Below are 57,671 nucleotides of genomic sequence, written 5' to 3'. Positions count from 1 at the left end.
CGAGATCGCTACCTGGGCCGAGAACGTCTACGTCAAGATTCCGTGCGTGACTACCAAGGGCGAGTCCACCGCCGAGCTGGTCCGCAAGCTTTCGGCCGACGGCATCAAGGTCAACGTCACCACCATCTTTACGCCTGCGCAGGTCGACGAGATGGTCGAGGCCGTTGACGCCGAGACGCCGTCAATCATCTCGCTCTTTGCCGGCCGCATCGCCGACACCGGCGTCGACCCCATTCCGTTTATGACGGAGTCGGTCAAGAAGGCCGCCGCCAAGCCCAACTGCGAGGTCCTGTGGGCGTCCACGCGTGAGCTTATCAATATTTACCAGGCGGAAGGATGCGGTTGCCAGATCATCACGGTGCCCAACAGCATCCTGGCCAAGCGTAAGAACATCGGCCGTGACCCGTACGAGGTCTCGCTCGATACCGTGCGCGGTTTTGCCAAGGATATCGCCTCGCTCGGTTTCCATATCCTGCCGTAACGCGAACGCTGGCTACATCGCGGGTTGTTCGCCCCGGCCTTTCCTTTCCCTATCGCTCACGCGCTTCGCGAGGGTCGCGCTAGGCAAAGGAAAGGCCGGGGCTGCCGACACGAACTTGCCGGTAGGTTGGTGATAGGCTTCCATATCCTGCCGTGGACAAAGGTACCCCCGCCTGCGCCGTGCAAAATTGAGAGTATTCAGCAAGGTAAAGGCTTTTACCAGCTGGGTGAAGCATGGAACAGCCCCCGTTTTGGCTCTGATGACGCTAAAACGGGGGCTGTTTCTTGCTTTTTCGTCTCTGAGGGGCATCCGGAACGGTGGAATTTGCAGAATACTCGCGATTTTGCACGTCGCGAGAGGGGGGACCCTTGCTTGGCGGTTTACTTCCCCTGCACCATGGTGAGGGAGATCTTCTTGCGGTCGCGATCGACCTTCTCGACCCATACCTTGACCGTGTCACCGACGCGTACCACGTCGCTCGGGTGCTTGACAAAGCGGCTGGCCAGCTTGGAGATGTGTACGAGGCCGTCCTGGTGCACACCCACGTCGACGAAGGCGCCAAAGTCCACAACGTTGCGCACCGTGCCCTTGAGCTCCATGCCGGGCTCCAGGTCGTCGATGGAAAGCGCCGAGCGGCTAAAGACTACCTCGGGCGCGTCGTCGCGCGGGTCGCGACCGGGCTTCTTGAGCTCGTTGACGATGTCGATGAGCGTGAGGGTGCCGCAGTCCAGGTCGCTTGCCAGCGTCGAGATGCTGCCCAGGCGGCGCTCGATGTCGGGCACGCCGCCGCGGTTGAGCTCGCTGGCTTTAACGCCGGCGCGCTCCAGGACAGACGTGGCCACCTCATAGCTCTCGGGGTGGACGCTTGTCGCGTCGAGCGGGTTTTTGCCGCCGCTGATGCGCAAAAAGCCCGCGGCGTTGAGATACGCCTTGGGTCCCAGCTTGGGGACCTTCTTAAGCTGGCGGCGATCGGTAAAGGCGCCGTTTTCCTCGCGGTAGGCCACGATGTTTTTGGCCACGCTTGGCGTAATGCCCGACACGTAGCCCAGCAGGCTCGCGCTTGCGGTGTTTACATCGACGCCCACGCGGTTGACGACGTCCTCCACCACGTGGCCCAGGGTGCGCGAAAGCTCTGCCTGGTCAAGGTCATGCTGGTATTGGCCCACGCCGATGGACTGGGGCGGAATCTTGACGAGCTCTGCCAGCGGGTCCTGCAGGCGACGACCCAAGCTCATGGCGCCGCGCACGGTGACATCCAGATCGGGATACTCCTGGCTCGCGAGCTCGGAGGCGGAGTACACCGACGCGCCTGCCTCGTTGACGATGGTGTATCGTAGCCCAGGCGCCTGCTCGGCAATGAACTCCGAGACGACTTCCTCGGTCTCGCGGCTGGCGGTGCCGTTGCCGATGACGATGGTGTTGACGCCGTCCTTCTTGACGAGGCGAGCGAGCTCGCGCTTGGTGCCGGCGACGTCGTGGCGCGGCTTGGTGGGGTAGACCACGCTGTGGTCGAGCAGCTTGCCGGTCTCGTCCATGACGGCGACCTTGCAGCCGGTGCGGTAGCCCGGATCGAGCGCGAGCACGCGGGCGCCGCGCACGGGGCGTGCCGAGAGCAAGCCCTCGAGGTTCTTGGCAAAGACGTTGATAGCCTCGGTCTGCGCGCGGACGGTGAGCTTGGCGCGGGCCTCGCGCTCCAGCGAGGGGGCCATGAGGCGCTTGTAACCATCGGCGATGGCGGCATCGAAGATGGGAGCAAACACGCCCTGGCGTCGGGGCCAACGGCTGCCGAGGCGTGTCGTGGCGGCAGCGCCGTCGACGTTCACGCGTACGCGGAGCTTGCCCTCGCGCTCACCGCGGTCGATCGCCAGCACGCGGTGGTTGGGTATGCGGCGCAGCGGCTCATCATAGCTGTAGTACGGCTCGTAGGGAGTCTTCTCGGCGGGGTCGGTGGCCTCGACGACGATGTCGGCGGTGTTTTGCGTAAAGGCGCGCAGGTCGGCGACGTTCTCGGGGTCCTCGGCCACCGTCTCGGCCACGATGTCGGCGGCGCCGGCGAGCGCCTTTTCGGGCGTGTCGAAGCCGGCCTCCTCGTTGACGTATGCCGCGGCGGCGTCGAGCGCGCTGCCCTTGGCCGAGGCCTGCATGATGATCATGTTGGCGAGCGGCTCCAGGCCTGCCTCGCGGGCCTTCTGCGCACGGGTCATGCGCTTTTTGCGGTAGGGCTTATAGAGGTCCTCGACACGCTGGAGCTGCGTGGCCTCGTGAATCTGCTGCTCGAGCTCGGGCGTGAGTTTGCCCTGGGCGTCGATGAGCAGGATGACGTCCTCTTTACGCTGCTCAAGATTGCGCAGGTAGGACAGGCGCTCGTCGAGGGCGCGCAGGGCGACGTCATCCATGCCGCCCGTGGCCTCCTTGCGGTAGCGCGAGATAAAGGGGATGGTGTTGCCCTCGTCGATGAGCTTGACAGCCGCCTCGACGTTGGCGGCCTTAAGGTTGAGCTCGCGGGCGAGCTGGGCGATAAGATCCATGAAACTCCTTGCGTTTAAGGTGCGTTTGCAGCACGGAGCTACCAAGGATACCACCCGTCACATCGCCCAAAAAAGACTGTTTTGGCGCGGAACCACGAAAGCGGCCTATCTACTACGTTTGAACCGTGTGGGTCGACCATCCCCCGGTTTTCCGAAAATGCGCAACCCGTCTACCTGCGGTTTTTATTCCGCGAAATTTGGCATGGTTGAGGGCGATCGGTTAAACGTAGTAGATAGGCCCATTTCGTGGCGAACGAACCAAGCTGAGGCGCAAAATAGCCCCCTGCCCCAGAAAGATTGTCGGCAAGGTAGCAAAAATGCCCCGCGGGCAGGAGGCTGCTCGCGGGGCAAAGAAGAGGGGCTTATTTGTGGCGGACCGAGGGGCCCGGCATGGGGTTTCTGCCGCGGCCTGTCCTAAGGTGCTACAGCTCGACGAGCTGGCCGGTCTCGGCGGCCTCCTTGATGGCGTTGAGAAGCGTGAGCGTCTTGACGTTGTCGGCGGGGGTTACGACGGGCTCGACCTCGCGGCGGACGACCTTCACAAAGTGCTTGAGCTGCATCTTGTGGGGAAGCGCCGGGTCGACGGCCGGGATCTCCATCTGCAGCGGCTTGTGCCAGTTGGAGGCGCCGTCGTAGGAGAACTGGTGCAGGCGGGGCAGCGACAGGGCGCCCTTGGTACCGCCAATAAAGTAGGCATCGGCGTCGAAGGGGCGGTACTGCGGGTCCTCGCGAGCGGTGGCTTCCCAGTTCCAGGGGCTGGCGGTGGCGTCGGAGATGGTCATGCTCGCAAGCGCGCCATCGGCAAAACGGACGTTGACCACGGCGGAGTCCTCGGTCTCAAAACCGCGCGCGGCGCTGGACTGCATGCCCTGGACGGCAACGGGCTCGCCCAGCAGGTAGCGGAGCAGGTCGACGTCGTGCACCAGGTTGACCAGGATCGGGCCGGCACCCTTCTTGCGGCGCCACTCGACGTCAAAGTACTCGTCGTTCTTATAGATCATGTAGTGGAAGCTCGACACGGTGAGCTTGCCCAGCTCGCCGGACTCGATGATCTCTTTGGCTTTGTTGACGAAGGGGTTGTGACGACGGTGCTGGCCCACGAGCACGGGCACGCCGGCGGTCTCGGCCTCGGCGGCAAAGGCCTGGGCATCCTCGAGGTCATTGGAGATCGGCTTTTCGACCAGCGGCACGATGTTGCGCTTCACGGCCTCGCGGGCAACGCCCAGATGCAGGTCGTTGGGGGTGGCGATGATGACGGCCTCGGGCTTGACCTCGTCCATCATCTGGGCGGGATCGGTGTAAAACGGCACGCTGGCGGCCTCGGCCGTGGCGCGGGCGCCCTCAAAGGCGTCGGCGATGGCGACGAGCTCGGCTTCGGGCTCCTCGGTGACAAAGCGGATGTGGTTGCGGCCCATGGCACCGGCGCCGATAACGGCAATGCGGACGGGGTTGAGCTCAGACATTTCGACTCCTTAATACTGGTGACCGGTGGAATGCGGCAAGAGGACGGCCCTTGCCGCGTCAAGCAAAACTAAGCGGACTTCTTCTTGCTGTCGGAGACCATCATGTAGACGGTGAGTACGACGGCGATGGCGGCAATCACGATGGCGCCGTAGAAGGACTGCTGGTAGGCGGCGCTGCCGGCCTCGGCGTGATACAGCACGGCGGTGATGGGCTGGCTGATCCAGGTAGAAGCGGCGTAGCCCAAAAACATGATGCCGTAGTTGACGCCGATGTTGCTGGTGCCAAAGGCGCCACCGGTGAGCGGCGGGTAGATGACGAGCAGGGCGCCAAAGCTAAAGCCGAGCAGAGCGAGCGCCACAAAGAACATGCTCTGCGTAAAGCTCATCGACATGATGACGAGCGCGACGATGGTGACGACAAGGCTGATGAGCAGCGACTTGTAGGCGCCGAGCTTGTCGATGATCTGGCCAAAGGACAGACGGCCGACCAGGTTGGCGCAGGTGTTGACGGAGACGACCACGCCGCCGAGGGCGACGGCCGCGGCGCTCGTGGGGTCGGCGAAGAGCTGGACAGCGGCGATGGAGGCAACCTTGCCCACGAGCAGGGTGCCCGCGGTGGCGGCGAAGGCGAAGGTGGCGATGAGGACCCAGAAGCGCGGGGTTTTGACCATCTCGCCCGGGGTGAGGTCGCCGAAAGTGCCGGCGTGCGCGCCGCCCTTGGGGACCTCGAAGCCCTCGGGCAGCCAACCGGCCTCGGGGGCCTTCAGGAACAGGGCGGAGGCGGCGATCGTCACAAAGAAGATGACGCCGAGTGCCTTAAGGGCGCCAAAGATGCCAAGGCTCGGGATGAGCAGCGAGGCGAGCACCGGGGACAGCACGGCGGGGCCGGCGGTCGAAGCGGCCAGGGTGATGCCGGAGGCGAGGCCCTTTTTGTCGATGAACCACTTTTGGCCGGTGGTGAGCGCGGGGTTGTAGCCCAGGCCGTTGCCGATGGCGGCGACGAGCGAGAACCACAGGTAGAACTGCCACGGCTCGGTGACGGTGCCGGACATGAACCAGCCCACGCCGTAGCACACGGCGGCAGCGATCACGACGTTGCGCGGGCCGATCTTATCGGAGATGCGGCCGGCGAAGATGCCCGTCACGGCCATGATGGTCTGGAAGACCGGGAAAGCCCAGGTAAGAGCGCTGGACCACTCGGGATAGACGGCGAGCAGGTTCTTGCTCACAACGGAATACAGCGCGATGGAGCTGATGAAGAACATGGTGACGCACGCGGCGGAAAGCACGACGGCGCGACCCTTGTTGGAGTTGGTGGAAGCCATTGGACTCTTTCTAATCGATACGGGGGAGGGGAGGGGCAAACGCCGCTGAGGTGCTTGCCCCGCGCCCCTTTCTACCGGGCTGGTTTACTGGTCAGTCGGCTTTGCGACGCCGGACTCATCGGACCAGAGCTCGACGCCCTTGTTCTTGAGGTAGTTGTCGGCAAAGGCGCGGCGGCCGCCGGGCTTGGCGGTGAGGTCGCCCATCATGTTGGAGAAGCCGCCGTCGACCTTGATGGCGTCGCCGGTGGTAAAGTCTGAGCGCGTGGACGCCAGGAACATGACGGCGTTGGCGATATCGCTGACCTCGCCGATGCGACGCGTGGCGATGAGGCGGCTGCGGCTCTTCTCGACCTCGGGATCGGCGTAAAAGCTTGCCGACATGGGGGTCTTGACGAAGCAGGGCTCGACGCAGTTGGAGCGCACGCCGTAGGGACCCCACTCGGCAGCCAGCATCTTGGACATCATGTTGACGCCCGCCTTGGTGGAGCTGTACACGCCCGAGAACGTTTCGGGGGAGTGACTGGCGACGGTGGAGATGTGAACCAGGCGGCCCTGGCCGGCCTTGATCATCTCGCGACCAAAGCGCTGCGAGGTGATGAAGTAGCCGGTGAGGTTGACGTTGATGACCTCGTTCCAGTCGGAGAGCGGCAGGTCCTCCATGGCTGCGAAGCGCAGAATGCCGGCGGTGTTGACGAGAACGTCGACGCGGCCGAAGTTGGCGATGGTGGCGTCGACGGCGGCCTGAACCTCGGCCTCGTCGGTGGCGTTCATCTTGTAGCCCTCGGCGTGGATGCCAAACTCGGCAGCGAGGTCGGCGGCAGCGGCCTTGACCTTCTCCTCGTCCAGGTCGAGCAGGACGACGTTAGCGCCATTGCGGGCGAACTCGCGGCAAATCTCGACGCCCATGCCGCCGAGCGCTCCAGTCACAGCGCAGACATCGCCCTCGAGCTTAAGCCAATTGCTCATAGGAACTTCCCTTCTTGTGCCTCCCGGTGGGTCGCTCCCATTAATCGACCCACGTGGTTTTCGCTGGTTATCGTATGCTTTGCATTTGCGCAGGTGAATTGCATATTTGTTAGAAGGGCGTTAACCATAGGTTTATACTATGCATTGAGGTTTGTTCTCAATTGAGCGCGTGACCTGCGAAAACGACCCCCTGCGGTGCTGTGCGCCCGCGCGTGCGAAAACGGGAGATTGACGTGTACGATCGACGACTTGACGCTATTTCGGCCGCCGCGGAGCTGGGAAGTTTCTCGCGCGCGGCGGCAAAGCTGCGCGTGTCGACGCCGGCACTCGTCAAGCAGGTTTCGGGCTTCGAGGCCGAGTTCGGCATCACGCTGTTCGAGCGGTCGCACTCGGGCGTCAAGGTGACGCCGGCGGGCGCGCTGTTGGTGGACGACGCGCGCTCGATCATGCGCCAATCCGAGGATGCGTTGCGCCGCGCCCGGCGAGCGGCGGGCGATGGCGGTGCGGTGCGCCTGGGCGTATCGATGATGTGCCCGGGGCGCCACACGCTCGCGCTGTGGCCGCAGGTGCACGACATGGAGCCGCGCTTGCGTTTTGAGATTGTGCCGGTGGGGGACCTTTACGATGAGCGCGAGACCGTCATGCGCAGTCTGGGGCGCGAGGTGGATGTGGTGCAGTCGAGTTTTTCGACCCCGCGCTGGGGCGACGCCTGCCAAAAGCTCCGCATCGTTACCGTGCCGTTTTATATCGACGTGCCGCGCACGAGCCCGCTTGCGCGCAAGACGCGCATCACAGTTGCCGACCTGGAGGGCATGCGCCTGCGCGTGCTCCGTCACGGCAACGACGCCATGGACAGCCTGCGCATCGACCTTTTGGCCGACGGCGGCGTGGACGTGATCGACGTGGATAGCTTTGACTTTGCGCTTTTTAACGAGGCGGAGGAAAAGGGCGACGCGGTGCTCACCTGCGGAGCTTGGTCAGGCGTACACCCGGCCTTTGTAGGCGTGCCGTTCCTGTGCGGCCGCGAGGTGCCAGTCTATTTGCACTACCCGCTCGAGCCTACCCTCCAAGTCAAAAAATTCGTCAACGCCATGGCCCAACTCCTCAAGTAGCTTACACAAAACGAGGCCCTGGCCAAACGGCCAGGGCCTCACTAACTTTTATTCCGTTTTAAATGACGGGCTAATCGCGTACAGGAGGGTGCCCCGGGGACGGGCGGGGTATTTCCTCCGCGCGCAGTTTCGCAGCGCAGCGAGAATGTTTGAGCACGGAGGAAATACCCCGCCCGTCCCCGGGGCACCCTCCGTCAGTAATCGGTCCTACTCCAGCTCAAACGCTCCGGTGTAGAGCTGGTAGTAATACCCGCGCTTGGCGATCAGTTCGTCGTGGTTGCCGCGCTCGATGATGCGGCCGTGGTCCAGACAGATGATCGCGTCAGAGTTGCGCACGGTGGACAGGCGGTGTGCGATGACAAACGTCGTGCGGCCCTCCATGAGCTTGTCCATGCCCGCCTGTACGATGGCCTCGGTGCGGGTGTCGATGGAGCTCGTGGCCTCGTCCAGAATCATTGCCGGCGGATCGGCGACGGCGGCGCGTGCGATCGAAATCAGCTGGCGCTGGCCCTGCGACAGCTGGGCGCCGTTGCCGGTGAGCATCGTGTCGTAGCCGTCAGGCAGGCGGGTGATAAAGTCGTCTGCTCCGGCGAGCTTTGCCGCTGCGATGCACTCCTCGTCGGTGGCATCCAGGTTGCCGTAGCGGATGTTATCCATCACGCTGCCGGTGAACAGGTTCACGTCCTGCAGCACCACGCCCAGCGAGCGGCGCAGATCGGCCTTGCGGATCTTGTTGACGTTGATGCCGTCGTAGCGGATCTTGCCGTCGGCGATGTCATAGAAACGGTTGATGAGGTTGGTGATGGTCGTCTTACCGGCACCGGTGGCGCCGACAAACGCGACTTTCTGGCCCGGCTTGGCAAACACGGACACGCCGTGCAGTACCTCGTGGTCGGGCGTGTAGCCAAAGTCGACGTTGTCCATGACCAGGTCGCCGCGCAGCGGTACGTACTCGATCTCGCCGGTTGCGCGGTGCGGGTGTTTCCATGCCCACATGCCGGTGTGGTGGTCGGCCTCCTCGAACTCCCAAGTCTCGGGGTTCACCTGCGCGTTGACGAGCGTCACGTAGCCTTCGTCGGCCTCGGGCTTCTCGTCGATGAGCTCAAAGATGCGGTCGGCGCCGGCGAGGCCCATGACCACGGCGTTGATCTGCTGCGAGATCTGGCCGATCTGTCCGCAGAACTGCTTGGTCATGTTGAGGAACGGCACCACGACGGCGATGGACAGCGCCATGCCCGAGATGCTCAGGTTGGGCACGCCCAGCGCCAGGAAAATGCCGCCGGCAAGGGCCACCAGCACGTAGAGCAGGTTGCCCAGGTTCATAAGGATGGGCATGAGGATGTTGGCGTACATGTTGGCCTTCTGGGAGACCTCGAAGAGCTTTTCGTTGCGCTCGTCAAAATCGGCCTCGGCGGCAGACTCGTGGCAGAACGCCTTGACGACCTTCTGACCGTTCATGACTTCCTCGATATGGCCCTCGACCACGCCGAGCTCGGTCTGCTGCGCAATGAAGAAGCGCGCGGAGTTGGAGCCGAGCAGCTTGGTCATAAAGGTCATAAAGGCGACGCCGGCGATGATGACCAGGCACATCCACACGCTGTAGTACAGCATGATAAAGAACACCGTGACGATGATGATGATCGTCATGAGCAGGTTGGGCAGCGACTGGCTGATCATCTGACGCAGCGTGTCGATGTCGTTGGTGTAGTGGCTCATGATATCGCCGCGCTGGTGCGTGTCGAAGTAGCGGATCGGCAGGTCCTGCATGCGGTTGAACATCATCTCGCGCAGCTTCTCGAGCGAGCCCTGCGTGACGATAGCCATGGCGCGGTTCCAGAAGAGCGAGGACAGGACGCCGACGCCGTAGATGCAGGCGAGGGTGGTCACGAGCTGCAGAATCTTGGGCTGCGCGGCTTCCCAATCGCCCGACTGCCACGATTCGCTAATAATTTGCAGGGCGCTCTGCAGGAAGGTCGCGCCGATGGAGTTGATGATGGCGCAGAGCACCACGCCGGCGACGACAAGGGGCAAAAGCACGGGATAGAAGCCAAAGAGCGTCTTGATGAGGCGCGACATGGTGCCGCCCTTGCGGTTGAGCGCGCGCTCGGCGGTCGTTGCCTTACTCATGTGCCTCGCCTCCTTCCTGGGTCTGAGCTTGCGTTGCGGATGCCTCGGTGTCGGCCTCGACGGCCCCTTCGCCCTCGGCAGACATCTTGTTTTGCGAGGTAAAGGTCTCGCGGTAGATCTCGCTCGTCTTGAGTAGCTCGTCATGGTTGCCGATCTGCGCGATACGGCCGCCCTCCATGACGATGATGCGGTCTGCGTCCTGCACGGAGCTGATGCGCTGGGCGATGATGAGCTTGGTCGTGTTGGGCAGATAGCTTGCCAGCCCTGCGCGGATCTTGGCGTCGGTCTTGGTGTCGACGGCGCTGGTGGAGTCGTCCAGGATCAAGATCTTGGGGCGACGCAGCAGGGCGCGTGCAATGCACAGGCGCTGCTTCTGACCGCCCGAAACATTAGAGCCGCCCTGTTCGATCCAGGTGTCGTAGCCCTTGGGGAAACCGTCGACAAACTCGTCGGCGCAGGCCAGATGCGCTGCCTCGCGGACTTCCTCGTCGGTGGCGTTCGGGTCGCCCCAACGCAGGTTCTCGGCGATGGTGCCGCTAAACAGCACGTTTTTCTGCAGCACCATGGCGACCTGGTGACGCAGCGCGTCCAGGTCGTAGTCGCGCACGTCCACGCCGCCCACGCGCACAGCGCCTTCGGTGGTGTCGTACAGGCGGGCAATGAGGTTGACGAGCGTGGACTTGGCAGAACCCGTGCCGCCGATGATGCCGATGGTCTCGCCGCTCGTAATGTGCAGGTCGATATCGTCGAGCGCCTGGCGTTTCGCATGCGCGGAATACTTAAAGCTGACGTGGTCAAAGTCGATGGAACCGTCGGCAACCTCGAGCACGGGCTCGGCGGGATTGGCGATCGTGGGCTCGGCGGCCAGCACCTCGGCAATGCGGTGTGCCGATTCGTCGGCCATGGTCACCATGACAAAGATCATCGACAGCTGCATCAGGCTCATGAGAATCTGGAAACCATAGGTAAAGGTCGAGGAGAGCTGGCCCACGTCGAACAGCGTACCCTGGCTCGTGATGATGAGCTTGGAGCCCAGGTAGATGATGACGACAAACGCGCCGTTGACGCAGATGTTCATCATGGGGTTGTTAAAGGCGAGCAGCTTCTCGGCGCGGGTGAAGTCCATCTGGACGTCGCGCGCGGCGGTCGCGAACTTCTCCTTCTCAAAGTCTTCGCGTACGTAGCTCTTAACCACGCGCATGCCGGTGACGTTTTCCTCAACGGACTCGTTAAGGGCATCGTACTTGTGGAACACGCGCGAGAAGATGGGGCGCACCTTAAAGATGATAAAGAACAGCCCAAAGCCCAGCAGCGGGATGATGACCAGGTAGACCATGGCAACGCTGCCGCCCATGATAAATGCCATGGTAAAGGCGAAGATCAATACCAGCGGCGCGCGCACGGCGATACGGATGATCATCATAAAGGCCTGCTGCACGTTGTTGATGTCGGTGGTCAGGCGCGTGACGAGCGAGGAGCTCGAGAACTCATCGATGTTGGCAAAGCTGAACGTCTGGATTTTGTAGAACAGGTCGTGACGCAGGTTCTTGGCGAAGCCGCAACTCGCATGGCTGCAGGTGACGCCTGCCGCGGCGCCAAAAGCAAGCGATGTCAGCGCGATGAGCACCAAAAGGCCCGCGGTGGGAAGCATCTCGGCTACGGTGGCGCCGTCTTTGATGGCGTCGATCAGGTTGGCGGTGATAAATGGAATCAGCATCTCGCAGAGCACCTCGCCAAGCACGAGCAACGGCGTGGCAACGGTGACTTTCATATAGTCGCGGATGCTGCCCATGAGGGTTTTAATCATCCAGTTCCTCCCAGGTTACACGGATTTTCTCGAGCATTTCGGCGAGCTGCTCGCGCTCGTCGTGGGTGAGGGCACTAAAGGCTTGCTCTCTAAAGCGAATGCGGGCCGCCTGGTCGATGCGGGCGTTTTCCCGGCCGGTTTCGGTCAGGCGAATGGTGAGCTGCCGTCGATCCTTGGGGTTACGGCTGCGCTCGATGAGGCCGTTGAGCTCGAGCTTGGACAGGATCTCGGAAAGCGATCCCGGCTTGAGGTCGAAGTGCATGCCGAGCTCCTGCTGCGACATCTCGCCGCCGGGTTGCTTGGCCAGCAGGCAGATGATGGGCGCCTTGCCGGACACGCCTCCGCCATGAAAATGCATGTAATGGCCGCAAAAGCCCAGGCCGCTCAGGATGCGCTTGGCGAGTTTGTCTTCGGCGCTGACCGCTTCGGGTATGTCTACCGGTTGCGACGGGTCACCGCCGGGCTCATGCGGAAGGACGAGTGGTTCAACACACATATCTAAGCTTCGCTCCTTTCTTTAGTTAGGTAGTTGAATTGTTTTGTGCCTAACCAATTTAGGAGCACGGTAAATAAATGTCAAGGTACCAAACTTATTATGTTCGAGCGGCACTTAGGGACGTTCCTTATGTGCCGGCATTTGGGGACACTCCTTGTGTCGACTAGTCATTTAAGAACGTCCCCAACGACTAACTTTCTCCTTCCCGTAACCTTTCCGCAACAATTCGTCCTCTGCGGTGCCAGCGCCCGTTCACAACGTCCCCTGCGCTACACTTAGTCGCACTGTGGCGCTGCCGCGCCGCACCCGAAACAAGGGAGACCCTCATGAAGAATACTCAGCTGCTGCTGGTTAACGATATGTGCGGTTACGGCAAGGTCGCGCTTTCCGCCATGCTGCCGGTGCTGTCGCACATGGGCTACCGTATCCATAACCTGCCGACAGCGCTCGTTTCTGACACGCTCAACTACCCCAAGTTCTACATCCACGACACCACCGAGTACGTGCGTCAAAGCCTCGCTATCTGGGAGGAGCTCGGCTTTGAGTTCGACGCCATCTCGACCGGCTTTATCGTGACCGAGGAAGAGACGCGCATCATCTCGGACTTTTGCCACCGCCGTGCGCAAAAGGGCACCAAGGTGTTCGTCGATCCCATCATGGGTGACAACGGCAAGCTCTATGCCGGCGTGCCCGAGTCCACGATTGGCCTCATGCGGCACCTGCTGGAGTGCGCAGACTACGCGGTGCCCAACTACACCGAGGCCTGTCTGCTCGCCGATACGCCTATTGCAGAGCAGATCACGCCCGATGAGGCCCGCGCCCTTGTGGACGCCGTGCGCGAGTTGGGTGCCAAGTCGGTGGTCATTACGAGCGCCGTGGTCAATGGCACGAACGCGGTTATCGGTTACGACCATGTAGCGGGGGAGTACTTCACGATTCCCTTTGAGCTCATTCCGGTCTATTTCCCGGGCACGGGCGACACGTTCTCGGCGGTGCTCGTCGGCCGCGTTATGGCAGGTTGGAGTCTGCAGCGCGCGACGTCCGATGCCATGCGTGTGGTGGCTGAGCTTATCGAGCGCAATGCCGACCAAGAGGACAAGTCGGCCGGCCTGCCCATCGAGGCCTGCCTGGACGTGATCGACCATGAGTAACGCTGGCGAGGGCGGCGTCAAGCCTGCGGGCGAGAACAAGCCGCTCGGCGCGCCGCGTGGCAAGCGTCCGCGTATCCGCGTGAGCTGCGTGGACCAGCTGGGTGCGTGCCGCTGCCACCATGGTCACAAGCCAGGCGACGTCTTTGACTTCGACCGAGACCGCGGCAAGATGTGCGCCATGGCCTGCCATGTGGGCTTTCCCTATATCGATATCCTGCGCTATGGCGGAACCGTGCCCGGCAACGAGCCTGGTACGGCAAAGTTCTGCTGTCCCGAGGTCGATACGTTGAACGTCTGGCTCGCCGAGATCGTCGACGAGTAACCGAGCGAGGATTTTCTCCCGTCGAAATATCGAGCGTGGATTATCTCCCGTTTTGGGCGCAATTTCGCACTCAAAGTGGGAGATAGTCCTCGCTCGATTTGTATGCGAGAATCCCGACCTCACTTATGCCCATGCTTAGGCGCACGCGTCGTTGTTCTGTGCGCGAGTAAGCTCAAATTTCTGCATTTCATCCGATTTCGATACTAAAAATCTCTGCATTTCATCGATAATAGTCGATATAAATATCTGCATTTCATTTATCGAGGCGATGGGAGAGCTTATGTTGCGCAGGAAAATCGCTGATGAGCTTGATTGTTGGCAGAGATCCATTGAACGAAAGGCGTTGTTCGTCACGGGTTCTCGCCAAATCGGTAAGAGCTACTCGATTCGCGAGTTCGGTAAGTCAAACTACGCAACCTATATCGAGCTCAATCTCGCGGAAAACCGCCAGGCAAAAGACGCCCTTCTCGGGGCGAGGGATGCTGATGACTTCATCAGCAGGGTGACGCTTCTCACGGGCAAGTCGATAGCGCCGGGCAAAACTCTTGTATTTATCGATGAGGTGCAGGAGGCGCCGGACATCATGACGATGGCCAAGTTCCTTGTCGAGGACGGCCGTTGTCGCTGGGCATTCTCGGGGTCCATGCTTGGGACCCAATTCAAGGGCGTCAGGTCTTATCCCGTGGGGTACGTCCATGAGCTCAGGATGTTCCCGCTGGATTTTGAGGAGTTCAGCTGGGCGATTGGGGTGAGCGAAGAGGCGCGAAGCTCGATTCGCAATGCGTGCCGCAACGAGACGCCGGTTCCTGGTTATATTCACGAAGCGATGATGGCGAACTTCAGGACCTATATCGTTGTCGGCGGTATGCCGGAAGTCGTGCAGCGATTCCTCGACACGCAGGGTGATTTGGCGTCCGTCCGCCAGCTCCAGTCTGAGTTGAACGGGCAATACCGTCGGGATATCTCAAAATACGCGAACGGACGCGCGCTCCAGGTGCAGAGCATTTTCGACCAACTGCCCGTCATGCTGGAGGGCGAGAACAAGCGTTTCGTGCTCAACTCCATAGATCCCAAGGCTCATTACGAGAAATACCAGCGAGATTTTGTCTGGCTTGTCGATGCCGGCGTCGCTCTCAAGACCGACATCGTGACCGAGCCCAAGTCCCCGCTGCTTAAGACGGCGCGGCCGTCGCAGTTCAAGCTGTATCAGTCCGATACCGGGATGCTGATGGCCCGTTATCCCATCGGGGTCGCCCAGGCGGCGTACCTCGACAGCAAGGAGCCCAACCTCGGCGGCGTGTACGAAAACGTGGTGGCTCAGCAGCTGGCTGCCCAAAATCGCCAGCTTTACTACTATCAGACAAAAAAGCGCGGTGAAGTGGACTTTGTGGTTGACGGACCGGATGGAACAGCTGTTCCGATCGAGGTTAAATCGGGCTCCTATTACCATGCGCACGCCGCACTCGGCCATGTGCTTGATACGGCCGAATATGGTGTAAGGCTCGGGATTGTTTTCTCGAGAGGCAACGTTGAACGCAGCGGAGCTGTTCTTTATTTGCCGCTATATGCGACCTGGGCCCTTTCGGATGTTTTGGGTGACTCCTGTGCCGAGGGGATAAAGCTGGAGGTCAAGCCGGTCTAGGGACAGTCCCCGACGCGACAAAGGGATAGTGCCTTTGTCGCATCCGCTATCCGAGATAATGAGCGTGGATTTTCTCCCGTCTAGAGCGCACTTGAATGCTCAAAGTGGGAGAAAATCCACGCTCGATCTGTATGCCGATGACGCGGCTCGCGAGGTTCGTGCCTCCGCGAACCTACAGCTGCTCGAGCATAGCGGCGCAACCGGCGAGCACGTCGCGGTAGGTGGCATCGAAATTGCCGGTATACCAGGGATCGGCCACGTCGCCGGGGCGATCGGTCCAGTCGAGCAAGCGCGTAATCCTGCCGTCGGGGTCGTCGCCAAAGATGCGACGCAGGCCGCGCGCGTTCTCAGCATCCATATAGACAATGCGATCCCAGTCGCCATACTCCGCGCGACGCACCTGGCGCGCGCGGTGGGCGACGACGGGGATTCCGACCTCGCGTAGCTTGGCAACGGTACCGTGGTGCGGCGGGTTGCCGATCTCCTCGGTCGAGGTCGCTGCAGAATCGATGACAAACTCGCCCGCGCGCCCAGCGCGGCGCACCAGCTCGGTAAACACGGACTCAGCCATCGTCGAGCGGCAGATGTTCCCATGACAGATAAACAGTACGCGTTGCATAGGACGATACCTTTCATATAGAAGGCTGCTAAAGGGTCGAAGCCGGACGCATGCCAAGTTTTATTTCTTGGCCAGTTTGAAGTAACGCTCAAATATCAATTCGAAAACGTAATAGAACATCAATCGACTGTCGAGGTCCATGCTGCCCAAGCGGATTTCTTTTTGCACGGTGTAGATGGGGTAGTCGGCTAGTTTCGAGAGAGAATTTCGAGAAAAGCCGGTGAGCGTGACGACCTTGCATCCGCGCGTTTTGGCTATCGATGTGGCGTCAATAGACACCTGCGTCTCACCGCTGACTGAAACGCTGAAGACCAGGTCGTTTTTGCCAAGCAGTTCTGCGTAATGCCTCATGACGTGGCGTTCACTGAGCGTGTCGGTATTCTTGCCCATTATTTTGAGCTTTTCAGCCATTTCGAGGCACGGGTACTTCGAAAAACCCGAGCAGAAGAACACGATATGCGAGGCGTCCTGGATAAGACTCACAACCGAATCGATGACCCGGTCGTTAAGCAGATCTTTGGTCTGTACGAGCTGGGTATCAAGAGGAAGTGCCTCGATAGTGAATCGATTGCGGTCGAGCGAGGCGGAATACGATTGTTTGAGCTCCGTAAACCCCGAGAAGTCAAGCTTATGGGCAAGCCTGACGATTGTATTGGGAGCGACGAAGAACCGTTCAGCAACGCTCTTAAGCGTGACATCGTCAATATCATCACGCAGCTCGATGATGTAGCGCATGATCTCGCTTTCGAGATCGTTGAGCTTGCTCTCGCCAGCTCGCACATGATCATAAAAAGATTCTTGATCTTTCATAAGATGTTTCAGCCCCTCGCACCTCGCCGTATATATGGTACCGCTTTGTGTAGCCAGGTGAGAAATCGGTAATCGGTCAAGATTGCCTATTGCCCATGAACTGGGCAAACGCGCGTGTTTGCCTACACATATCTGTGTCGTGAGCGAAATCATGTGTCCCCGTTTCGCATTGGCCCACACGGGGACTCGCAAATGACCTTATGTCGCAAAATATCAATCGAAACGAAGCAAGCCGAGGACAACCGCGGAGCCCAAGGTCTTCGAGAACACCGATCAGCCAACCCTGGAGGGACGGAACATGAAGGATAAGCTCAATATTGTGATCGTTGGCGGCGGCTCCACGTGGTGCCCTGGCATTCTTAAAGCCCTGACCAAGCACATGGACATTCTGCCGCTGAACCGCGTGATGCTCTATGACATCGATGCCGAGCGTCAGCGTCCGATCGGCGAGTTTGGCAAGATCCTCTTTGCCGAGGAGGAGCCCGGTGTGGAGTTTGGTTACACCACCGATAAGGACGAGGCATACACCGACGTTGACTTTGTGCTCTGCCAGATTCGTACCGGCGGCTACGAGATGCGCAGCAAGGACGAGAAGATTCCGCTGCATATGGGAATCATCGGCCAGGAAACGGTGGGCCCTGGCGGCATGGCTTACGGTATGCGCTCCATGCATGACATGGTTGAGATCGTCAACGACGTTCGCGCTCATAGCCCGGAGGCGTGGATTATCAACTACACCAACCCGGCTGCTATTGTGGCATATGGTCTCGAGCGCGTCCTGCCCGATGAGCATCGCGTCCTCAACATCTGCGACCAGCCTGTCAACCTCATGCGCTCTTACGGTCGCCTGCTCGGTCGCGATATGAGCAAGACGGAGCCCGTGTACTTCGGCCTCAATCACTTCGGTTGGTTCAAGCACATCTACGATGAAGAGGGCCATGACCTCGTCCCGCAGATTAAGGAGTACACGGAGAAGAACGGCTTCCTTCCTGCCGATGCCGAGCAGCGTGACCAGTCCTGGCTTGATACCTACGCCATGGTCAAGGACATGCTCGAGGACTTCCCCGACTATCTGCCCAACACTTATCTGCAGTACTATCTGTATCCCGAGTACAAGGTCGCTCACCTCGACCCCGACTACACTCGCTCCGACGAGGTTATCAACGGTCGTGAAAAGCGCGTGTTCGCCGAGTGCGAGCGTGTTGCCAAAGTCGGCACCGCAAAGAACTCCTCGGTTGTGCAAAACGACGCTCATGGCGATATGATCGTGGAAATCACCTCGGCCATTTATCGCAACACCAACAAGACCTTCATTGTCATCGTGCCCAACAACGGCATTATCGAGGGCATGCCCGATGACGCCATGGTCGAGGTCGCGGCAAGCGTGGGCGCCAATGGCCCGCAGCCCTATGCTGTTGGCAAGATCGGTACCTTCTATCGCGGCCTTATGGAGAACCAGTACGCCTATGAGCGCCTGACTGTTGAGGCTTGGATGGAGGGTTCCTACGAGAAGGCTCTGCAGGCACTCACGCTTAATCGTCTGGTCGGTGACGCAAAGAAGGCTCGCAAAGTGCTCGACAAGCTCATCGAGGCCAATAAGGATTACTGGCCGGAGCTTAAGTAGCTAGTTCCATAGCGCTTGATAACTGTTATGGGGCGTGTGGGTTGTAGAACTGCACGCCCCGTTTCTTTAAGAGGGGTATCCCATGAACAAAGATGAGCTGCTGGCAAAGTTCCAGCGTCTGGGCAAAGTCCTCATGACGCCTGTCCTGATCCTGCCAATCGCCGGCATCCTTCAGGGCTTTGGCAATGCCTTTACCAGCCCCACCCTTACGGCAGCTGTTCCCTGGCTTGCTGCTCCGGGCTTTGCGATCTTCTTTTCGATTCTCAAGGCCGCTGCCAGCATCGTTATGAACAACATCCCGGTTATCTTCTCGATTTGTCTCGCCTATGGCTTCGCCAAGTCCGAGAAGGCTACCGCGGCGCTTTGTGGCTTTTTGGGCTACATGTGCATGAACTCCGTGATGGGCACGTTCCTTACGGCGACTGGTGTCATCGATCCCGCGAATCTTACGACGGGCCAGAGCACGATCCTCGGCATCACCACGCTCGACACCGGCGTTATCGGCGGTCTTCTGGTAGGCGCAATCGTCGCATGGTTGCATAACCGTTACTACAAGATTGAGCTGCCTGCCGTGTTCTCCATCTTCAACGGCACGCGCTTTATCCCGGCGGTGACGCTGCTCTCATGCAGCATCCTCGCATTGGTCATGTCCTTTGTTTTCCCGTTTATTCAGAACGCTCTCGGTGCGCTGTCCGAGTTCATCAAGACTACGGGTGCCTTTGGTGCATTTGTCTACGGCGCCGGCGAGCGCATGCTCCTGCCTTTTGGTCTGCACCACTTTGTCTATTTGCCGTTCTTCTTCACGTCGCTCGGTGGCGTCGAGACCATCGACGGCCAGACTGTTCAGGGCGCTATCAATATCTACAATGCGATCCTGGGCTCTCCCAGCACGCCGTTTAACATCGAGGTCAGCCGTTTTGTCATGAACGGCAAGGTTATCTTCGCCATGTTCGGCCTGCCCGGCGCTGCACTCGCCTTCTACAAGACGGCGCTTCCCAAGAACAAGAAGAAGACCGCAGCACTCATGATCGCCATCGTGGTGCCTTGCATCCTCTCCGGCATTACCGAGCCGCTCGAGTACTCCTTCCTGTTTATCGCGCCCATCCTCTACGTGTTCCACGCTCTTATGGCTGGTCTTGCTTATGCGCTGACCTATATCCTGCAGTTCAACGTGGCTGGCTCCGCGTCCTTCGGCGGCCCGCTCTTGTCGTTGATCTTTAACGGCATTATGGGTGCAGCCAAGGGCTCCAACTGGCAGGTTATCCTGTTCCTCGGCCCCATCTACTTCGTGGTGTACTACTTCGTCTTCAAGTTCATCATTCTTAAGAAGGACCTTAAGACCCCCGGCCGCGAGGAAGAGTCCGACGATGAGGCCGCAAAGGCTCCCAAGACTGTGATCAGCGACCTCATTCCCGCCATCGTTGAGGCAGTGGGCGGCGACAACAATATTAAGTCTGTCGAGGCCTGCTTCACCCGTCTGCGCATCCAGCTCAATGACTGTGACAAGGTGGTTGATGACGCCGAGTTTACCGAAAAGCTCGAAGCGCGTGGCATCGTGCATGTCAACGGCGGCGTGCAGATTGTCTACGGCAACATGGCATCTAACTACGCAACTCAGATGCGCGAGCTGCTGGGCATGGAGTAAACGACTCGCATATCTATAAAATCCAGTATAAAAGGCGGCGGCAGACAATGCGTCTGCCGCCGCCTTTGAGGTGCCCCGCGCACATTTCGTGTACTTCGGATACACGAAAACTGGAAAATCGTGCATTCGAAGTACATGCGATCGAACCACAGCTAAAGGAGCTGGCTTAGTCTGTCGTCAGGTAAGCGTCGCGACTGGAACGATAGACGTTTTAGAGGGAACCTCGCTCTACGTCCTTGCCCGCCTGCGCTCCCAGCGAGCCAACTTAATCGTCACCAGCGTAAGCGCCCAGGCCACAAGCGAGAACGCGGCGCCCACTGCGCCTACGTATGCAATGCCAACGCTGCTTACCACGGCGCCGCCCACTGCAGTGCCAAACGAGATACCGACGTTAAACGCCATGGGCTCAACCGAACTTGCGAGTACCATCGACTTGGGATGGCGGCTGCGAGCCACGTCCATAAAGTGCGTGATGCACGAGACCGAGAACAGGTACATGAGCATTGCCAGACTAAAGACAAAGACAAGTGCGAGCGGCATGGCAGCGCCCACGGCAAACAGCCCAAACAATGCCGCCGCCTGCAGCGCGAACGTAACCAGCAGTGCCTTCATGCCAAAACGCGCGTCGATCCATCCGCCCAAGATGTTCGAGATTAGGCAGAACACGCCGTAGGCCATAAGCGTGGTGCTCGCCTGAACAGTGCCCATGCCCAGCACCTGCTCAAGATAAGGCGTCACGTAGCCGTAGAACACATAGACCGATCCCACGCCAAACAAAAAGATGAGCATGCCGGTGATGATGCTCGGTTCGCGTAGAAGCCCCGCCTGCTCGCGAAAGGTGGCAGGCTCGTCGGTTTGCCCAGCGCGCGGCATAAACGCCACGAGCGCTCCGCAGATCAAAACGGCAAAGGTCAGCGTGCCGTACATGGCCACGTGCCAATCGAGCGTGTCGGCCACGAACTTGCCGATCGAAGTGACAAAGACCATTGCCACGGAAAACGCACCATATACCACCGAGATGGCAAGCGAAGTTTGCTGCGGGGACAGCAGCTCGGGGATGTACGTCACGCCCACGGCGAGCAGTGCGCCCGAGACGGATCCCAGGACAATGCGCGAGATAAACAGTACCTGGAAGTTGGGCGCCAACGCCATGACCAGATTGCCGAGCACAAAGATAATGCTGTAGCACACGAGCAGCTGGTAACGACGGAAGCGCCCCGTGCTGAGCGCAAGCACCGGCGTCGCGATGGCGTAGACCAGTGCAAAAACGCTGATGAGCTGGCCCGCAGTGGCAAGCGAGATGCCGAGTTCCGTCGCCAAGTCACTTTCGATGCCGATGACCACGAACTCGGAGCAGCCGAGCGAGAATCCCAACAGCACGAGCAGCGCCAGGCAGAGCCTGGTGCGCGCGGGGGAGAGCGCGGCGGCGGTTGATTTACTTTTAGACGTGGTTGCGGCGGTCAAGGTTGTCACTCCAATGTCGCATGAATAAGCGGGATTCAATCCCTGCAACTCTAACAGAATGTGTCAGGTGCCTGCCTCCTTTGTCGCAGGCTGCGCTTGCCTGTATAGTCGCAATACAGGCGAAGATGGTCTCAGGTACATTGCGGGCGACAGGAGATCCCATGGGTATGCACACGACAAAGGTTGCAGTGGGCGAGGGCAAGTTTGTGCTCGAGGCCCAGTTGACGGTGACGCCGCGAGGCATGGCGGTGTACGCCTGCTCGCCTGAGTTCGCGCACCTGGGCGCCACGGCGCAGGCCATTCCGCGCCTCGAGCCCGGCCGTACGGCGACGGTGAGCATCCTGGCCGTTCCGTGTCATCGAGACGAGATCCCGGCGCACGATATCGCGGCGGCGCTGGCCACGCGCTTTGGCGTGCCGGTAGTCGTAAGCACGGGTTTTCATGTGGAGAACGCGACCGCGGACGACTTGCGGCGCATGCTCGATACCACCAAGGAACTCATTGCCGCGCTCGAGGAGGCCGCAGCCCGCATTCTGCGCGCCGGCTGGGATGAGGGCGGCGCAGGCGCCGAGGTCGTGGCGGTCGATGCCGCGACCGGCGAGGCGCTCGGCCCCGTCGATCGCATCGAGGCCCATACCGGCGAGGGCATTCTGCATCAGGCATTTCTGACGCTTCTGGTCGAGGGCCAGGGCGAAGACGCGCGCCTGCTGCTCTGTCGCCGCAGTCCGCTCAAACGACTGTGGGGCGGGGTGCTGGCCGATAGCTGTGCCGGCCATCCGCTCCCCGGGGAAGACGTCGCGGCCGCCACGGCACGTCGCATCAACGAAGAGCTTGGCATCACGCGCGAGCCCGATCAGCTCAAGCACCTCGGACACGTGGTGTACCGCGAGGACCACGGCGACGGCCGCTGCGAGTGCGAATGGTGCGAGGTGTTCGTAGCCCATGTTGAGCCGGGCGAGCTGCATATCAACCAAGAGGAGATCTCGGAAGTGCGCCGCGTGGCGCCCTCCGAGCTCAAAGGCTATCTGCAGGGTCACCCCGAGCAGCTGGCCCCCTGGCTCCGCGAGGCCCTCAGCGACCCATCCATCCGTACGGCTCTCGCTATGTGAAACAAAAGACAGTCCCTTTGGCACATCCAAACCGTCACAACATTCGATGAAAATCTCGAAAACGAGGAAAAGCGTCGAATGTTGTGACGGTTTTTGTCTAGGGGATCGCTTCTCATCCAAAAATCCCGCTTGACTGTATTGCCGCAACACAGCGCAACGTAAGGGGTGTCCGATAACGGGCGCCCCTTTTTAAGTGGCAACGTGGCTGCGAATCCGGAGCGCCCCCAACAAGAAAGGTGGGGAGATGGAAGCGGAAAAGAAGGCGTTTAAGATCACCAAGCGCGAAATTGGCTTTGTGCTGGGTATCGTTGTCTTTTTGCTGGTGAAGTTTCTTCCTTTGGCGGAGCTGAGCTCGACGGTCGAGCTTACGGTCGGCGCTCAGACCTGTCTAGCACTGACGCTCGCCACGGTGGTGTTCTGGGCATGTGGCGTGGCACAGCCGGGCTTTGTGGGCCTGCTCTACTGCGCGCTGCTCGTTCTGTTCAAGGTGTGCGTGGACGACACGGGCGCCGCGAGCATCTCGGCGACGGTCGCCTCCACGTTTAGCTCGTGGACCAAAGCTACCATGTGGCTCGTCATCGGCGCCTACCTCATCGCCAGCGCGGTCAAGGAGTCGGGCCTGGGCGAGCGCATCGCCTATGCGTTTATGCTCAAGTTCGTGCGCGATGCCAAGTCGCTCATCATCTCAATCTTCGCGCTCACCTTTGTGCTGTCGCTGCTGATCCCGCACCCGTTCCCCCGCGCCTTCCTCATCCTCGCCGTCGTCTCGGTCATCGCCGAGTCCGCCGGCTACGGTGACGATGACCGCGGCAAGCTCGGATTCCTCGTGTTTGCCGCTGCCGCCCCGGGCTCCATGTTCTTCCTGACGGGCGACTCCACACTCAACCCGCTCGTCGCGCAGTACAGCGCCGAGGCCGGCGGCATGAGCCCGTCCTTCGTCGACTGGTTCCTGTACATGAGCGTGCCTATGCTGGTCGCGCTGCTGTGCACCCTGTTCCTGGGCCTCTTCCTCTTTAAGCCCAGCAAGGAGCTCGTTTACGATCGCGAGCAGATCGTGGCCAAGCAGGCCGCGCTCGGCAAGCTCTCCGTCAAGGAGATCCGCACCATCGTGTGGCTTGTCATCGCCATCGCGCTGTGGCTTACCGTCTCGGGCGATTACATCGGCTGGGTGACACTTGCCATCGGTGTCGCGCTCGCCATGCCCATCATCGGCGAGGTTCTCACTCCTGCCAGCTGGAACGCTGTCGACATCAAGTCCCTCATGTTCCTGACGGCCGCCATGGCCGTGGGTTCCGTGGGCGGCGCCACCGGCATGAACGCCTGGATCGCCGACGTCGTGCTTCCCAGCTCCGTGCCCGAGAACATCTTCCTGTTCGCCCTGCTCGTCGCCGCGCTCTCCATGATCATCCACATGTTCATGGGCTCGGTCATGGCCGTGCTCGGTGTGTGCGTGCCGGCGTTCATCAGCTTCGCGGCCGGCTCCAGCGTAAGCCCGCTTGCCGTGGCGCTCATCGTCTTCACGTCCATCAACATCCACTACATCCTGCCGTTCCACAACCTGCCGATCCTTATCGGCGAGGGCAAGGACGCCGGCGGCTACACCTCCAAAGAGGCCATGCGCATGGGTATTCCCCTCACCGCGGTCGTCTTTATCGTCGTGCTGGTCGAGGCCGCCTGGTTCCACCTCTTTGGCCTGATGTAAGCAGTCGAGTGCTTGGCTGTAATTAGCCGAGTGCTTGAACTGCGAGTGCCCGAGCGCCCCATCTATGAGCGCTGCGGCCCCATTACGTTACCAAGCCCGGCGGCATCCTCGCCGCCGGGCACTCTCCCGAAAGGAGCATGCTATGTCCACTACCGATGCTTCCCAGATCCACGACCTGCGCTCCGCGCTCGACTTTTTGCGCGAGATGCCGGGCCAGCTGCTCGAGACCGACACTCAGGTCGATCCCGATGCCGAGGTCTCGGGCGTCTACCGTCACGTCGGCGCCGGCGGTACCGTTATGCGCCCGACCAAAGAGGGTCCGGCGATGGTCTTCAACAACGTCAAGGGCTTTGACGATGCCAAGGTCTGCATCGGCATGCTTGCCAGCCGCAAGCGCGTTGCCGCCCTGCTCGACCTGGACGAGGAGCACCTGGGCCTCGAGATCGGCAAGCGCTTCGAGAACCTGATCGCGCCCGAGCAGATCGCCGAGGGTGTGCACGTCGACTGTCAGGAGGTCGTGTACAAGGCGACCGACGAGGGCTTTGACCTGCGCAAGATCGTTCCCGCTCCTACCAACACGCCCGTCGACGGCGGCCCCTACATCACCATGGGCCTCGCCTACGGCACGAGCCCCGACGGCTCCCAGTCCGACGTGACCATCCACCGCTTCTCCTGCGTCGACAAGGATAAGCTTGCCATGTGGATTACCCCCGGCAGCCGTCACCTGGGCGCGTTCTTTGACGAGTACTGCCAGCGCGGCGAAGACATGCCCATCTCCATCTCCATCGGTTTGGACCCCGCCGTGTACATGTGCTGCGGTTTTGAGGCTCCCACCACACCGCTCGGCTTCAACGAGCTGCAGATCGCCGGCGCCCTGCGCGGCCACGCCGTCGAGCTTGCCGACTGCGTCACCGTTCCGCAGAAGTGCATCGCCAATGCCGAGTATGTGCTCGAGGGCTACCTCATGCACGACGAGACCATCAACGAGGACGTCAACGGCCACGGCTACGCCATGCCCGAGTTCCCCGGCTACACCGGTGGCGCCAAGGTCTGCCCGGTGATCAAGATCACCGCCGTCACCACGCGCGTCAATCCCATCATGGAGAGCTGCATCGGTCCCTCGCACGAGCACGTGTCCATGGCCGGCATCCCCACCGAGGCATCCATCTACAAGATGGTCGAGACCGCCATCCCGGGCCGCCTGCTCAACGTCCACGCTGCCCCCTGCGGCGGCGGCAAGTTCGTTGCCATCATGCAGTTCAAGAAGTCGAGCAAAAATGACGAGGGCCGTCAGCGCAACGCCGCCATGCTCGCCTTCTCGGCATTCTCCGAGCTCAAGCACGTCATCCTTGTTGACGAGGATGTCGATATCTTCGATATGAGCGACGTGATGTGGGCCATGACCACGCGCTTCCAGGCCGACGTGGACCTCATCACCATCCCCGGTTGCCACTGCCACGTGCTCGATCCGTCCAACGACCCCGCGTTCGACCCCACGATCCGCGAGCACGGCATCGCCTGCAAGGCCATCTTCGACTGCACGGTCCCGTTCGACCTCAAGAAGAACTTCATTCGCTCGCAGTTCATGGAGATCGACACAGACAAGTGGGCCAAGGAGATTGCTTTCTAGTAAGTAGCCCTACCAAGTAGTTAAGGAGCCGTCATGCCTGAGTCTTCTGTCCGTCCCCGTCGCATTGTCGTTGGCGTGTCTGGCGCCAGCGGTGCCGCGCTGGGTCTTGAGTGCCTCAAATGCCTGCGCCAGGCAGGTGCCGAGTCGGCGCTTGTCGTCACGCGCGGGGGAGAGATCACCATCGAGCAGGAGCTCGGCATGACGCTCGACGAGTTTGCCACGCATGCCGATGTGGTCTACGACAACAAGAACATCGGCGCCGCCATCGCAAGCGGCACCTATCCGGTCGACGGCATGATCGTGGCCCCGTGCTCCATGAAGACGCTCGCCGGCATCGCGAGCGGCTACAGCGACAATCTGTTGCTGCGTGCGGCCGACGTGCAGATGAAAGAGCAGCGCCGCCTGGTGCTCATGGTGCGCGAGACGCCCTTCAGCGCCATTCATGTCGACAACATGGCGCGCCTTGCGCGCGTACCGGGCGTCATGCTCATGCCGCCCATGCTCACGTTTTACAACGGCCCCGCCACGCTCGATGACGCGGTGCACCACATCGCCGCCAAGGCGCTCGAGGCCGTCGGCGTGTCATGCGCAAACTATAAGCGCTGGTCATAGGCGTCTTTAGGGTAGGATACGAGTAGTGTTTGAGCCCGCTGCCCCTGTGGGCGGCGGGCTTTGTGCGCAAAAAGGATGTGTCGGGAGGACCTATGCAGACGGGCATGTATGCGATTAGCGAGATGGCGAGTTTGTTTAACGTTTCGCGCCAAACGCTCATCTACTACGACAAGATCGGCCTGTTTAAGCCCGCCGTGGTTAACGAAAAAGGCTACCGTTTCTATTCGCCCACGCAGATCCCGCTCATGCGTCTGATCTGCATGCTGCGCGACCTAGGGCTCGAACTCGATGAGATCGACCGCCTAGCCTCGACGTTCGACATTAGCGAGATGACCGATCACCTGCGCTCGCGGGTGCAGGCGCTCGACGAGCAGATTGCCGGGCTCAAAGCCGAGCGTGCGAGCGTGCAGGAGCGTCTGAGCTTTTACGACGAGGCAGTTTACTGGCGCGAGCGCGAGGGCAAGCCGGAGCTCAAGCAGTTCGAGCGCCGCTTCGTGGTCTTTGAGGAGTTTCCAGGCGATATCGAGCGCGGCCGCTCGATGCTTCACCCCACGCTCATGCGGGCCATCCTGCGCATGCGTGCGTTGACGGGCACGCGCCCTATGCGCGGCTGGGGTGCCATGCTGCGTCGTGAGGCGCTGCATTCCGACGACCCTATCGCCGGCGCGGGCTCCTTTGCCGTGCTGCCGCGCGGTGTCGAGGAACTGCTGCCGAGCGATCCCGCCGAGCTGGCAGAGATCGGCATCGAAGTGCTGCCCGAGGGCACATACCTGTGCATGAGCCGCTGGGGTATGCCGTACGAGCCCGAGGGCATCCGCGCCATCGTTGCCTGCATGGACGAGCACGCGCTCCAGCCCGTTGGCAACGCTTTCGACTTTTGCTACCTCGATACCACGAGCTACGACGAGTCACACCAAGAGGACTTTTGCTGCATCCAAATCCCCGTTACCCTCCAGATGTGACAAAGGGACAGTCCCTTTGTCACATTCGCGGCATGGCTGCCGCCCAAACCATCACAACATTCGATGAAAATCTCGAAAACGAGGAAAAGCGTCGAATGTTGTGACGCTTTTCCTGTCTGTGCCGGCGAGCTCCCGTGTCATCTGGGGGTATAAGGCTAGCAAGTGTTTATTTGCGAGGCCAAGGGGGCGCCCCGTATGGATATCGATAACTTTGAATGGTGGTATAGCGAGGGCGAGGCTCCGGACGAAGAGTGGGACGAGCCCGCGCCGTGTGACGTGTCGAGCGACGAGGACGAGACCGGCAACGATGCCGGTGTCGAGCCTGAAGCCGCCTCCGATGCCGCCGAACCCCTAACCTTTGAACAGGCTTGGGCCCAGGCCGAGGCCGACGAGGCGAAGGCCGATGCCACGGCCACGCTCGGCGAGCCGGCGGACATGTCCATCTCGCCGGCCAAGATCCCGCAGCCGCGCCATAACATCGACCCCGGCAGTACGGCATCCTTCAGCATTCTCGACGTGCCCTCGCAGGGTGCCCAGGCGCCCGCGCCCACGCATCGCCCCAATCTGTCTCGCGAGGAAGATGCAGGACGTCGTTCTCCGCTTGGCCCCATCCTTATCGCCTTCATGGCCGGCGTTATCGCCTGCTCAGCAATTGGAAACGTCTGGAGCCATGTCGAGCAACAGCGAAAAGACGCCGCCAAGGTCGAGATGTCCGTCGAGCAATCGCTCGGTCGTACGCGCTCGGTACATGTGTCGGTCGAGGTCAAGGACGGCGCGACGTGGGACACCGCGCGCGGCGACAGCCAAATGCTCATCCACATCGTGGGGCGCACGCTCAAAGGGCAGACGATTGACGAGTATCAATATGTCAACTCCGCTGGTGACGGCATCGAGCTCAAGCCTGGCGACTACGAGCTCACGGTCGATGAACCGCCCGTCGCCACCGATGGCACGCGCTTCCGCGCCTCAAAGCGTATGGTCCCCGCGAGCTTTAACTCACAGGCGCCCGACACGGTCGACACCACACCGCAGGGCGGGTTTGACCTTTACGTGGATACCCAGTAGGCGCTCGCCGCTCATTCCGCTATGGCTACTCAATAATCGCCTGCCGTCCCGTCCCGCCGCCAAGAGTGGGACAATAGCCCTCGACACTGTTGTTTACTTTTGGAGGAAGTAGCATGTCCACCGTCACCACCATCAAGCGCGGCGGCCTCACCGCGGCCATCGATTCCATGGGTGCCCAGCTCACGAGCCTTGCCCTCAACGGCAACGAGTATCTGTGGCAGGGCGACCCGGCCTTTTGGGGCAAGCACGCGCCCATTCTGTTCCCCATCGTGGGATCGCTGCGCAACAACATGGCGACATCTGCGGCCGGCACCTGCGAGATGCCGCGCCACGGACTCGCTCGTATCGTCGAGCACAAGTTGGTCGAGGTTTCGGAGGACGGCTCCTCGGTAACGTACGAGATCACTGACACGCCCGAGTCGCTCAAGGCGTTCCCGTTCCACTTTAAGCTCAACATGACCTATGCCCTGACTGGTGACGCCACCCTCACGCAGACCTTCGCCGTCACCAACACCGGCGACGTGGACCTGCCGTTCTCGGTGGGCGGCCACCCCGCATTTAACGTGCCCGTCCCCGGTGCTGAGGACGAGGCATTCGAGGATTACGAGCTGGCGTTTACCGAGGCTTGGACTAACGAGGCCCCCATCATCACGCCCGACGGTCTTATGACGTTCGAGGGTAGCTACAAGGCTCCCGATAACTCGGACGTGCTGCCCATCACGCACCGCAGCTTCGATAACGACGCTATCATGTTCACCGATGCTCCGGGCTCCACGCTCACGCTGCGCGGTCGCAAGTCGGGCCACGGCGTCAAGATCGACTTTGAGGGCTTTAAGTACATCGGCGTGTGGTCTGCCGCCAACGACGCCCCGTTTGTGGCACTCGAGCCCTGGACTGGTCACACCACCATGGACACCGAGGACGACGTCTTTGAGCACAAGGTCAACACCATTACGCTGGCGCCGGGCGCTACCGACACCCGTTCCTTTAGCGTCACCCTGTTCTAGATGTGACAGCTAGCCTCCCCGCCATCCCCAGCAGGGAGGCTTTTTGGTAGGTAGTCGTTGGGGACGTTCGTTAAACTTTTGCGTACGCCCCATCGGTTCCGCCGCTGCGCTATCCTGTTCTGTTGTCAGCAAAGCAAAACAGGAAGGCATCAGATGCAACCTCGACTACAGCGCGACGCGCATCCACAGCCGGTATGCAGCCGTCGCATCTTTTTGGGTAGTGCTCTCGCTGCGAGCGCTTCTGTCGTCGCCGGCGCACTTGCCGGTTGCCAGCGCCCCTCCACGCTGGAAGTAGTTCAGCCCACGACGGGCGGCGGTCGCGACGACCTGTCCGATTCCGTTATCGGCAAGGACAAGATCCGCATCGGCATGGAGGCGGCCTACGCCCCGTACAACTGGCAGGTTTCCGAGGCCAGCGAGTTCACGATCCCCATCGACAACGTGCAGGGCGCCTATGCCGATGGCTACGACGTGCAGATCGCCAAGATCGTCTGCAAGGCCCTCGGCGGCGAGCCCGTCGCCGTCAAGCAGAGCTTCTCGGGCCTTATCGACTCGCTCAACAACGGCCAGATCGACCTCATCATCGCCGGCATGAGCGCCACGCCCGAGCGCGAGGAGTCCGTTGGCTTTTCCGATCCGTACTTTATCGGCTACTTTGGCCTATTCGTAAAAGAGGGCTCGCCCTACCAAAACGCGACCAAGCTCAGCGACTTTAGCGGCGCCACGGTGCTCGGCCAAAAGGACACGATGCTCGACACCGTCATTGACGAGATCCCGGGCGTCGTCCACAAAAATCCGGTCGATTCGGTACCCACGGTGTTCTCGAACCTGCTGCAGGGCACTTGTGACGCTGTGACCTACAACACCGAGAACGAGAAGGGCTATATGGCCCAAAACCCGGGCATCGTGCCCATTCGCTTTGCGGAGGGCGAGGGCTTTAAGCAGGAGGTTACGGCAAACGTCGGCTGCCGCAAGGGCTCGGACAAGCTGCTCAAACTTATCGATAAGACGCTCAAGGGCATCAGCCAGGAGGAGCGCGACCAGATGTGGGACGCGTGCCTCGACCGTCAGCCGGCATAGGGAGGCAGCATGAAAACAGTCAATCGTCTGGCCTCCTTTATCAAGGCCGACCATCGTTATGTGTACCTGGGCACGAGCGTCATCGCGGCGCTCGGCCTGGCGTTTAGCCAGCGCAACCCCACACCGCTGAGCTTTTTGGCCCCCACGGGCGTGTTCCAAGATTGCCTTTGGGCGATCCTGTGGGCGTGGCTCGTCGTGTCGGCGGCGGCGCTTGTCACCAAGCTCATGCATTGGGGCGACTATCGCGAAACGTCGCCGTTCGCATCCGAGCGTTTCCGTCGCGGCGCACGCTTGGGCAGCTATGTCGTGGTCGCCATCGCGGCAGTTTTCTTTATCGACCGCTGCGTCATGTCATTTATCGACCTGGTGCAGGTGAGCATTGTCTCGGACTCCAACCCCAGCGACTTCTTGTCGAGCCTGGTCTACATGACCTACAAGAGTGGTGACTTCTTCATCCGCGGTATCGAGATCACCATTGCGCTCGCGACCTTCGGCACCGTCATCGCATTCTTCCTGGCGCTGCTCTTTGTGTTCCTGCGTATTCAGACGTTCGACCGCGTGGATAACGACCTGGTGCGCTTCTTTAAGAGTATCGGCCGCGGCTTTGCGACCGTCTACTCCACCATCGTGCGCGGTACGCCCATGATGGTCCAGGGCCTGCTCATCTATTACGCGGGCTTCACCGTTTTGCGCGGCATGGGCTTCGAGACTGCCCAGGCCAACCAGATTTGGAGCACCTTCACCGCCGGCCTTGTCACCATCTCGCTCAACTCTACCGCCTACATGATGGAGGTCCTGCGCGGCGGCATCGAGTCGATCGACCCCGGCCAGGCCGAGGCGGCGCGCTCGCTGGGCTTGTCGCAGTGGCAGGCCATGCGCAAGGTCGTGTTCCCCCAGGGCATTAAAAACGCGATCCCGGCGCTCACCAACGAGCTCATCATCAACATCAAGGATTCGTCGGTGCTCTCGGTCATCGGCGTGTTCGACCTCATGTATGCCACCACCACCGTCGCCGGCGTGTACTACCGCCAGATGGAGGTCTACTGCGTGGCGCTCGTGGTCTATCTGATCCTGACGCTCGTGGCGAGCCGCCTGCTCGAGGCCTTTGGCAAAAAGCTCGGCGCCGAGGCTCCTGCCACGCTGCCCAGCTCTAACTAGGCTTAAGACGAGGAGAATCATCATGGCAGATACCGCCATTACCGGCGTTGCGGCCGCCGCACAGACCAATGAGCCGCTCATCCGCGTCGAGGGCCTGCGCAAGAGCTTCGGCTCACTCGAGGTGCTTAAGGGCATCGACCTGTCCGTCAATCCCGGTGAGGTTGTCACCATCATCGGCGCCTCGGGCTCGGGCAAATCGACCTTCCTGCGCTGCCTCAACCTGCTCGAGACCCCGGACGCGGGCCACATCTGGTTCCACGGCCAGGACCTCACGGCCGAGCGCTGCAACATCAACAAGCTGCGCGAGGACATCGGCATGGTGTTCCAGGGCTTTAACCTGTTCAACAACATGGATGTGCTCGACAACTGCACGCTCGCGCCCGTCACGCTCAAAAAGATGAGCAAGGCCGAGGCTGAAAAAATTGCGATGGAGCATCTGACGAGCGTGGGACTCGAAAAGTTCGCGCACGCCGCCGTGGGTCGTCTGTCCGGTGGTCAAAAACAGCGCGTGGCCATCGCTCGTGCCTTATGCATGAATCCGCAGATTATGCTGTTCGACGAGCCGACCTCTGCGCTCGACCCCGAGATCGTGGGCGAGGTGCTCGAGGTCATGCGCAAGCTCGCCGCCGACGGCATGACCATGGTCGTCGTCACGCACGAGATGGCCTTTGCCCGCACGGTGTCCGACCGCGTGGTCTTTATGGACAAGGGCGTGGTGCTCGAGGATGCCGCGCCGGCCGAGCTCTTCGGCAACCCCAAGCACCAGCGCACCCGCGAGTTCCTCTCTCGCTATCTCGAGGACAAATAACCGACCGCAAACGCTTACGTTGCAGGGCCGCTCCGGTGGGGCGGCCCTCGTCATCACAATCGAAAGGATGTCATGGCCGAGGTTTGGCGCTTCTTTGCGCATGAGGACGATTTTGCCGATATAGACGAGGCCGGCGCGTGCGAGCGCTTGGGCCGCGTGCTGTCGTTTCCGACCATTTCGAGCATGGATGCCGAGGCGGTGGATTGGCAGCCGTTTGACGACCTGCGCGCGTATATGCAGCAGGCCTGGCCGCACGTATTTGCGGCGGGCGAGGTCGAGCTTGTCGGACATTCACTGTTGGTGACGCTTGGCGGTTCCGACTCCGCCCTTAAACCCGTCATGCTCATGGGCCACATGGACGTGGTCCCCGTGGTGCCCGGCACCGAGGCTGACTGGACGCATGCCCCCTTTAGCGGCCACGTGGACGACACCTACATTTGGGGTCGCGGCGCGATCGACATGAAAGACCAGGTCGCAGGCATTCTCGAGGCTGTCGAGTATGCGCTGGCGCACGGTTGGCAGCACGAGCGCACGCTGCTCCTGGCCTTTGGCCAGGACGAGGAGACTACGCAGTGCGGCGCAGGCGCCATCGGCCGCGCGCTCGAGGAGCGCGGCATTGAGCTTGAGTACCTGATCGACGAGGGTGACTACCGTATCGTTTCGGCTGCCGAGTACGGCGCGGGCGAGGGTTGGCTTATGCATGCCGATCTCGCGGAGAAGGGCTACGCCGATATCGTGTTGAGGACGCGTAGCGAGGGCGGGCATTCGTCCAACCCCTACGGTGGCACGTCGCTCGAGGTGCTCAGCCGTGCCATCGCCGTAATCTGCGATATCGAGTGGCCGACGCGCGTCACGGACCTGCTTGCCGCGCAGCTTGTCGAGCTGGGGCTCTACACGGCGGATGAGATTGCCGCCAACGGGGGCGCCATTGTCCGCGATTGCCTCGCCAGCAAGAAGCTCTATCCGCTCGTGACCACCACCTGTGCACCGACCCAAATCGAGGGCGGTAGCACCGGTGCTAACGTGATGCCGCAGGATATGTGGGCCAACATTAACTTCCGCATGCTCGAGGGCACGAGCGTGGCCGATGTCGTTGCCCGCTGCCGTGAGGCGGTTGCCGGGGCGGACCTTGCCGGTCGTGCCGAAGTGGAGCTGGGCCCCGGCAGCTCCGAACCCTCGCCGTCCCCGTGCATCGGTGGTCCCGGCCTCGAGGCCGTTCGCGCCATTGCCGCCCGCTACTTCCGCGATCCAAAGGGGACGGAGGAAAACGGATCATCCGAGCCGTTGGCGATTGTCCCCTCGACCGTGATCGGCGCGACCGACGCTGCCAACTACCAGAGCATTTGCTCTGAATGCATTCGTTTTTCGGCGTTTGTGGTCGACGATGACGAGTGCGACCGCGGCGTCCACGGCACCAACGAGCGCATCACCCGCCGCGCCTACCTCCAGGGTGTTCGCTTCCTCATCGCCCTGCTTCAAACGCTCTAGAATGTGACAAAGCGACAGCCCCTTTGTTAGCCGTTGGGGGCGTTCTTAAACGACTAGTCGTTAATGAACGCCCCCAACGGCTACGTCCACTCATTCCGTGCGGGTTATATGCAGGTTTGCCTGCGCACGCTATCATGTATGGGTTAGACCGCAACTATGTACCCCATACGCGAAGGGATGCGCATGTATCTGAAGATCGACATGTTCTAGCCGGGCTTACCCCCGCAGCGGCGCCCCGCGCCCCATCAACTCTGCCGATTTTCACCTTCACGCATATAAAGGAGTTCCGCCATGCGCGACAAGCTCGAAAAGATCATCAAGGCCTACGAGGAGCTCGAGAAGAAGCTTTCCGACCCGGCCGTCGCCTCCGATATCAAGGAGTTCACGCGTCTCAACAAGGAGTACGCGCACCAGTCCGACCTCATCGCCGCCTCGCGTGAGTACATCGGCGCGCTCGATGACATCGAGGCTGCCAAGGAAATGCTCCACGATACCACCGATGCCGACGAGAAGGAGATGCTCCAGATGGACATCTCCGAAAACGAGGCCAAGCTTCCCCAGCTCGAGGAAGACATCAAGTACATGCTCATTCCGAGCGACCCCAACGACGACAAGAACACCATCGTCGAGATCCGCTCCGCCGCCGGCGGTGACGAGGCGGCCATCTTTGCCGGCGATCTGTACAAGATGTATCAGCGCTTCTGCGAGTCGCGCGGCTGGAAGACCACCGTGCTCGATTCCAGCCCCAGCGAGGCCGGCGGCTTTAAGTCCATTGAGTTCAAGGTCGAGGGCGACCGCGTCTACTCCGTCATGAAGTTCGAGTCCGGCGTGCACCGTGTCCAGCGCGTTCCCAAGACCGAATCCCAGGGTCGCATCCAGACCTCCACGGCAACCGTAGCCGTACTTCCCGAGGCCGAGGAGATCGACGTCCAGATTAACCAGTCCGACCTGCGCATCGACACCTACTGCGCCTCCGGCCCTGGCGGTCAGTGCGTTAACACCACTTATTCCGCCGTGCGCATCACCCACCTGCCCACCAACACCGTGGTGCAGTCGCAGGAGCAGCGCTCCCAGATTCAGAACCGCGAGGTCTGCATGCAGATGCTGCGCGCCCGTCTGTACGAGATGGAGCTCGAGAAGCAGCAGGCCGAACTCGGCGCCGAGCGCCAGAGCCAGATCGGCCACGGCAACCGTTCTGAGAAGATCCGTACCTACAACCAGCCCCAGGACCGCGTGACCGACCATCGTATCGGTTTCAACTCCACCTACAACGGCGTCCTTCTGGGCGATCAGCTCGGCACCGTCATCGAGGCACTTGCCGCCGCCGAGCGTGCCGAGAAGCTGGCACAGGCTGTTTAGTAGGTTACGCGGTTTTACCAAACCGCGTAACGACTCGACGCTGCAAACGCCCCTAAGCGGCAATCTGACGTTCAATCGTCGGTCGCGTACCGAAGTACGCTTCCCTCCTCTTTCACGTCACCTTGCTCGCTTAGGGGCGTTTTCGCTGACTTATGCTCAACCTGCGGCGCCTTAGAGGTGGTCATTGGGGACGTACTTAAATGACTAGTCAACTTGTTCGCCCTGGACGTCGCTCGCTGTCCGTCCTCTACCTGCGGCGTTGCCTTGCTCCGGATGCGGTATGCTCAACCTGCGACGCTTCCGTGGCCCTAAGTAGTCATTGGGGACGTTCTTAAATGACTAGGTTGGGCACATTGCTTTGAGGTGTTATTCGATTGGTTTTTATGGCTATTAAGCCATCTACCTGCTCAAAGCAATTATCGGCAGTCATTGTATACCGAAAATAATGCTCGAAAAATCGTCCAAGAAGTCGCGGGGCCCTTTTTGGTGCGTCGCGCGTCAAGTGGTTTGGCAAGTTCTTGGTTAGATATTGGTCAGTTTTGGGCAACCTTGCCAAAAGCTTGACGAATGCAGATTTAGACGTCGACATATGAACACATTGGACGGGGACAAACAAAAATTCTGGGCTGATTCTCGATAATTGCTTCCAATCGCCCCTTGCCGCGTGCCACCCTCGCGTACAATCTGCTCCGACATTCGCGCGCCGCCCGGCGCTTAAGAGGGGAGGGCCCCATGGCAAACGAGATCTGGACCATCAAGCGTTGTCTCGAGTGGACCAAGGAGTACCTGGCCGAGCGCGGCGAGGAGCATCCCCGTCTTTCTGCCGAGTGGCTGCTCTGCGCTGCCACGGGTTTGGCGCGCATTGACCTATATATGCGCATGGACGAGGCGCTTAACGCGGCCCAGCTCGAGACCATGCACGCGGCCGTCGTTCGTCGCGCCAAAGGCGAGCCGCTGCAGTACATCACCGGTAGCACGCAGTTTCGCATGATCGACGTCGCGTGTGCCCCCGGCGTGCTCATCCCGCGCCCCGAGACCGAGATGCTCGTCGAAGAAGTCCTGAACTACCTGGATGCCGAGGTGCTGAGCCCCGAGGCCGCCGCCCGCCAGTGCGTGGAGCTGCCTTGGAACGATGAGGTCGAGCAGGCTCGCAAAGCCGAGGCAGCATTGGCCGACGAACGCGCGACCGCCGAGCGCCGTGCCGCCAACCTGACGGCCGCCGATGAGGCTGCGCTGGGTAGCGACGTGCTCGGTAGCCGCGCCTATGCCGAGGAGCTTGCCGATCGCGAGGCCGAGCGAGCCGCTTCGCAGGCGGCAGAAGCAGAGGCCATGGAAACCCCCGAGCCCGAGCTCGACGAATACGGCATCGCCATCGACGGTGCCGACCAGGAGACGGCTTCAGCTCAGGATGCCGCTGCGCCTGCCCCAGCCGAGCCCCGCACTGCCCGCGTTCTCGAGGTCGGCTGCGGCACGGGCTGTATCTCGCTCTCCCTTGCCTGGGAGCGCCGCGGCCACGTTGCCTGCACCGCCACCGATATCGAGCCGCGCGCCATCGACCTTGCTACCAAAAACCGCGATGCGCTTGGCCTCACGTCCGGCGAGGTCGCCTTTAGCCTCACCAACCTGGTGAGCTCCATTCCCCACGACGAGTGGGGCACCTTTGACGTACTCGTCTCCAACCCGCCCTACATCCCCACCGATGTCATGCGCTCGCTGCCGCACGAGGTCAAGGACTTTGAGCCCGATCTGGCGCTCGAGGGCGGTGCCGACGGCCTCGATATCTTCCGCCGCCTGCTCAACGCGGCGCCCTACATGTTGCGCGCCGGCGGCCTCTTTGCCTGCGAGCTCTACGAGGGCGCGCTCGACGCTGCGGCCGAGCTCTGTCGTCAAGCGGGTCTGTCGGACGTGCGCATCGTCCGCGACCTCACCGATCGCCCCCGTATCGTCCGAGCCATCGTCACCGAGCCCAAACAGCGCCAGTAATATTTATTAACTGGTTAGCAAAAATTATAAATTAGTTTATAATTAGGACGGCTGAAAGAGGTCGGCCCATGCAACCTCCTACCTTTCGGGAAATCATTGTCCTACTCAAGCACGATGGATTCGTGAAGGTCGCGCAAGTCGGTAGTCATGCTAAGTATGTTTCTGGTGACCGTGTTGTCACCGTGAACGGCTCTGGTGGTGATCGACCAAAGAAGGGCACGTGGGCAAGTATTCGTCGCCAAGCTGGATGGTAGTTGGAGGCAAAATGAGGCAGCGATTTACCTATGACTGCGTTCTCATAAAAGAAGACGACGGTTACTGCGCCAGCTTCCCGCAGATTCCCGGCGCCTTTGCCGATGGCGATACGCGCGAAGAAGCGATTGCCCATGCCACCGAGGCACTGATGGCGTTTTTGGCCGACGACCTCAACAACGGTTTGACTCCAGCAGGGTACGAACGATCGGCCGAGGTCGTGGCCCTTTCAGTCGAAATCGACCACGAGGACGCTCGGGAAGCGGCGTGCCGAACATTTAAAGACGCAGCGCTGGACCTCAAAGTCTCTGCTCCGCGGATTACCGCGCTGGTCAAAGCCGGAAAGCTCGATGTTGAACTCGTCGACGGCCGTCGGATGATAACGATAGAAAGCATCGAGCGTTACGCCGCTCAAGAACGTCACGCCGGAAGACCAAAGAAGTTCGTAGCCGTCCAATAACCCCCTCACTTTCACCGACTACTAGAGCCGCTCACCAAACCAACATGCGCTCTGGGCAAATAGGTTGAACGTTTCGTGCGAGAATGCCCCACAGTAAACAAACTTGCACCAGAGCGTAAGGGGCTGGCATACACATGCAGACGGTCTATCGGGTATACGAGGGAGCGCGCGAGCCGCATCGGCTTGCAGTCGAGCGCACGGCCGAGCTACTCGGTCGCGGCGGCCTGGCGCTTATTCCAACCGAGACGGTCTACGGTGTCGCCGTGGCGGTCAACGCCTTCTCGGATGCCGTTCCACAAGATACAAGTGAACCTCTGCCGTGGCCGCGCGATCCGCAGGCCACCGTCAACGGCGCCGCGGTCCCCGCACTCGGTACCGGCTATCGTCGTATCTTTACCCTCAAGCAGCGCGAGCTCACCCAAACGGTTGCCTGGCTGGTCGATGATGCCGAGGCACTCGACCGCTATGGCGTGGATATCCCTAACGAGGCCCGCGTGCTCGCCCGACGATGCTGGCCGGGCGCCCTGACTATCGTGGTCAAGGCGGCCCCCTGCGTGCCGACCTTTATGCGCGCCGCCGACGACACGGTGGCACTTCGCGCTTCGGCCTCGCCCGTGGTGCAGGCGCTCATCCGCGTCTGCGGCAGCCCCCTTGCCTGCACCAGCGCCAACACGCATGGCGCGCCCGCGCCGGCAAGCTTTATCACGGTGGAGGAGCGCATCCTGGAGGGGGTCGATGTGGCCGTCGATGCCGGTGAGACCCCGTGTCGCGACGCTTCGACTATCGTGTCGTTCCAGCACGGCGAACTCCAGATCCTGCGCCAAGGCGCACTTCCCGCATCAGAGATCGAGCGGGTCCTGTCCGACCCGATGTAATGGAAAGGTGTAAGCGATGTCGTTGAATCTGGGCAGCCTTGGCATGGAAGATGCCTCGTTTAACTTTGGCGGTTCCTACATCATGGCGCTCGACTGCGGCACCACCTCGGTACTTGCGACCATCGTCGACGAGTACGGATGCATCGTCGCGCAGGCGCGTCGCAGCGTCAAAACCAGCTTCCCGCGCCCCGGCTGGGTGGAGCAGGATCCCACGGAGGTGCTTGCCAGCCAGATCGGCGTGATGATGGAGGTCCAGTTTAAGAGCGGCATCCATTCTGACCGCATTGCCGCCATCGGTATCTCCAACCAGCGCGAGACCACGGTGGTGTGGGACCGCATAAGCGGCCAACCCATCTATAACGCCATCGTGTGGCAATGCCGTCGCACCGCACCTCTGATTGACGAGCTGGTCGAGCAGGGCGCAGAAGAGCTGGTGCGCTCCCGCACGGGGCTTACGCTCGACCCGTATTTCTCGGCCTCCAAGGTGCAGTGGATTCTCGATAACGTCGACGGCGCGCGCGAGAGCGCCGCGGCGGGCGACCTTATGTTTGGCACCATCGACACGTGGCTCATCTACAACCTCACCGGCGGTCAGGTCTTTGCCACCGACTACACCAATGCCAGCCGCACCGCGCTCTTTAATATCCATGCGCTCGATTGGGACGACGATCTGTTGGCGCTTTTCGACGTCCCGCGTTCCATGATGCCCGAGGTTCGTTGGAGCTCGGGCGATTACGGCCGCGTCGCGAGCGACATCATGACCAACATGCCACCCATCATGGGCGTGGCGGGCGACCAGCAGGCGTCGCTGTTCGGCCACTGCTGCTTCCATCCCGGCCAGACCAAAAACACCTATGGCACGGGTTGCTTTATGCTCATGAACACCGGCGACGAGATCGTCGAATCCAAGAACGGTCTGGTCTCCACGATCGGTATCGCCGCGGACGGCAAGATCAGCTATGCGCTCGAGGGTTCTATCTTTGCCGCCGGCTCCACCATGAACTGGCTGCGCAACAACATGGGCATCATCTCGAGCGTGAGCGAGTCCGCGCAACTCGCCGCTTCGATCAACGACAACGAGGGCTGCTACTTCGTCCCCGCCTTTGCGGGCTTGGGCGCTCCCTGGTGGGACCCGCATGCTCGCGGTATCGTGTGCGGCCTGACCGGTGCCTCGAGTCGTGCGACCATTGTGCGTGCGGCTTGCGAGTCCATGGCCTACCAGAGTTATGACGTGCTGCGCGCCATGGAGCAGGACGTGGGACTTTCGATTGAGCGCCTGTCCGTCGATGGCGGTGCCTCGCGCAACGAGTTCATCATGCAATTCCAGGCCGATCTGCTGGATATCCCCGTGCTGCAGTGTGAGACGGTGGAGACCACGGCGATCGGCGCCGCGTACTTGGCGGGCCTTGCCGTCGGCTATTGGGAGGATTTGGAGGAGCTGGAGCAAAACGCTCAGATCGTCAAAATCTTCCATCCTCACATGTCTGCTGAGCGCCGTGAGAGCAACCTCGCTGGTTGGCGTGATGCCGTCAAGCGTTCGCTCAACACCGCTCAGTAGGGTTGCGACGAGCTGCTCGATACAACAAACCGTTAAACTTATGCACGGCGCGCGGCAACAACATCGCCATGCGCCTTGTCAGCAAGGCCATCTTCCGGCCGCAACGAAAGGGGCAATCAACCCATGACCGTCACCTACGATACGTCCCGCGTGACGCTTGTCGACCATCCGCTCGTCCAGCACAAGCTGTCGATCCTGCGTGACAAGAGCACCGGCACCAACCAGTTCCGCCAGCTCGTGCGCGAGCTCGCACTTTTTGACGGCTACGAGGCCATGCGCGACCTGCCCATGGAAGACGTCGAAGTCGAGACCCCCATCACCACCGCCACGTTTAAGCAGCTTGCCGGCAAAAAGCTCGCCATCGTTCCCATCCTGCGTGCGGGCCTTGGCATGGTCGATGGCATCCTCGACCTGGTGCCCTCCGCTCGCGTGGGCCACATCGGTATGGAGCGCGACGAGGTTACCCACGAGCCGCATGAGTATTACTGCAAGATGCCCAAGGATATCGACCAGCGCATCTGTCTGGTTGTCGACCCCATGCTCGCCACGGGCGGTTCGGCCGAGATGGCCATCAGCTACCTGCGCGAGCGCGGTGTCAAGGACATCCGCATGCTGTGCATCGTTGCGGCCCCCGAGGGTCTCAAGTCGCTGACCGAAAAGGACCCCGACGTACATATTTATACGTGCGCCATCGACGACCATCTCAACGAGGCCGCCTACATCGTTCCCGGCCTGGGCGACGCCGGCGACCGCATCTACGGCACGCTGTAATCTCTGGGCCATACCGGCTAACGTCGAAAATACGAAGAAATGGTGCGCGCGGGCGAGCAAAAGTCGTCCACGCGCACTTCTGTTAACGGACGTTTTGCGCTGAGGGGTTCGAAAAAACGTATTACCGTACCTGCGGCATAAAGAAGGCCTTAAGAAAACGTACAGGTGCGTATTAACCGTTTGTTTTACGGTTGTACTTTAGCGATTGGCTCGTACAATAGTCACCAATGTTTGGCTGGGACTGTGCTGTGAGGCGTTAAAAAGGAAAGCGAGGAAGCCAGTGTTTCAGATAGCCGATCTGCTCGCTATCGTTGCAGGCGCCATCGCGGGCGCAATTGCCTTCCTTCCCTTTGTTTTTACGCTCAAGCCGGTTCTTGACGATAAACAGAATGCGGACATGCTCAAGGGCATGGTGAGCCTGGCGGTCTCGGCAGTCGCCCTGCTCGTCTTTACCTTGGTTGTGTTTGCGTTGTTCGGAGAGGCATTTCGCATGTTCCTCCTGGGCGAGGCGATCGGCTTCGTGGCCTTTATGGCCGCCTGCACGGTTCGCGTCGCCAAGGCGCTGCGAGATCCTCATGAGGTCGAAAGGTAAGTCGTGGAAATTTTTGAAAAGCTGCCTGATGAGATTAATCATCTGGTCAGCGAGTTCAGCTCCACCCCTGTCGTGGGCGATCTGAGCTGCGGCATCACGCAGTACTCGTTTTGGCTGATCGTCTCCACGATCGTGCTCCTGATCGTCCTGGCCGTGTTCAAGAAGAAGCAGACCCTGGTCCCCAAGGGCTTCTTCGTCAACGGTTTCGAGTACATCATCGAGTACGTCGAGAACGATATCGGCAAGGGCGTCGTGGGTGAGAACTGGAAGAAGCACTTCCCGTTCCTGTGCTCGCTTTTCCTGTTCATCCTGATCAATAACATGATCGGCCTGATCCCGGGAATGAAGCCCGGCACCGGCGCAATCGGCTCCACCGCCGCGCTCGCCATCTTCGCCTTCGTGTACTTCATCTACTACGGATGCAAGGCTCACGGCGTGATCGGCTACATCAAGAGCCTCGCCCCGCAGGGCGTGAGCTTCCCGATGAACGTGCTTGTGTGGGTCGTCGAGCTTTTCTCGACCTTCCTGCGCCTCATCACGCTCGCCGTCCGTCTGTTCTGCAACATGTTCGCAGGACACGTGGTCATGGGCTCGTTCGCCATCATGGCGAGCATGTTCATGCAGCCGCTGCTTCAGCAGGTTTCCGCGGCCCACGCCGTCGGCGCCCTGCCTTCGCTGGCCTGGCTTGCCATCCTTATCCTGATCTATGCGATCGAGCTTGTGGTCGGCGCCATCCAGGCTTACGTCTTCACGGTCCTTACCGCCGTGTATGTCTCCGAGGCAGAGGAGGTCGCGGAGGAGGAGTAATCTTCCGTTCGCGCCTCAAAGGTAAGGCAATTCGTTAAACCGCCGGTGCCCGTACCCATGGAGCCCGGCAGTTATAAAAAGGTTATCCTGCGTGAAATAAGACACGCACGACAAAGGAGGAATCGTGGGAGTTATCGGTTACGGTCTCGGTGTTATCGGCGCTGGTCTTGCTATCGGCCTGTCTGCTCTGGGTGCTACGGGTGCTATGGCCCGTCAGCCTGAGGTCCAGGGCCGCGTGTTCACCGTCTTCATCATGGGCTCCGCCTTCGGCGAGGCTCTGGCTCTGATCGGCTTCGTTGTCGCGCTGATCGTTAAATAGCACGGAGCGTCAAGTATGAATCTTTCATCCCAGAAGAGCGCGATCGCACTCTCCGCGTCCGCGGCCGCGCTGCTCATGCCGGTTTCCGCGTTCGCCGAGGACGGCGCTGCCGGCGCGGACATCCTCATCCCTAAGATGGCGGAGTTCATCCCGGCGCTTATCGCCTTCCTGATTATCTGGATCGTGCTGGCCAAGGTCGCCCTGCCGGGCATCATGAAAACCATGGAGGAGCGCGGCAAGAAGATCGAGGAGAGCCTCGACGAGGCCGAGAAGACCAAGCAGGAGGCTATCGCCAAGCGCGCTGAGTCCGACTCGATCGTCACTGACGCCCGTCGTCAGGCTGCCGACATCGTTCTCGAGGCCCGTAAGGACGCCGAGTCCGAGCGCGCCCGTATCATCGAGGCTGCCCACAAGGAGGCCGAGGAGATCATCGCCAAGGCCCATACGACCGTCGAGGACGAGCGCAAGTCCATCTACGCCGGTGCCGCGAGCTCCATCGCCGACCTGTCCGTTGCCGTCGCCACCAAGATCGTGGGCGAGGCACTCGACGACGAGGCCGAGCAGAAGAAGCTCATCGAGCGCTACATCCAGGAAGCAGGTAGCCTGAATGCCGACTAGCCGCTATCAGGACAAGGTGCTCGAGACCTACGCGCGTTCCCTTTTGGAATCCGCCAAGGCCGAGAACCATGTGTTCGAGGACCTCGAGATGATCGAGCGCCTGGCTAGCGCCAGCCCCGAGATCATCGCCGTGCTCGACACCATGTCCAAGCGCGACCAGCTCGACCTTCTTCCCAAGGTGGCAGCTGCCTTTAAGTATGTTGCCGAGGAAGACGAGGATGTAGTGGGCGTGACCGTCACCACGGCGATCCCGCTCGACGACGAGCTGCGTCAAACCATCACTAAGAAATGCGAGCAGGACTTCGGCCGCAAGGTATTCCTTATCGAGCAGGTCGACCCGTCTATCGTGGGCGGCCTAGTGCTCGAGGCCCGCGGCGAGCGTCGTGACATTTCCGTCAAGACGCAGCTGCGCATCGCGCAGGAGACCCTCGCAAACTCTGCTAATTCGTACGGAGGTGAAGCCTAATGTCCGAAACCCTCAATGCCCAGGATATCGCCAAGAAACTGCAGGAGCAGCTCACGAGCCTCTCCGCGACGGTCGATACGCATGAGGTTTCAACGGTCGACGAGGTAGGCGACGGCATCGCGCGCGTCTCCGGCCTCAAGAGCGCCATGGCAGGCGAGCTTCTGGAGTTCAAGAGCTCCGATACCGGTGAGACCGTCTTCGGCCTCGCCCAGAACCTTGACCGTGACGAGGTCGGCGCCGTTCTGTTCGGTGCCGTCGACTCCATCAAGGAAGGCGACGAGTGCCGCACCACTGGCCGCATTATGGATATCCCCGTGAGCCGTGCCATGCTCGGCCGCGTCGTCAATCCGCTCGGCCAGCCCATCGACGGTTTGGGTGACATTGTCGCCACGCACCGTCGTCCTATCGAGTTCAAGGCCCCCGGCGTCATCGACCGTACCCCGGTGTGCGAGCCGGTTCAGACCGGCCTGCTGGCCATCGACTCCATGGTGCCTATCGGCCGCGGCCAGCGTGAGCTCATCATCGGCGACCGTAAGACCGGTAAGACCGCCATCGCCATCGACGCTATCCTCAACCAGCGCGGCAAGGGCATGGTCTGCATCTATGTCGCCATCGGCCAGAAGGCCTCCACGGTTGCCAACATCCGCGAGACCCTCGCTCAGCACGGTGCGCTCGACTACACCATCATCGTTTCGGCCACCGCTGCCGATTCCGCCCCTATGCAGTACATCGCGCCTATGGCCGGTGCCGCTATTGGCGAGTTCTTCATGTACAACGGCGAGGACGGCAAGCCCGCCAGCGAGACCAACCCCGGCGGTCACGTGCTCGTCATCTACGACGACCTGTCCAAGCAGGCCGTGGCATACCGTCAGATGTCGCTGACGCTGCATCGTCCGCCCGGACGCGAGGCCTATCCTGGCGACATTTTCTACCTGCACTCTCGTCTGCTCGAGCGTGCCGTCAAGATGTCCAAGAAGAACGGTTACGGCTCCATGACGGCCCTGCCGATCATCGAGACCCAGGACGGCGACGTCTCGGCCTACATTCCGACCAACGTCATTTCCATTACCGACGGTCAGATCTATCTGCAGTCCGAGCTCTTCTTCCAGGGCCAGCGCCCGGCAGTCGACGTGGGCATCTCCGTGTCCCGCGTCGGTGGCGACGCTCAGACCAAGGCTATGAAGCAGGTTGCCGGCAACCTTCGTCTGGACCTCGCTTCGTACCAGGAGCTCGCCGGCTTTACCCAGTTTGGCTCCGACCTTGACGAGGCTACTCAGAAGCAGCTGACCCATGGTGCCCGCATGACCGAGCTCCTGAAGCAGCCGCGTTATAAACCGTTTGAGGTTGGCGAGCAGATCGTTACGCTGTTTGCCGGCAACGAGGGCTTCCTGGATGACCTGGAGATTGCCGACGTGCTGCCTTTCCGTGCCGAGCTCGTCGAGTACATGGACAATGGCTTTGGCTCGCTGCTCGACAAGGTTCGCGCCAAGAAGATCGACGACGACACCAAGGCCGAGCTCTTGCGTGTCATCGGTGACTTCAAGCAGCAGTTCATGGCCAAGCACCATGCCGATACGACTGGATCAGAGGAGAACTAAGCCCTATGGCCAACCTTCGCGACATTAAGAAGCGAATCTCCTCGGTTACCACGACCAAGCAGATCACGCGCACGATGGAAATGGTCTCTACGGCCAAGATCCGTCGTGCCCTCGATCGCTCCAAGCAGGCCGAGCCCTATAAGGAGGCGCTGACCGACGTCATGTTAACGGTCGCCGGCGACGCCTCCTGTTCGGGCACCGATCCCATGCTGCAGAAGCATGAGAGCGTCAAGCATGGCCTGATTGTCGTTATTGCCTCGGACCGCGGCCTTGCCGGCGGTTTCAATACGACGGTGGAGCGCACGGCCGAAAAGCTCGCCGCTTCTTGGGCGAACGACGGCATCGAGTGCGAGATCATCGCGTGTGGGCGCAAACCGGCCACGTATTTCCGTGACCGCGCAAACGTCACCATGCACTTTGAGGGCAATTCCTCCGAGCCCGATTTTAATCAGGCTCGCATGATTTCCTCTCATATCTGCGATGCGTATCGTACCGGTGAGCTTGACCGTGTCGAGCTTGTCTACCACCACGCCAAGAACCGCGTGGATCAGGAGCTTCGCGTCGAGCACTTGCTGCCGCTCGATCCCGAGATGATCGCTATGGCCCACGGTCCGCGTAAGAACGAGACCGACGCCCCTAAGCGCATCTCGTCCACGTTCGAGTTCGTGCCCTCTCCCGAGCATGTTCTCGGCAAGCTTGTGCCGTCATATATCTTGACGGTCATCTACCAGGCCCTGATCGATTCGGCGGCCGCCGAGCAGGGTGCACGCCGCAAGGCCATGCACTCCGCGACGGAAAACGCCACCGCGATCATCTCGACCCTTACCCGCACGTATAGTCGCGTGCGCCAGGCTTCGATCACGACCGAGATTAACGAGATCGTTGGCGGAGCCTCAGCATTGGAGGAACAGTAATGGCTAATAACACCGTAAAGCTTGCGGTCGAGGAAGCCACCAAGAAGACGACTGCCGGTGATGGTCGCATCGTGCGTATCATCGGCCCTGTCGTCGACGTCAAGTTTGACGGTGCGGTGCCCCCGATCTACAACGCGCTCACGGTCGAGGCCGAGACCCCGATCGGTCACCTGAGCACGATCCTCGAGGTTGAGAGCCAGCTTCCGGGCGGCGTCGTCCGCACGGTCGCCATGTCCTCGACCGACGGTCTGCAGCGTGGTCTCATCGCCACCGATACCGGTGAGCCCATGAAGATGCCCGTTGGCCCCAAGACGCTCGGCCGCATTTGGAACGTCATGGGCAAGCCTGTCGACGGTAAGCCCATGCCCGAGGTGGAGGAGTTCTATCCCATCCACCACGCAGCGCCCCGCTTCGACGAGCTCACCACCAAGACCGAGATCTTCGAAACCGGCATCAAGGCCGTTGACCTGCTCGAGCCCTACATCCGTGGCGGCAAAACGGGTCTGTTCGGCGGCGCCGGCGTCGGCAAGACCGTTCTGATTCAGGAGCTCATCAACAACCTCGCCCAGGAGCACGGCGGCACCTCGGTGTTCACCGGTGTCGGCGAGCGTACTCGTGAGGGCACCGACCTGTTCCTCGAGATGAGCGAGTCTGGCGTCATCGATAAGACCTGCTTGGTCTATGGTCAGATGAACGAGCCGCCTGGAGCGCGTCTGCGCATCGGTCTGGCTGGCCTTACCACCGCTGAGTACTTCCGCGATCGCGGCCAGGACGTTCTGCTGTTCATCGACAACATCTTCCGCTTCTCCCAGGCCGGTTCCGAGGTTTCCGCACTGCTGGGTCGTATGCCGTCCGCCGTCGGTTACCAGCCTACGCTGGCTACCGAGATGGGCGACCTCCAGGAGCGCATTACCTCGACCAAGACGGGTTCCATTACCTCCGTCCAGGCTGTCTACGTCCCTGCAGACGACCTGACCGACCCGGCGCCTGCCACGACGTTTACGCACCTCGACGCCACTACGGTTCTTTCGCGTAGCATTTCGTCGCTTGGTCTGTTCCCGGCTATCGACCCGCTCGCTTCTTCCTCCGACGCTCTCGATCCCTCGATCGTCGGCGAGGAGCACTACCGTGTCGCCGTCAAGGTCCAGGAGCTCCTGCAGGAGTACTCCGACCTTCAGGACATCATCGCCATTCTGGGTATGGACGAGCTGTCCGAGGAGCAGCGCCTTACGGTCAACCGTGCCCGTAAGATCCAGCAGTTCCTCTCCCAGTCCTTCCACGTCGCCGAGAAGTTCACCGGCAACCCCGGTGTCTACGTTCGCGTCGAGGATACCGTCCGCTCCTTCGCCGAGATTGTCGACGGCAAGGCCGATGACCTGCCCGAGCAGGCATTCCGCTATGCTTCCACGATTGAGGACGTGCGCGAGCGCGCCCGCAAGATGGGGGAGAAGTAGGTTATGCGTATCCGCATCGTGTGCCCCGTGAGCTGCGCCTATGAGGGCGACGCTGCGTTTGTGTCGATTCCGTCCACGGATGGCGAGTTTGGTGTTCTGCCTGCTCACTCCAGCGAAATCTGCACGATCGACCGCGGTTACGTTCGCGTTTCCGATAAGGCCATGGGCACTGTCGACCACACGTTTGCCGTGGCCGGCGGCTATGCCCAGGTTGCGGACGATGTCGTGACCGTCCTCGCCGAGCGCGCTTGCGATTTGGCGACCGTCGACGCCGACAAGGTTAAAGCTGATATTCAAGGTTTTGAAGAGAAGCTGGGTAATTTGTCGGAGGATGATGCACGCCGCGCCTACCTCTATAATGAAATCGCATGGTGTAAGCTCAAGCTTGCCCAATAGTCAAACGCTTTAGCGTTCGACCATTTGCGAACACATCATGCCCGGGATGGCCCAGCCACCCCGGGCATGCTTTTTGAAAGGGTAGACCTTGGATATTATCCGCGTTGAGGGTGGCCACGCCATCGGAGGTTCCGTGCCTGTTTCGGGCGCCAAGAACTCCGCGCTCAAACTCATGGCGGCAACGCTTCTGGCGCCGGGCAAGACGACGCTGCAGAACGTGCCTGATATTTCCGATGTCCACGTGATGGGCAAGGTGCTCAAGGGCATGGGCGCTACGATCGATGTTCTCGACGAGCATACGCTCGAGATCGATACCTCCCAGGTCGATTCTTGGGAGGCGCCCTACGAGCTCGTTGCCAAGATGCGCGCTTCCACTGCCGTGATGGGACCCCTGCTGGGCCGTTTCCATCGCGCCAAGATCGCCATGCCCGGTGGCTGCAACCTGGGCGCTCGCAAGATCGATATGCATATCTTGGGTCTTGAGGCCTTGGGCGTCGAGTTCGATACCGCCCACGGCTATATCAACGCTAACGCGCCTCAGGGCCTGCGCGGCACCACCGTCACACTCGAGTTCGCCAGCGTCGGTGCGACCGAGAACCTCATCATGGCCTCCGTGCGTGCGCAGGGTACCACGGTTATCGATAATGCCGCCCGCGAGCCCGAGATCGTCGATCTCGCCAACATGCTTAATGAGATGGGCGCCAAGATCGTCGGCGCGGGCACGCCTGTCGTGACCATCGAGGGCGTGGAAGAGCTGCATCCCGTTACCCATCGCGTGGTGGGCGACCGCATCGAGGCCGGTACCTTTATCGTTGCCGGTGCGTTGATGGCAGACGACCGCGGTGTCGACGTCACAGGCTTTTGCCCCATTCACTTGGGAATGGTGCTCAAGAAGATGGAGCTCATGGGCATCGATTGCGAACGCATCGAGGATGGCGTCCACGTTAATCGCGTCGAGCGCATCAAGCCGGTCGATATCCAGACGCTCCCGTTCCCCGGTTTCCCCACGGACATGCAGGCGCAGATCATGGTGCTCTCCGCCCTGGCCGACGGCAGTTCCGTTATCACCGAGAACATCTTCGAGAATCGTTTTATGTTTGCATCCGAGCTGGTGCGCATGGGTGCCGATATTCGCATCGAGAGCCACCACGCCATGATTCACGGCGTCAAGGGCTTCTCCGGCGCTCAGGTAACCTCACCGGATCTTCGTGGTGGCGCGGCACTCGTCGTTGCCGGCCTCATTGCCGACGGTACGACCGAGGTCTCGGCCATCCATCACATTAAGCGCGGCTACGAACAGTTTGTCGAAAAGCTGCAGGCGCTTGGCGCTCATGTCGAGCACGCCACTGTTCCCGATCCCGTCATCTACTAATGCAGGTTGCCTATGTTTAAGAAAAAGCCCATTACGGAATCTCGAAGACCTTCGACCGGCGCTCAGGCAAAAATCTATAGCCGCGATAACGTTGCCCGCTATTCCGAGCGCGCCCGTCAGCGCCGTCGCGGCCATACGGTTCGCCGCGTTGCGCTCATTGCTGTGCTCGGTGTGCTGCTGAGCGCTACGACTGCCGCCGGCCTGTGGTTTGCCACCATTATGGGCAAGCTCGGCGATTCCAATGTCATTACCGACAACCTGCGCCAGATCCTGGTTGATACCGACGAGGCAAAGGACCCGTTCTACGTGCTGCTCCTTGGCACTGACGGTCGCCCGGGCGAGGATACATACCGCGCCGACTCGATTATTCTGGCGCGTATCGACCCCACGCAAAAACAGGCGACGCTCATCTCCATTCCGCGCGATACCAAGGTCGTCTACAACGGCTCGACCATGAAGATCAACGCCTGCCATACCTACGGCGGCGCCGAAGCCATGGTCCAGGCGGTCAACGAGCTGTGCGGTGTCCAGATTTCCCACTATGCCGAGGTCAGCTTCGACGGCATGCAGTCGCTCATCGATTCGGTCGGCGGCATCGACATTAACGCAACCGACGATGTCGACGACCCCGAGCATCTCGACATTAAGATCACCGCCGGTCAGCAGCACATGGATGGCGCGACCGCCCTTACCTATGCCCGTTGCCGCTACATCTATGCCGATGGCGACTACACACGCATGCGCCACCAGCGTCAGGTGCTCGGCGCCCTCGCCAACCAGATCCTCAACAACTTCGATGCCACCAAGGTCTTCGACCTCGTCAATTCGCTGTCCGACATGCTCGTGACCGATATGAGCGTTCAGGACATCGTCTCTACGGTCAATGCCATGCGCGGCATGGATGTTGACGGCATCTATTCGGCCAACTTGCCTTCGTATGCCGATGCCAGCACCATGATTGATGGCGTGAGCTACGTCTTTGTCTACGAGGACGAGCTTAAGGAAATGATGGAGCGCGTCGACGCTGGTAAGGATCCCAAGGGCCCCAATACCATGGGCCAGTCCGATGGCTCCAGCTCTACGATCGGCGACCTGAACAACAACACGTCCGATGATTACGCCAACGGCACCGCAACCTCATCGGTCAGCTCTGACGATTCGGACGATTCGACTGATTCGAGCGATTCGGATTACTACGAAGAGCCCACCGGCGACGGCAACGGCTACGAAGCCAACTATTAAGTTACGGCGTTTTACCAAACGCCGTAACGGCTCGACGCTGCGCGCCGCCCAAGGCGACAATTTGTCATTCAAAAGGCAGGGCATGACCAGAAGGTCAATGCCCTGCCTTTTTCATGCCAACTTGTTCGCCTTGGACGTCGCTCGCTGACGTTGGCTCAACCTGCGGTGCTGACTACTCCCCTTTCACCAAAAACTGCCCCGTTCTCGGTTTTGAGGACGGGGCAGTTTTGCTTACCTAGATTGTTCGAGTTCCTTATGCAAAGCGGGCGACGAGTTCCTGGAGGACGTCGGTCATCTTGACGAGCGAGCTGACCGGGACAAACTCGTTAACGCCGTGGTAGCAGTAGCCGCCCGTGGAAAGGTTGGGGCAGGGCAGGCCGCGGAACGACAGCTGCGCACCGTCGGTGCCACCGCGAATTGGCAGCACCTGGGGCTCAATGCCGCAGGCAAGGTAGGCTTCCTTGGCGACATCGATAAGCTCGGGGTAGTTACGCACGATCTCGGCCATGTTGCGGTACTGCTGCTTGATCTCGACCGTCACGCGCTCTTCGCCCAGGCGCTGGTTGAGCAGTGCTGCGGCGGCATCCATCAGCTCGAGCTTCTGCTGGAACTTGGCGGCATCGTGATCACGGACGATATAGCGCGCCGTGGCATGGTCGACCGTTGCCGAGACGCCCTCAAGGTGATAGAAGCCCTCGTAGCCCTCGGTGTATTCCGGACGCTGCTCGTAGGGGAGCAGGGCATTGAAGTCGCAGAACAGATTGCCCGCGTTGACCATGCGGCCTTTGGCGTCACCGGGATGGATGGACTGGCCCTCAAAGCGAACGGTTGCCTCGGCGGCGTTAAAGCACTCCCACTCCAGCTCGCCAACGGGGCCGCCATCGACCGTGTAGGCGTACTTGCAGTCAAAGGCCTCGATATCCAACAGCTCGGCGCCGTGACCGATCTCCTCGTCCGGGCAAAAACAAATGCCGAGTGCGGGGTGGGGCAGCGAGGGGTCCTGAGCGATACGCGCGACAAGTGCCATGATCTCGGCGACGCCGGCCTTGTCGTCAGCGCCCAGCAGTGTGGTGCCGTCACTGCAGACCAAGTCCTCACCCACAAGGTCGTTCAAGGCGGGAAGCTTGGCGGTGCTCATGGCCACGGGCTTGCCGTCAACGGTACCGCAGACCAGGTCGCCGCCTTCGTAGTGCACAATGTGCGGCTTCACGCCGGCGCCCGGCGCAACCTCGGTGGTGTCGAGGTGTGCGATCAGGCCCAGGGCGGGCTTGTTCTCCGCGCCTGCGCTCGCAGGAATATGCGCGCACACGTAGGCATGCTCGGTCACATGGGCATCGACCGCGCCGAGCTCGCGCAACTCCTCGGCCAGGATGTTGGCAAGGTCAAACTGAACGGTGCTCGAAGGCACCTGGTCGCAGTTTGCATCCTCGGATTGCGTGTTGATTTGGACGTAGCGCAAAAAGCGCTCAAGGACGTCGGGGTTCGTGGCGTTGTTTTCCATAAAGACCGCTCCAATCTTGGTCGTCGTGTGCAACAAGAACTCTAGCACGGTATGCCACGGCATACCGCGACACTTGGATGGGGTAGAATCAGCCTTTGAACGCAGAAGGGACGGAAGGTCATGGATACGACAAATAGCTCGCGCGAGCTGCACCTAACGGTGGCGAACGAAGACTACTTGGAGTGCATGGTTCGCATCGAAAGCGAAGAAGGGGAGACCAATGGCGTGCGATCGGTCGACATCGCGCAGCGTCTTGGTGTCTCCAAGGCATCGGTCAACAAGGCAGTTTCGGCGCTTAAGGCGTCCGAGCTTGTCGAGCAATCGCATTACGGCAAGGTCATCCTGACCGACCGTGGTCGCGAGGTCGGCACGGCTATCTGGTACCGTCATCGCCTTGTCCGCACGTTTTTGGTCCAGGAGCTCGGCGTCGATTTTGAGCGGGCCGATTCCGAGGCGTGCATGATGGAGCATGCGCTTTCCGAGGACACGATGAGCCGCTGGCTCGCCTATCTCGAAAAACAGGGAATCAGCGTCGAGGAATAGCGAAACACATATATGGATACGAGTTATTACAACCGCCCCGGCGGCGAGGAACTTATGCGCCGCATGTCGAGCGAGACCCTGTTGACGCAGGGCCCCATGGGCAGCGTGCTGATGAGTGAATACGACGCTGCCGACATCCCACCGGCGTTTTGGAACCTTGCCGAGCCGCAGACTGTTTCTCGTATCCATCGCCTGTATGTCGCCGCCGGTGCGCAGGTGCTCATTACTAATACCTTTCAGGCATCAAGCTATGCCCTCAAGCAAGATCAGATTACGCCGTCCGTGGCTGAGGTCAATCGCGGTGCCGTCGACGATGCGCGCCAGGCGCACCCTCAGCTGCTGCTGGGCTCGATGGGCCCGATCGGCATTGAGTGGTTTGCCGAAGACTCTGCCGAGTATCGAGAAATCCGAGGCATTTCGCGAGAGCAGGCATACTCCCTGCTCAATGCTGGTGTTGACGGTCTGCTGATCGAGACGGTGACGTCTATCCGTAATTTGCAGCCCATGCTTGCCGGCGCCCAGGATGCCGCCGACGGCATGCCTGTTTTGGTGAGTTTTGTCGTTGACGATAAAGGCGACCTGCTAGGCGATGGCCTCAACATCGAGGCTGCCGTTTTGTACGCCGAAAAGCACGGCGCAAACTCGGTTGGCGTTAACTGCTGTTCACTTGCGGCCGCGAACGTGGCGGTGCCCAGGATGGTTGCATCGGCGACTACGCCCGTCACGGTACGCCCCAACGTGGGCGATCCGGTCCAAACTCAGGATGGTCCTGTGTGGCGCGAGAACCCCGAAGCCTTCGCGCGCGCTTGCATCGAATGGCGGCATGCCGGTGCCGCAATGGTGGGCAGTTGTTGTGGAACCACGGCGATCACCACGGCGGCGATGGCCGAGGCGCTCGATATATAAAGGTCGAAACCGCTCCATACGGGGCGGTTTTTTTATTGCCTGCACATCGTCGGTAGCATTTGCCCAAATGGTGAATGCCGGTTTTGGCAGGTTGCTGGGCGAGCGTTGCGGGTATACCCCATGCGTACCATGATCCAAACACTGTGAGGTGTCTGCGCGTGTGCGCGATAATTCATTTTGGAACTGATGGTTGGCGCGCCCGCGTCGACGACGACTTTACCGCCGACAACGTTGCCCGCATTGCCGATGCCGTCGGCGAGTTGTGGCAAAAGATCAATCCCGGCAAAACAGTATATATAGGGTTCGACACCCGGCCGCAGGCGCGCGAGTTCGCTGAGCTTGCGGCAGGCGTGCTTGCCGCTCACGGATTGGACGCAGTGCTCGCATCTCGGCCTGTTCCGACCCCCGCCCTTACGTGGGCGGCGGCGTATGACGGCGAGGCCTGCGGTGCGCTCATGGTGACGGGATCCCATCATCCGCAGGGGTATCTGTGCCTTAAGCTACGCATGGGAGATGGCTCGACGGCCAATCAGGATGTCATCGAAGAGCTCGAAGAGACCATGGCCCCCGAGCCGATGGGGATCGAGGAAAGCTATCGCACCGCGGATATTATTCCTGACTATATGCAGGCGGTGGCATCGTTTGTCGATGCCGAGGCCATTCGAGCCGCTCACGTGCGTGTGGTAGTTGACCCCATGGGCGGCGCGGCCCAGGGATATCTTGCCGACCTGCTGCGGGAGCTAGGCGTCGAGGTGCACGAGATTCATGCCGGACAGTCGTCCGATCAAGAGGACATTTGCCCCGACCCTGTTGAGCCATGGGTGGACGCTTGCGAGCGTGCGGTTGTCGAGGACGGGGCGTGCGCGGGCCTGGTGACCGACGGCGATGCCGATCGTATCGGCGCGGTCGACGAACGCGGTAGATATATCCATCCGCATCAAATCATGGCGCTTGTTTTGGGCGACCTCGTTCAATTCCGCAATTTGGAGGGGCGTGTCGTCGTCAATCTCTCGTGCTCGACGCTCGTGCGCCGCATTGCTGAGGCACTTGGCTGCCGTGTGACCGTTAAACCGGTCGGTTTCAAATATATAGCTGCAGAGATGAAGAAGGGCGGTGTCCTCATGGGAGGCGAAGAGGCCGGCGGTATCGGCATCGCCGCGCATATGCCCGAGCGTGATGGAATCCTTGCTTGTCTGATTCTGTGTGAGCTTATGGCAAAGACGGGCGCGCCCTTGGGCGTTTTGGTCGATCAGCTCGAGGCCAGTTTTGGCAAGACGAGCTATGGGCGTCGCGATTTGCGCCTTGAGGCCGAAGACGCCGAATCGCTGCGAACGCTGCTTCCTGGCATGAATCCTAAATCGATTTGCGGCAAGGCGCCGCAGGCTGTAAGTCATATGGATGGTTTACGTTTGGCATTCGAGGATGACACCTGGCTGCTGATCCGCCCCAGCGGGACCGAACCGGTGGTTCGCGTATACGCCGAGGGGTTCTCGGTGGAGGAGCGCGATGAATTGCTCGATGCCGGCTGTGCTTTGGCTAAGGGAGCCTATCAGCTTTAGCCATATGACGCTTCTCTATAAAGAGGCCCTCGGTGAGCGGTAGAGAACGGCTGGCAAACGTAAACAGGGTTTCAAGATGTGTAGGAAATGTGTGCGCCCAGATTCCCGCCCACGGCGCCCCTCCGGTCTGGCAATATATCTCCTTGCCGCGCGGCCCGGTGAGACCGGATCAGCCGCAGAGCGTGCACCTTGAGAACCGGATACTGCGAGGATGGACACACCAGATGTGTCGCATCCGGGCAGACATCGAACCATTTGAAATGGTCTAACTTGGATTTGTTTTTCGCAAGGCCGCCGAGAGGCGGCCCCGAGAAATTCCTTTTCCTATACAGAACCATATGAATCGAACGGAACCGATCAGCGTAACAGTTGTGAGGACCGGACGGGCTCGAAGCCCAACATATTTTGGACGGAGAGTTCGATCCTGGCTCAGGATGAACGCTGGCGGCGCGCCTAACACATGCAAGTCGAACGGCACCCACCTCCGGGTGGAAGCGAGTGGCGAACGGCTGAGTAACACGTGGAGAACCTGCCCCCTCCCCCGGGATAGCCGCCCGAAAGGACGGGTAATACCGGATACCCCGGGGTGCCGCATGGCACCCCGGCTAAAGCCCCGACGGGAGGGGATGGCTCCGCGGCCCATCAGGTAGACGGCGGGGTGACGGCCCACCGTGCCGACAACGGGTAGCCGGGTTGAGAGACCGACCGGCCAGATTGGGACTGAGACACGGCCCAGACTCCTACGGGAGGCAGCAGTGGGGAATCTTGCGCAATGGGGGGAACCCTGACGCAGCGACGCCGCGTGCGGGACGGAGGCCTTCGGGTCGTAAACCGCTTTCAGCAGGGAAGAGTCAAGACTGTACCTGCAGAAGAAGCCCCGGCTAACTACGTGCCAGCAGCCGCGGTAATACGTAGGGGGCGAGCGTTATCCGGATTCATTGGGCGTAAAGCGCGCGTAGGCGGCCCGGCAGGCCGGGGGTCGAAGCGGGGGGCTCAACCCCCCGAAGCCCCCGGAACCTCCGCGGCTTGGGTCCGGTAGGGGAGGGTGGAACACCCGGTGTAGCGGTGGAATGCGCAGATATCGGGTGGAACACCGGTGGCGAAGGCGGCCCTCTGGGCCGAGACCGACGCTGAGGCGCGAAAGCTGGGGGAGCGAACAGGATTAGATACCCTGGTAGTCCCAGCCGTAAACGATGGACGCTAGGTGTGGGGGGACGATCCCCCCGTGCCGCAGCCAACGCATTAAGCGTCCCGCCTGGGGAGTACGGCCGCAAGGCTAAAACTCAAAGGAATTGACGGGGGCCCGCACAAGCAGCGGAGCATGTGGCTTAATTCGAAGCAACGCGAAGAACCTTACCAGGGCTTGACATATGGGTGAAGCGGGGGAGACCCCGTGGCCGAGAGGAGCCCATACAGGTGGTGCATGGCTGTCGTCAGCTCGTGTCGTGAGATGTTGGGTTAAGTCCCGCAACGAGCGCAACCCCCGCCGCGTGTTGCCATCGGGTGATGCCGGGAACCCACGCGGGACCGCCGCCGTCAAGGCGGAGGAGGGCGGGGACGACGTCAAGTCATCATGCCCCTTATGCCCTGGGCTGCACACGTGCTACAATGGCCGGTACAGAGGGATGCCACCCCGCGAGGGGGAGCGGATCCCGGAAAGCCGGCCCCAGTTCGGATTGGGGGCTGCAACCCGCCCCCATGAAGTCGGAGTTGCTAGTAATCGCGGATCAGCATGCCGCGGTGAATGCGTTCCCGGGCCTTGTACACACCGCCCGTCACACCACCCGAGTCGTCTGCACCCGAAGTCGCCGGCCCAACCGAGAGGGGGGAGGCGCCGAAGGTGTGGAGGGTGAGGGGGGTGAAGTCGTAACAAGGTAGCCGTACCGGAAGGTGCGGCTGGATCACCTCCTTTCTAGGGAGATA

General features: G+C 60.8%; 50 protein-coding genes and 1 rRNA gene (1 of these 51 running past the window's edge). 40 read left to right on the top strand and 11 right to left on the bottom strand.

Annotated elements, in window-relative coordinates; all coding sequences use genetic code 11:
- Nucleotides 1-481, top strand: partial view of a transaldolase gene (locus GT571_RS04800; protein ID WP_192934642.1) — the 3' portion only. 224 nt of this gene lie to the left of the window's left edge; the window shows 481 of its 705 coding nt (coding positions 225-705); its start codon lies beyond the left edge, outside the window; the stop codon is at nucleotides 479-481.
- Nucleotides 482-861: 380 nt separating this feature from the next.
- Here GT571_RS04800 and GT571_RS04795 read toward each other — a convergent pair whose 3' ends face one another.
- The 4 genes from GT571_RS04795 to GT571_RS04780 all read right to left on the bottom strand — a co-directional run bounded on the left by GT571_RS04795 (nucleotide 862) and on the right by GT571_RS04780 (nucleotide 6,763).
- On the bottom strand, nucleotides 862-3,009 hold the full coding sequence (locus GT571_RS04795) for a Tex family protein (protein WP_161155849.1): 2,148 nt from the start codon (nucleotides 3,007-3,009) through the stop codon (nucleotides 862-864).
- A 422-nt stretch (nucleotides 3,010-3,431) separates the two neighbouring features.
- Entirely contained in the window at nucleotides 3,432-4,472 is a 1,041-nt protein-coding gene (locus tag GT571_RS04790) for a Gfo/Idh/MocA family protein (RefSeq protein ID WP_161155847.1), read from the bottom strand.
- 68 nt (nucleotides 4,473-4,540) lie between these two features.
- Nucleotides 4,541-5,797 (bottom strand): MFS transporter, encoded by a 1,257-nt coding sequence (locus GT571_RS04785; RefSeq protein ID WP_118237592.1) that lies wholly within the window; start codon nucleotides 5,795-5,797, stop codon nucleotides 4,541-4,543.
- An 84-nt stretch (nucleotides 5,798-5,881) separates the two neighbouring features.
- Nucleotides 5,882-6,763: an SDR family NAD(P)-dependent oxidoreductase gene (locus GT571_RS04780; RefSeq protein WP_117564356.1), complete on the bottom strand. Its 882-nt coding sequence runs from the start codon at nucleotides 6,761-6,763 to the stop codon at nucleotides 5,882-5,884.
- Between the two features lie 233 nt (nucleotides 6,764-6,996).
- Between GT571_RS04780 and GT571_RS04775 the strand changes: the two genes are divergently transcribed.
- Nucleotides 6,997-7,875, top strand: coding sequence for a LysR family transcriptional regulator (locus GT571_RS04775; RefSeq protein ID WP_338400648.1), 879 nt, complete (start codon nucleotides 6,997-6,999; stop codon nucleotides 7,873-7,875).
- Between the two features lie 207 nt (nucleotides 7,876-8,082).
- Here the strand turns inward: GT571_RS04775 and GT571_RS04770 are convergent, their stop codons facing one another.
- The 3 genes from GT571_RS04770 to GT571_RS04760 are packed head-to-tail and all read right to left on the bottom strand — an operon-like array spanning nucleotide 8,083 to nucleotide 12,305.
- Nucleotides 8,083-10,002: an ABC transporter ATP-binding protein gene (locus GT571_RS04770; RefSeq protein ID WP_161155842.1), complete on the bottom strand. Its 1,920-nt coding sequence runs from the start codon at nucleotides 10,000-10,002 to the stop codon at nucleotides 8,083-8,085.
- On the bottom strand, nucleotides 9,995-11,809 hold the full coding sequence (locus GT571_RS04765; protein WP_161155840.1) for an ABC transporter ATP-binding protein: 1,815 nt from the start codon (nucleotides 11,807-11,809) through the stop codon (nucleotides 9,995-9,997). Before GT571_RS04765 ends, GT571_RS04770 begins: the two co-directional genes overlap by 8 nt.
- Nucleotides 11,802-12,305 carry a MarR family winged helix-turn-helix transcriptional regulator gene (locus tag GT571_RS04760; protein WP_117800283.1) on the bottom strand — a complete coding sequence of 168 codons (504 nt, stop codon included), beginning with the start codon at nucleotides 12,303-12,305 and terminating at the stop codon, nucleotides 11,802-11,804. The genes GT571_RS04765 and GT571_RS04760 overlap by 8 nt, the downstream gene beginning before the upstream one ends.
- Nucleotides 12,306-12,631: 326 nt before the next feature.
- Here GT571_RS04760 and GT571_RS04755 point away from each other — a divergent pair, with 326 nt between their 5' ends.
- The 3 genes from GT571_RS04755 to GT571_RS04745 all read left to right on the top strand — a co-directional run bounded on the left by GT571_RS04755 (nucleotide 12,632) and on the right by GT571_RS04745 (nucleotide 15,420).
- Nucleotides 12,632-13,456, top strand: a complete 825-nt coding sequence (locus tag GT571_RS04755) for a PfkB family carbohydrate kinase (protein WP_161155838.1) — start codon at nucleotides 12,632-12,634, stop codon at nucleotides 13,454-13,456.
- Nucleotides 13,449-13,778 (top strand): TIGR04076 family protein, encoded by a 330-nt coding sequence (locus GT571_RS04750; protein ID WP_192934641.1) that lies wholly within the window; start codon nucleotides 13,449-13,451, stop codon nucleotides 13,776-13,778. Before GT571_RS04755 ends, GT571_RS04750 begins: the two co-directional genes overlap by 8 nt.
- Before the next feature lie 280 nt (nucleotides 13,779-14,058).
- Nucleotides 14,059-15,420: an ATP-binding protein gene (locus GT571_RS04745; protein ID WP_161155836.1), complete on the top strand. Its 1,362-nt coding sequence runs from the start codon at nucleotides 14,059-14,061 to the stop codon at nucleotides 15,418-15,420.
- A 172-nt stretch (nucleotides 15,421-15,592) separates the two neighbouring features.
- On the opposite strand, the gene GT571_RS04740 is transcribed toward GT571_RS04745, so the two are convergent.
- Both GT571_RS04740 and GT571_RS04735 read right to left on the bottom strand, forming a co-directional pair.
- A complete protein-coding gene (locus tag GT571_RS04740; protein ID WP_161155834.1) occupies nucleotides 15,593-16,039 on the bottom strand; it encodes a low molecular weight protein-tyrosine-phosphatase in 447 nt (148 codons plus the stop codon).
- 60 nt (nucleotides 16,040-16,099) lie between these two features.
- Nucleotides 16,100-16,849, bottom strand: coding sequence for a MurR/RpiR family transcriptional regulator (locus tag GT571_RS04735; protein ID WP_161155832.1), 750 nt, complete (start codon nucleotides 16,847-16,849; stop codon nucleotides 16,100-16,102).
- 298 nt (nucleotides 16,850-17,147) lie between these two features.
- Here GT571_RS04735 and GT571_RS04730 point away from each other — a divergent pair, with 298 nt between their 5' ends.
- A complete protein-coding gene (locus GT571_RS04730) occupies nucleotides 17,148-18,473 on the top strand; it encodes a 6-phospho-alpha-glucosidase (RefSeq protein ID WP_089573127.1) in 1,326 nt (441 codons plus the stop codon).
- An 82-nt stretch (nucleotides 18,474-18,555) separates the two neighbouring features.
- Entirely contained in the window at nucleotides 18,556-20,118 is a 1,563-nt protein-coding gene (locus GT571_RS04725) for a PTS transporter subunit EIIC (RefSeq protein WP_161155830.1), read from the top strand.
- Between the two features lie 228 nt (nucleotides 20,119-20,346).
- Here the strand turns inward: GT571_RS04725 and GT571_RS04720 are convergent, their stop codons facing one another.
- On the bottom strand, nucleotides 20,347-21,582 hold the full coding sequence (locus GT571_RS04720) for an MFS transporter (protein ID WP_240136154.1): 1,236 nt from the start codon (nucleotides 21,580-21,582) through the stop codon (nucleotides 20,347-20,349).
- 161 nt (nucleotides 21,583-21,743) lie between these two features.
- On the opposite strand from GT571_RS04720, the gene idi reads away from it, so the two are divergent.
- From idi to GT571_RS04575, 29 genes are all read left to right on the top strand, one after another.
- Entirely contained in the window at nucleotides 21,744-22,691 is a 948-nt protein-coding gene (idi, locus tag GT571_RS04715) for an isopentenyl-diphosphate Delta-isomerase (protein ID WP_161155828.1), read from the top strand.
- Between the two features lie 244 nt (nucleotides 22,692-22,935).
- Complete coding sequence (locus GT571_RS04710; RefSeq protein WP_192934640.1) at nucleotides 22,936-24,393, top strand: SLC13 family permease; 1,458 nt, start codon at nucleotides 22,936-22,938, stop codon at nucleotides 24,391-24,393.
- Nucleotides 24,394-24,535: 142 nt separating this feature from the next.
- Nucleotides 24,536-26,023, top strand: a complete 1,488-nt coding sequence (locus GT571_RS04705; protein WP_161155826.1) for a UbiD family decarboxylase — start codon at nucleotides 24,536-24,538, stop codon at nucleotides 26,021-26,023.
- A 33-nt stretch (nucleotides 26,024-26,056) separates the two neighbouring features.
- Complete coding sequence (locus tag GT571_RS04700) at nucleotides 26,057-26,635, top strand: UbiX family flavin prenyltransferase (protein ID WP_055252424.1); 579 nt, start codon at nucleotides 26,057-26,059, stop codon at nucleotides 26,633-26,635.
- A gap of 92 nt (nucleotides 26,636-26,727) precedes the next feature.
- Nucleotides 26,728-27,597, top strand: a complete 870-nt coding sequence (locus GT571_RS04695; RefSeq protein ID WP_117655373.1) for a MerR family transcriptional regulator — start codon at nucleotides 26,728-26,730, stop codon at nucleotides 27,595-27,597.
- A gap of 195 nt (nucleotides 27,598-27,792) precedes the next feature.
- Nucleotides 27,793-28,662 (top strand): hypothetical protein, encoded by an 870-nt coding sequence (locus GT571_RS04690; RefSeq protein WP_161155824.1) that lies wholly within the window; start codon nucleotides 27,793-27,795, stop codon nucleotides 28,660-28,662.
- A 113-nt stretch (nucleotides 28,663-28,775) separates the two neighbouring features.
- Nucleotides 28,776-29,669 (top strand): aldose 1-epimerase family protein, encoded by an 894-nt coding sequence (locus tag GT571_RS04685; RefSeq protein WP_161155822.1) that lies wholly within the window; start codon nucleotides 28,776-28,778, stop codon nucleotides 29,667-29,669.
- Nucleotides 29,670-29,822: 153 nt separating this feature from the next.
- Nucleotides 29,823-30,749, top strand: a complete 927-nt coding sequence (locus GT571_RS04680; RefSeq protein ID WP_161155820.1) for a transporter substrate-binding domain-containing protein — start codon at nucleotides 29,823-29,825, stop codon at nucleotides 30,747-30,749.
- Between the two features lie 9 nt (nucleotides 30,750-30,758).
- Entirely contained in the window at nucleotides 30,759-31,907 is a 1,149-nt protein-coding gene (locus GT571_RS04675; protein WP_161155818.1) for an amino acid ABC transporter permease, read from the top strand.
- 22 nt (nucleotides 31,908-31,929) lie between these two features.
- Nucleotides 31,930-32,715, top strand: a complete 786-nt coding sequence (locus tag GT571_RS04670) for an amino acid ABC transporter ATP-binding protein (RefSeq protein WP_117821441.1) — start codon at nucleotides 31,930-31,932, stop codon at nucleotides 32,713-32,715.
- A gap of 72 nt (nucleotides 32,716-32,787) precedes the next feature.
- Nucleotides 32,788-34,203: a M20/M25/M40 family metallo-hydrolase gene (locus tag GT571_RS04665; protein ID WP_161155816.1), complete on the top strand. Its 1,416-nt coding sequence runs from the start codon at nucleotides 32,788-32,790 to the stop codon at nucleotides 34,201-34,203.
- Nucleotides 34,204-34,494: 291 nt separating this feature from the next.
- On the top strand, nucleotides 34,495-35,562 hold the full coding sequence (gene prfA, locus GT571_RS04660) for a peptide chain release factor 1 (protein WP_055252487.1): 1,068 nt from the start codon (nucleotides 34,495-34,497) through the stop codon (nucleotides 35,560-35,562).
- A gap of 732 nt (nucleotides 35,563-36,294) precedes the next feature.
- Complete coding sequence (locus GT571_RS04655; protein WP_161155814.1) at nucleotides 36,295-37,545, top strand: N5-glutamine methyltransferase family protein; 1,251 nt, start codon at nucleotides 36,295-36,297, stop codon at nucleotides 37,543-37,545.
- A gap of 68 nt (nucleotides 37,546-37,613) precedes the next feature.
- The gene (locus GT571_RS10280) at nucleotides 37,614-37,799 is read left to right on the top strand and encodes a type II toxin-antitoxin system HicA family toxin (protein ID WP_161155812.1); all 186 of its coding nucleotides are present in this window, start codon (nucleotides 37,614-37,616) and stop codon (nucleotides 37,797-37,799) included.
- Nucleotides 37,766-38,257: a type II toxin-antitoxin system HicB family antitoxin gene (locus GT571_RS04645; RefSeq protein ID WP_161155810.1), complete on the top strand. Its 492-nt coding sequence runs from the start codon at nucleotides 37,766-37,768 to the stop codon at nucleotides 38,255-38,257. Before GT571_RS10280 ends, GT571_RS04645 begins: the two co-directional genes overlap by 34 nt.
- A gap of 134 nt (nucleotides 38,258-38,391) precedes the next feature.
- Nucleotides 38,392-39,132: an L-threonylcarbamoyladenylate synthase gene (locus GT571_RS04640; RefSeq protein WP_161155783.1), complete on the top strand. Its 741-nt coding sequence runs from the start codon at nucleotides 38,392-38,394 to the stop codon at nucleotides 39,130-39,132.
- 16 nt (nucleotides 39,133-39,148) lie between these two features.
- Nucleotides 39,149-40,690, top strand: a complete 1,542-nt coding sequence (gene glpK / locus GT571_RS04635; RefSeq protein ID WP_161155781.1) for a glycerol kinase GlpK — start codon at nucleotides 39,149-39,151, stop codon at nucleotides 40,688-40,690.
- Between the two features lie 123 nt (nucleotides 40,691-40,813).
- On the top strand, nucleotides 40,814-41,461 hold the full coding sequence (upp, locus tag GT571_RS04630; RefSeq protein ID WP_118376863.1) for a uracil phosphoribosyltransferase: 648 nt from the start codon (nucleotides 40,814-40,816) through the stop codon (nucleotides 41,459-41,461).
- Nucleotides 41,462-41,741: 280 nt separating this feature from the next.
- Nucleotides 41,742-42,053: a hypothetical protein gene (locus GT571_RS04625; protein WP_118376864.1), complete on the top strand. Its 312-nt coding sequence runs from the start codon at nucleotides 41,742-41,744 to the stop codon at nucleotides 42,051-42,053.
- A 3-nt stretch (nucleotides 42,054-42,056) separates the two neighbouring features.
- A complete protein-coding gene (atpB, locus tag GT571_RS04620) occupies nucleotides 42,057-42,860 on the top strand; it encodes a F0F1 ATP synthase subunit A (RefSeq protein WP_022094263.1) in 804 nt (267 codons plus the stop codon).
- Between the two features lie 124 nt (nucleotides 42,861-42,984).
- Nucleotides 42,985-43,179, top strand: a complete 195-nt coding sequence (locus tag GT571_RS04615; protein WP_022094262.1) for an ATP synthase subunit c family protein — start codon at nucleotides 42,985-42,987, stop codon at nucleotides 43,177-43,179.
- Between the two features lie 15 nt (nucleotides 43,180-43,194).
- Nucleotides 43,195-43,797, top strand: coding sequence for a F0F1 ATP synthase subunit B (atpF, locus tag GT571_RS04610; RefSeq protein WP_117758464.1), 603 nt, complete (start codon nucleotides 43,195-43,197; stop codon nucleotides 43,795-43,797).
- Nucleotides 43,787-44,263 carry a F0F1 ATP synthase subunit delta gene (locus GT571_RS04605; RefSeq protein WP_161155779.1) on the top strand — a complete coding sequence of 159 codons (477 nt, stop codon included), beginning with the start codon at nucleotides 43,787-43,789 and terminating at the stop codon, nucleotides 44,261-44,263. Before atpF ends, GT571_RS04605 begins: the two co-directional genes overlap by 11 nt.
- The gene (gene atpA / locus GT571_RS04600) at nucleotides 44,263-45,861 is read left to right on the top strand and encodes a F0F1 ATP synthase subunit alpha (RefSeq protein WP_099432314.1); all 1,599 of its coding nucleotides are present in this window, start codon (nucleotides 44,263-44,265) and stop codon (nucleotides 45,859-45,861) included. Before GT571_RS04605 ends, atpA begins: the two co-directional genes overlap by 1 nt.
- A gap of 5 nt (nucleotides 45,862-45,866) precedes the next feature.
- Nucleotides 45,867-46,775 carry an ATP synthase F1 subunit gamma gene (atpG, locus tag GT571_RS04595; protein WP_161155777.1) on the top strand — a complete coding sequence of 303 codons (909 nt, stop codon included), beginning with the start codon at nucleotides 45,867-45,869 and terminating at the stop codon, nucleotides 46,773-46,775.
- Nucleotides 46,775-48,229: a F0F1 ATP synthase subunit beta gene (gene atpD, locus GT571_RS04590; protein ID WP_006235717.1), complete on the top strand. Its 1,455-nt coding sequence runs from the start codon at nucleotides 46,775-46,777 to the stop codon at nucleotides 48,227-48,229. The genes atpG and atpD overlap by 1 nt, the downstream gene beginning before the upstream one ends.
- Before the next feature lie 3 nt (nucleotides 48,230-48,232).
- Nucleotides 48,233-48,625 (top strand): ATP synthase F1 subunit epsilon, encoded by a 393-nt coding sequence (gene atpC / locus GT571_RS04585; RefSeq protein WP_117630038.1) that lies wholly within the window; start codon nucleotides 48,233-48,235, stop codon nucleotides 48,623-48,625.
- A gap of 88 nt (nucleotides 48,626-48,713) precedes the next feature.
- Nucleotides 48,714-49,997 (top strand): UDP-N-acetylglucosamine 1-carboxyvinyltransferase, encoded by a 1,284-nt coding sequence (gene murA, locus GT571_RS04580; RefSeq protein WP_161155775.1) that lies wholly within the window; start codon nucleotides 48,714-48,716, stop codon nucleotides 49,995-49,997.
- A 12-nt stretch (nucleotides 49,998-50,009) separates the two neighbouring features.
- Nucleotides 50,010-51,239 (top strand): LCP family protein, encoded by a 1,230-nt coding sequence (locus tag GT571_RS04575; RefSeq protein ID WP_161155773.1) that lies wholly within the window; start codon nucleotides 50,010-50,012, stop codon nucleotides 51,237-51,239.
- A 253-nt stretch (nucleotides 51,240-51,492) separates the two neighbouring features.
- On the opposite strand, the gene pepT is transcribed toward GT571_RS04575, so the two are convergent.
- A complete protein-coding gene (gene pepT / locus GT571_RS04570) occupies nucleotides 51,493-52,740 on the bottom strand; it encodes a peptidase T (RefSeq protein ID WP_161155771.1) in 1,248 nt (415 codons plus the stop codon).
- A gap of 120 nt (nucleotides 52,741-52,860) precedes the next feature.
- Here pepT and GT571_RS04565 point away from each other — a divergent pair, with 120 nt between their 5' ends.
- From GT571_RS04565 to GT571_RS04550, 4 genes are all read left to right on the top strand, one after another.
- Nucleotides 52,861-53,283, top strand: a complete 423-nt coding sequence (locus tag GT571_RS04565) for a metal-dependent transcriptional regulator (RefSeq protein ID WP_161155769.1) — start codon at nucleotides 52,861-52,863, stop codon at nucleotides 53,281-53,283.
- 12 nt (nucleotides 53,284-53,295) lie between these two features.
- Nucleotides 53,296-54,189, top strand: a complete 894-nt coding sequence (locus tag GT571_RS04560) for a homocysteine S-methyltransferase family protein (protein WP_161155768.1) — start codon at nucleotides 53,296-53,298, stop codon at nucleotides 54,187-54,189.
- 158 nt (nucleotides 54,190-54,347) lie between these two features.
- Nucleotides 54,348-55,748 (top strand): phosphohexomutase domain-containing protein, encoded by a 1,401-nt coding sequence (locus GT571_RS04555; protein WP_161155766.1) that lies wholly within the window; start codon nucleotides 54,348-54,350, stop codon nucleotides 55,746-55,748.
- 406 nt (nucleotides 55,749-56,154) lie between these two features.
- Nucleotides 56,155-57,660 (top strand): 16S ribosomal RNA (locus GT571_RS04550).
- The last annotated feature ends 11 nt before the right edge of the window (nucleotides 57,661-57,671 follow it).

Source organism: Collinsella aerofaciens (assembly GCF_009876115.1).
GTDB lineage: Bacteria > Actinomycetota > Coriobacteriia > Coriobacteriales > Coriobacteriaceae > Collinsella > Collinsella aerofaciens_N.
This window is presented reverse-complemented; position numbering and strand designations above follow the sequence as displayed.

Coding starts and splice junctions, on each gene's coding strand:
- GT571_RS04710 (WP_192934640.1), top strand. CDS start 22,936: ATGGAAGCGGAAAAGAAGGCGTTTAAGATCACCAAGCGCGAAATTGGC.
- GT571_RS04755 (WP_161155838.1), top strand. CDS start 12,632: ATGAAGAATACTCAGCTGCTGCTGGTTAACGATATGTGCGGTTACGGC.
- GT571_RS04725 (WP_161155830.1), top strand. CDS start 18,556: ATGAACAAAGATGAGCTGCTGGCAAAGTTCCAGCGTCTGGGCAAAGTC.
- GT571_RS04695 (WP_117655373.1), top strand. CDS start 26,728: ATGCAGACGGGCATGTATGCGATTAGCGAGATGGCGAGTTTGTTTAAC.
- GT571_RS04670 (WP_117821441.1), top strand. CDS start 31,930: ATGGCAGATACCGCCATTACCGGCGTTGCGGCCGCCGCACAGACCAAT.
- GT571_RS04685 (WP_161155822.1), top strand. CDS start 28,776: ATGTCCACCGTCACCACCATCAAGCGCGGCGGCCTCACCGCGGCCATC.
- GT571_RS04735 (WP_161155832.1), bottom strand. CDS start 16,849: ATGAAAGATCAAGAATCTTTTTATGATCATGTGCGAGCTGGCGAGAGC.
- upp (WP_118376863.1), top strand. CDS start 40,814: ATGACCGTCACCTACGATACGTCCCGCGTGACGCTTGTCGACCATCCG.
- GT571_RS04765 (WP_161155840.1), bottom strand. CDS start 11,809: ATGATTAAAACCCTCATGGGCAGCATCCGCGACTATATGAAAGTCACC.
- GT571_RS04780 (WP_117564356.1), bottom strand. CDS start 6,763: ATGAGCAATTGGCTTAAGCTCGAGGGCGATGTCTGCGCTGTGACTGGA.
- GT571_RS04675 (WP_161155818.1), top strand. CDS start 30,759: ATGAAAACAGTCAATCGTCTGGCCTCCTTTATCAAGGCCGACCATCGT.
- GT571_RS04730 (WP_089573127.1), top strand. CDS start 17,148: ATGAAGGATAAGCTCAATATTGTGATCGTTGGCGGCGGCTCCACGTGG.
- GT571_RS04750 (WP_192934641.1), top strand. CDS start 13,449: ATGAGTAACGCTGGCGAGGGCGGCGTCAAGCCTGCGGGCGAGAACAAG.
- GT571_RS04575 (WP_161155773.1), top strand. CDS start 50,010: ATGTTTAAGAAAAAGCCCATTACGGAATCTCGAAGACCTTCGACCGGC.
- GT571_RS04785 (WP_118237592.1), bottom strand. CDS start 5,797: ATGGCTTCCACCAACTCCAACAAGGGTCGCGCCGTCGTGCTTTCCGCC.
- GT571_RS04770 (WP_161155842.1), bottom strand. CDS start 10,002: ATGAGTAAGGCAACGACCGCCGAGCGCGCGCTCAACCGCAAGGGCGGC.
- GT571_RS04690 (WP_161155824.1), top strand. CDS start 27,793: ATGGATATCGATAACTTTGAATGGTGGTATAGCGAGGGCGAGGCTCCG.
- idi (WP_161155828.1), top strand. CDS start 21,744: ATGGGTATGCACACGACAAAGGTTGCAGTGGGCGAGGGCAAGTTTGTG.
- GT571_RS10280 (WP_161155812.1), top strand. CDS start 37,614: ATGCAACCTCCTACCTTTCGGGAAATCATTGTCCTACTCAAGCACGAT.
- GT571_RS04560 (WP_161155768.1), top strand. CDS start 53,296: ATGGATACGAGTTATTACAACCGCCCCGGCGGCGAGGAACTTATGCGC.
- GT571_RS04790 (WP_161155847.1), bottom strand. CDS start 4,472: ATGTCTGAGCTCAACCCCGTCCGCATTGCCGTTATCGGCGCCGGTGCC.
- GT571_RS04760 (WP_117800283.1), bottom strand. CDS start 12,305: ATGTGTGTTGAACCACTCGTCCTTCCGCATGAGCCCGGCGGTGACCCG.
- GT571_RS04700 (WP_055252424.1), top strand. CDS start 26,057: ATGCCTGAGTCTTCTGTCCGTCCCCGTCGCATTGTCGTTGGCGTGTCT.
- atpA (WP_099432314.1), top strand. CDS start 44,263: ATGTCCGAAACCCTCAATGCCCAGGATATCGCCAAGAAACTGCAGGAG.
- GT571_RS04745 (WP_161155836.1), top strand. CDS start 14,059: ATGTTGCGCAGGAAAATCGCTGATGAGCTTGATTGTTGGCAGAGATCC.
- pepT (WP_161155771.1), bottom strand. CDS start 52,740: ATGGAAAACAACGCCACGAACCCCGACGTCCTTGAGCGCTTTTTGCGC.
- GT571_RS04655 (WP_161155814.1), top strand. CDS start 36,295: ATGGCAAACGAGATCTGGACCATCAAGCGTTGTCTCGAGTGGACCAAG.
- GT571_RS04740 (WP_161155834.1), bottom strand. CDS start 16,039: ATGCAACGCGTACTGTTTATCTGTCATGGGAACATCTGCCGCTCGACG.
- GT571_RS04565 (WP_161155769.1), top strand. CDS start 52,861: ATGGATACGACAAATAGCTCGCGCGAGCTGCACCTAACGGTGGCGAAC.
- GT571_RS04605 (WP_161155779.1), top strand. CDS start 43,787: ATGCCGACTAGCCGCTATCAGGACAAGGTGCTCGAGACCTACGCGCGT.
- prfA (WP_055252487.1), top strand. CDS start 34,495: ATGCGCGACAAGCTCGAAAAGATCATCAAGGCCTACGAGGAGCTCGAG.
- GT571_RS04680 (WP_161155820.1), top strand. CDS start 29,823: ATGCAACCTCGACTACAGCGCGACGCGCATCCACAGCCGGTATGCAGC.
- GT571_RS04705 (WP_161155826.1), top strand. CDS start 24,536: ATGTCCACTACCGATGCTTCCCAGATCCACGACCTGCGCTCCGCGCTC.
- atpC (WP_117630038.1), top strand. CDS start 48,233: ATGCGTATCCGCATCGTGTGCCCCGTGAGCTGCGCCTATGAGGGCGAC.
- atpG (WP_161155777.1), top strand. CDS start 45,867: ATGGCCAACCTTCGCGACATTAAGAAGCGAATCTCCTCGGTTACCACG.
- glpK (WP_161155781.1), top strand. CDS start 39,149: ATGTCGTTGAATCTGGGCAGCCTTGGCATGGAAGATGCCTCGTTTAAC.
- atpD (WP_006235717.1), top strand. CDS start 46,775: ATGGCTAATAACACCGTAAAGCTTGCGGTCGAGGAAGCCACCAAGAAG.
- GT571_RS04640 (WP_161155783.1), top strand. CDS start 38,392: ATGCAGACGGTCTATCGGGTATACGAGGGAGCGCGCGAGCCGCATCGG.
- GT571_RS04795 (WP_161155849.1), bottom strand. CDS start 3,009: ATGGATCTTATCGCCCAGCTCGCCCGCGAGCTCAACCTTAAGGCCGCC.
- GT571_RS04665 (WP_161155816.1), top strand. CDS start 32,788: ATGGCCGAGGTTTGGCGCTTCTTTGCGCATGAGGACGATTTTGCCGAT.
- atpF (WP_117758464.1), top strand. CDS start 43,195: ATGAATCTTTCATCCCAGAAGAGCGCGATCGCACTCTCCGCGTCCGCG.